Source organism: Pedobacter sp. BAL39 (assembly GCF_000170795.1).
Classification (GTDB): Bacteria; Bacteroidota; Bacteroidia; order Sphingobacteriales; family Sphingobacteriaceae; genus Pedobacter.
In genome coordinates this window covers 1-57,671 of sequence record NZ_ABCM01000026.1, presented here as the reverse complement: position 1 = coordinate 57,671, position 57,671 = coordinate 1, and the positions used below count along the sequence as shown (strand labels likewise).

Here is a 57,671-nt window from a genome sequence, read left to right as displayed (position 1 = left end):
TGTATGTCATACCTATGTAGAGGAAACTGCAGACATCACAAATGCTGCAGCCATCATCGTGAATGCAAAAGTATCCCGCCCGTCGGTGTGTAACGCCCTGGATACCGTGCTGGTAGACAGGTCTGTTGCTACGGTGTTGCTGACGGAACTGGCACCACGGCTGTCGGCATACCAGGTGGAGATCTTTGCTGATGCTACCGCTTTTGAGATCCTTGATCAGTTGGAGTATAAGTATTTGCAGGCGGCCAGTCCGGAAGACTACGGGCGTGAGTTTCTGGACTTCAAATGTTCTGTAAAGGTGGTTGATACTTTTGAGGAAGTGCTTACCCACATTGCGGCCTATTCATCAAAACACTCTGAGGCTATCCTTACTGAAGATAGGGAAAAAACGGAGCAGTTTCTCAATGATGTGGATGCTGCGGTCGTATATGTGAACGCTTCTACCCGTTTTACCGATGGGCAGGTTTTTGGCCTGGGAGCCGAGATTGGTATTTCCACGCAAAAGCTGCATGCGCGGGGACCTTTTGCATTAGAGAAGCTGGTGACCGAAAAGTGGATTGTGAGGGGACAGGGGCAGATTCGTGGCTAATACAATTCCCTTAAATTCCCCAGATGGGGGAAGAAGAAGGACAAAAATATGTTCCTGAGTTTTCAGATTCGCGTTCATAGGTGTCAATATCCTCTTTCGGATGCTATGGCTTGACTTTTGACTAATCCCGGTTACTCAAATGGCCATGTCGGATGCACAATAACTTAACCGAATATCAATCTATATTCCACAAAATGGTGGGCGAGATGGAAGATTGCGCCCTATTCTTTCTGGATGTACAGGGTAATGTTGGCAGCTGGAACAAAGGCGCGGAAATGATTAAAGGTTATACGGCTGCAGAGGTGATCGGCACCAGCTTCAGACGCTTTTATACCGCTGAAGGCATTGCACGCGGTCTTCCTGATCAGATGATCGAAGAGGCCAGAAGAAACGGCACTGCAAGGCAGTCCGGTTGGCGTGTCAAAAAAGACGGCAACCTGTTTTGGGCACAGGTCACCCTCTCTGCCATGCACGATGAAGAAGGGAAGTTGATCGGATTTTCTAAGTTCACCAGGGACATGACTGAAAAAATGAGTATTGAGAAAGCACTCAATGAATATGCCCGTGAACTGGAATTTAAAAATAAGGAGCTGGAACAGTTCGTTTATATTGCTTCACATGACCTTCAGGAGCCACTGCTGACAGTCCGCAATTTTGTGGACTTACTGAAGGATGAGTATGGATCTGTGTTTGATGAAAATGCAGAGCTTTACCTCACTTTCATTAATCAGTCGACCGAGCGGATGAGAAACCTGATCAAGGGACTGCTGGATTACTCCCGCCTGGGGGGCAACCAGCCAAAAAAACAAATCGACCTCAATGCGATAATCGACGGGGTCAGGCATGATCTTTATACCCAGATTGAGTCTTCTGGAGCACGCATTTTTTGCCAGGAGCTGCCCCTCATCAGAGGGCATGAAACTGCCATTCGACAGCTTTTCCAAAACCTGCTCAGCAACTCGTTAAAATTCAGGAAGGTTGGTGTTCCCCCGGAGATCCACATTTCTGCACAGCAAGATGGGGAGTTCTGGAAGTTTGAGGTCCGCGACAATGGCATCGGGATAGAAGAGCGCTTTACGGAGAAAATCTTCGCCATCTTCCAGCGCCTGCACAGTCATTCTGAATATGAGGGACACGGCATCGGGCTGTCGCACTGCAAGAAGATTGTAGAGATGCACAGTGGTGAGATCTATGTCAAGTCCCTGATCGGCGAAGGAAGCTGTTTTTATTTCACTATTAAAATCTAATCACCCATATCATAATCCAATTTTCTACATGAAAAAATTCAAAGACCTTGATTGTGTCTTGCTTGTCGATGACGACATCCCTACAAATTTCATCCATACTAAGGTTGTTAAAAATGCTAAACTCCAGGTAGACATCCTGGCAATCACCTCTGCGAGGGAAGCGCTGGATTATCTCACGTTCTCAGGTAAATATGAGGCTGACGATGTGGGGCGGAGGCCTGGTATCATCTTTCTGGACATCAATATGCCGGGAATGAGTGGATGGGATTTTATGGAAGAATACGGTAGAATTGACGCGGTGCTTAAAAAGAGGACGATCGTCATTATGCTGACTACCAGCATGAACCCTGACGATGAATCTTTAGCGGCGACAAACTGCGAAATTGTAAATTATTTGCACAAACCTCTTAATGAAGACGCATTAATGAAAATTGCAGGCAAGTATTTTGAGGAGATTAGCAATTAATTATATAGATTGGCTGTAAATTATTTGAAATGAAAGCTCCATCTATTAAGGATATTGCAAAAAAGGCCGAAGTATCAATAACGACCGTGTCATTTATCTTGAATGGTAAGGCAGAGAAAATGCGCATCAGCAAGGATGTCATTAAACGTGTGCAGGACATTATTCAGGAGTTTGGATTCAAGCCTAACCAAGTTGCCAGAAGCCTTAGAACAGGAAATACAAAGACCATCGGATTGATTGTTGAGGACATATCCAACCCATTTTTCTCTGGTATCGCCAGACGTATCGAGGACAAAGCCTATAAAAAAGGATACAAAATCAGTTACTCCAGCACAGAGAATGATGCTGTAAAAGCGAGGGAGCTGATCGAAATGTTTAAGTCGCGCAAGGTGGATGCCTACATCATCGCTCCCGTTCCGGGAATTGAGGAAGACATCAAACAGTTGCTTGCCGACAAGATCCCGGTAGTGATATTTGACCGGAACCTTCCTGAAATGGACGTAAATTACGTTGTCGTGGATAACTTTAAGGGTGCTTATTCTGCTACCGAGTACCTCATCAAAAAAGGAAAGAAAAATATTGCCTACGTGACCGTAGATGTGGATGTAGACCAGATCAACAACCGTTTCCTAGGTTATGAACATGCGTTGTTGGACCATCAGATCAAACCCGATCCGAAGAACCTCATCAAAATCCCCTTCGGCAGTTCCGAAGAGGAGACCAACGTCCTGTTGAAAGATCTTTTTGTCAACAACCCGGACATTGATGCCGTATTTTTCAGTACCAACTACCTTGCCGTACGTGGTTTGTTTTGCCTGAAAGAAATGAATAAAACGATTGATCAGGACTTTAACGTCGTTGCTTATGATGATCAGGATGTGTTCCGGATCCATACTCCACCAATCAGTGTAGTAGATCAACCCGTAGAAGAGATCGCTGAGAAGATTATTGACATCATTCTGAACGAGCTCTCCAGGGATAAGAATTTACCTAAGTCGGAGATCAGTAAAGTAGTACTGCCGACGAAGTTTATTGAAAGATGATTTAGAGGTTTTTAAACCTCTAAATCATGCATGACTGATTTAACCTTTTCGCCAAGTCTGGCCTCTTCTGCCTTGAAATCATTTTTATCATTCAACGGCGTATTTACACTGCAGTAGAATTTAATCTTTGGCTCGGTACCTGAAGGCCTTGCCGATACAATGCTGCCATCTTCGGTGATAAATTGCAGTACATCTGATTTTGGAAAAGGCAGCTCTGTTTTGTTGCCTGTTTTCAAGTCTGTCTCCACACCTAGTTCGTAATCCTTCAATGTCGCTACCGGAGAGCCTCCCAATGTTGCAGGTGGGTTGTTCCTGAATTTCTCCATCATGGCTTTGATTTCTTCAGCACCGGTTTTTCCTTTTTTGGTAATGGATACGAGCTCTTCCTTATACAGGCCGTATTCGGTGTACATATTCAATAGTGCGTCGTACAGGCTGCTGCCTTTATCTTTATAGAAAGCGGTCATCTCTGCAATGAAGGCACATGAAATGACAGCATCCTTATCCCTTACCAGTTCGCCGATCAGGTAACCGTAGCTTTCCTCACCACCGCCGATAAAGGTCTTTTTGCCCTGAAGGCTGGTGATCAGCTGGCCGATGAACTTAAATCCGGTCAGCGTATTGTAATAGGTTACATTTTTAGCTTTTGCAATTTCCTCAATCAGGTTGGTGGTGACAATGGTCTTAACGATATATTGTTCTCCGTTGAGTTTTCCTTTTTCCTCCCATGCACTCAGCAGGTAATTGATCAGGAGGGCACCCGTTTGGTTACCGTTCAGCAACACAAACTGACCATCATTGTTTTTGACGGCAATACCCACCCGGTCAGCATCCGGATCAGTTGCGAGTACAAGGTCGGCATCAATCTCTTCTGCTTTTTTCAAAGCAAGTGTCAAAGCTTCTTTTTCTTCAGGATTCGGGTAAACTACCGTAGGGAAGTTGCCATCCGGGGTACTCTGCTCTTCAACCAAAGTCACATTTGTAAATCCAAATTGCTCCAATGCTTTTGGAACCAGGGTGATGCCCGTTCCGTGGATCGGAGAGAAAACAATCTTAAGGTCTTTCTGGCGCTGGATCGCTTCCGGAGAAACCGACAGCGCTGTGATTTTATCCAGGTAAGATTTGTCGATGTCCGAACCTATTAAAGATACATTACCTTCAATGCGATCAAATTTCACTTCATCGATGCTTTTGATTGCTGCAACTTCATCCATGACCATGACGTCATCAGGAGCAGTAAATTGACCCCCATCAGCGCCATAAGCTTTATATCCATTGTATTCTTTAGGGTTATGAGAAGCGGTAAGCATGACACCACTGCGGCAGCCCAGTTCACGGATGGCAAAAGAAAGCTCCGGTGTTGGCCTCAGGGCCTCAAAGAAGTACACATGAATGCCATTTGCAGAGAATACATCTGCAGTAACCTTCGCGAAGTAATCGGAGTTGTTGCGACTGTCATGGGCGATGGCCACCTTCACTTGTTCCCCAGAATACTTTTTCAGCAGGTAGTTTGCCAGACCCTGGGTAGCGGTACCAATGGTGTACTTGTTGATCCTGTTGGATCCTGCACCCATGATTCCCCTTAAACCGCCCGTACCAAACTCAAGGCTCCTGTAGAAGGAGTCGGTAAGCTCGGTAAATGCTTCTGCATCTAATAATTTCTGAATTTCTTGTTTGGTGGTGTCGTCGTAATTGCCTTCAAGCCATTGATTAATGGTAGCTAAGGTCGCTGCTTCTAATTGCATAGGTTCGATTTATAACTATTGATATTTGCTGGACTAAACAAAAAAACGCCTGTTCTGTTTGGAAAGGGCAGGTTAATTTGAATGATTCCAAATTTTATTTTGTCTATTTGGTAATTATTGTCGGCGATTTATTTAATTTCACGCCTGAATACAAGTATAGAACCAATTTATCAAAATATAAAATTCTTACATCAATTAAATGAAGATATTAAAGTTTGGAGGAACTTCTGTCGGAAGCCCTGAGCGCATGAAAAAGTTGCTGGATATCATTAATCCAGCCGAGGAGCAAATTGTGGTTTTGTCGGCCGTGTCTGGCACCACCAATAGTTTAGTGGAGATTTCAAGCAAACTTTTAAAGGAAGATAAACAGGTTGCCTTAGATTTGATCAAGGCATTGCACGGAAAATATAATGAATTTGTAGCGGAGCTATTGCCAGAGGACGAGTTTCGTGAGCAGGGACAGGAAGTGGTAGATTATCATTTCGGTTTCCTCAGCACCTTGTCAAATGATCTTTTTACTCCGGTAGAGGAGAAGGTGGTATTGGCACAGGGAGAGCTGTTGTCTACTACCTTATATCATATCTATCTGAAGTCAATTGGCGTAGCATCTGTACTGTTGCCGGCATTGGATTTTATGAAAATTGATGAAGACAATGAGCCTGATGTCCCATTCAGTACTGCTCATTTACAACCGTTATTAGAGAAGCATAAAGACAATAAACTTTTCATCACACAGGGTTTCATCTGCAGAAACAGCTTCGGCGAGGTAGATAACCTGCGCAGAGGTGGAAGTGATTATACCGCATCGCTGATTGGGGCGGCTATTCTGGCTGAGGAAGTTCAGATCTGGACCGACATCGATGGGATGCACAACAACGATCCGCGGATCGTGAAAGGCACGAAACCCATTGCGCAGCTTTCATTTGATGAAGCAGCGGAGCTTGCGTACTTTGGTGCCAAGATCCTGCATCCGCAGTCGGTATTCCCTGCGCAGAAATACAAGATCCCGGTAAGGTTGCTGAACACGATGGAGCCTGCAGCAGCAGGAACCTTGATTTCTGCAGAAAGTGAAAAAGGCAAAATCAAGTCAATCGCAGCCAAGGATGGCATTACAGCCATCAAGATCCAGTCGAGCAGGATGCTGCTGGCTTACGGTTTCCTGAGAAGGGTGTTTGAAATCTTTGAGCGTTATAAAACGCCGATCGACATGATCACGACTTCTGAGGTTGCAGTTTCCCTGACGATAGATTTTACCGATAACCTGGATAAGATTGTAGAGGAATTACATTCGTTCGGCTCCGTAGAAATTGATAGCGACCAGTCTATTGTATGTGTGGTTGGAGATTTCAGTGCACAAACACATGGTTATGCTGCCCGTGTACTGGATGCGATCAAACACATTCCGGTGCGCATGATTTCTTATGGCGGAAGTAACTATAACATCTCCCTGCTGATCAACACAGGAAATAAGACAGAAGCATTAAAGAGCCTTCACAACAGGTTGTTTGAATAAAAAATGATCATCGTTTTTTGATCCATACCAGGATGAAAATGATGATGGCAAGGAGTATGATAAAGAGTCTTATTCTTCTATCGTACTCCTTTCTGCTGATCTTCTGGTTTTTATAGTCTATATAATTGCCGAAGTAGATCAGTCCGAAAACCAGAATACAGAATATAATCAGATACTTAAACATTATGTTTTCCGATAAAGAGATATCACGTTTTGCAAAGTTAGAAACACCATTTTATTATTATGACCTTGCATTACTGCAAAATACTTTGAGCAACTGTTCAGCTGCTGCTAAGGTATATAATTTTCATGTGCACTACGCCATGAAAGCAAACTTCAACCCACGTGTACTGGAAATGATCAAGGCTACAGGTTTTGGTGCAGACTGTGTAAGTGGTGGCGAGGTGAAGCGTGCGGTAGAAGTAGGATTTAATCACCAGCAGATTGTTTTTGCCGGCGTGGGTAAATCTGACCGCGAGATCAATGATGCGCTGGATCAGCAGATCTTTTGTTTCAATGTTGAATCGATCCAGGAGCTGGAGGTGATCAACGAGCTTGCCGGTTTAAAAAATACGAAGGCAAAAGTAGCGATACGCATCAATCCGAACGTAGACGCCCACACCCACCATAACATCACTACTGGTCTTGATGAGAACAAGTTTGGCATCAATTCCTGGGATCTCCCGCAGTGCGCAGAGGTTTTGAAGCAGTCGGAAAACCTTGAATTTATCGGTGTGCATTTTCATATCGGTTCTCAGATCACCAGCATGGATGTGTTCAAAAACCTATGTGTGCGTGTTAATGAGTTTGCAGCCTGGTTTGAGGAACGTGGGTTCATCGTAAAGGTGCTGAATGTAGGCGGCGGACTTGGTATTGATTACCATAACCCTGAGCAGCAGATCCCTGATTTTGAAGCTTATTTTAAGGTGTACCATGATTTTCTTGAAGTTAGATCCAACCAGGAAGTTCATTTTGAACTGGGACGTGCGCTGGTAGGTCAGTGTGCTTCACTGATCAGCAAGGTGCTGTATGTGAAGAATGGTAAGAAGAAAAATTTCATTGTGCTTGATGCTGGGATGACAGAACTGATGAGACCGGCACTTTATCAGGCATACCATCAGATTGATCATTTGTCTGGTTCCAAATCAGCAGAGGGAGTGAAGTATGATGTGGTAGGCCCGATTTGCGAAAGTACCGACTGTTTCGGCAAGGAGGTGGCATTGCCGGAGACTTTCCGCGGAGACCTGATCGCTTTGCGCAGTGCCGGTGCGTATGGAGAGGTGATGGCTTCTCATTATAACCTACGTGAAGGCATTGTATCTGTGTATAGCGAAGACTAAAATCACATATCATTCATACACCTAAAAAAGAATAACCCAATGAAATTCCTGAAGGCGATCATGATTATCTTATTGAGCATACTGATCAGTGTGGCTGCAGTATATGTTTATGAATCTGATAACTGGCAGCGTGAGCTGATGGCAACACGCATCGGCATTCCGGCGGGGATCATTTCCGGGGTAATCTTTTTGATTTTAAACATGTATGCCCTGGCTGCCAGAGATTTAAAAATGAGGCTTCTCTTACAGGTGTTGAGTTTTCTGCTGATTGTGGCCATCACCACTGCCGTGATGATGAAAGCTATTTTCTGGGTCTATAATCCTGTTTAGTTGCAGGTGTGGCATTTCTATTGCTGAAGAATTGCTTTAAGAACCCTGAAAAATCATCTTTATTATTAGTTCTCTGCATGAAAAACAAAAGAAACTTATTACTGCTTAGTGCGATACTCCTGGCAGGCTGCACTTCAAAAAAACTTGACCTGTCAACAATCAGCTATAATGAAAATGCAGGTTCCTACCTGGATGGGCTGAAGTATTACAAAAAAACAGATCAACAGGGACATTATACCATCAAAGGAAACGGAGAAGATGTTTCCCTGGTTTTGAAGGATGATGGTGAGCGCCTGGTGAATTATGTTTTTATGGAGGGTACAGCGAATGAAGTTAACTATGGCGGACTTCCCATCAGCGAGGTGCTCGGTGCTGCGGTTTCGGTGTATGAAGACAAGGTCGCTTATTTCCATGCCGTGGTGCAGCCAGACCATTCTCTGGAGTTGTTTGAATCCATGAAGAAGTTGCTCGGACAGCCTACGGAAATTATCAACGATACTGTACAGTTCGACAAGGCACATCCGACGCCTGCACAGTCGGAGCTGCTTAAAAAGCTGCCGGATCTTACTAAGCCCGTTACCGATGAGGAACTTGGTGATGAGCGTTTATCGTATCCACAACGTATCATTTGGCTGAAAGGAGAGGTGATCCACATGTTGACACTGGAAGCCGTAGATGCGAAAGTAAGTAATCAGATCATGGCGATTACCAAAAAAGCTTTTAAAGATCGGGTGATCGTTGGTTTTCACGTTCCTGATCAGGATCCGATCCTTGGTAAATACCTGAAGTAAAAACAGCATTTTTTAAAGCAAAAAACCTCAGACTTTTACCAAAGTCTGAGGTTTTTTTTGTATTGGATAATTAATTACGTTTCCGCTATTCTTCCTCAAAGAAATCAATCAGTCCGCCGAAGTAATGCTCGGTTAGGCCAGCGGTGAAGTCGTCATAGTCTTCTTCCGGGATGTTCGTCTGGTTAAACTCCAGTGAAGTTCCTTTTTTATCTTCATGCAGTTTGATGGTGACGATAGAAGGTTCGTTCTCTTCTCCGAAATACCATTGCTGAACAATTTTCTTTCCGTATTCAAATTCCAGGTTTTTGCCAACGATGTCGCCATCCCAGAAAGAAAACTCAGTATTGGGCTCTTCCGTAAATTCTACTTCTGCACCGGTCCACAACTGGATGCTCTGGGCCTTTGTCATTGCCCAGTAGACCTCTTCGGGAGGAGCCGGCAGCTGATAATATTTTTTAAAAGTTTTCATTGTGATAATTTTCTTCATTCAGATGATATCAACCTAAAAGGTTGACTTATTGCGCTATTTAAAAGCATTAAGGCCAGTAACATCCATTCCCGTAATCAGGAGGTGGATGTCGTGCGTGCCTTCGTAAGTGACCACAGATTCCAGGTTCATCATGTGGCGCATAATGGAATATTCGCCCGTGATGCCCATGCCACCCAGCATCTGCCTGGCATTGCGGGCGACATCTAGGGCAAGCTCCACACTGTTTCTTTTGGCCATGGAGATCTGTTCAGCAGAGGCCCGGTTTTCAGATTTGAGTACCCCAAGGCGCCATACCAGCAGTTGTGCTTTGGTGATTTCAGTGATCATCTCCGCCAGTTTTTTTTGCTGTAATTGAAAACCTGCAATGGGTTTCCCGAACTGCACCCGCTCTTTTGAATAACGTAACGCCGTATCATAACAATCCATGGCAGCGCCGAGAGCACCCCAGGCGATGCCATAACGCGCCTGGTTAAGACATCCTAGCGGTCCTTTCAGTCCCATGATGTCCGGGAATATATTGGCTTTTGGCACCTTAACATTGTCGAACACCAATTCACCTGTGGCCGATGCACGCAGGCTCCATTTGTTGTGGGTTTCGGGCGTGCTGAAACCTTCCATTCCACGTTCCACAATCAGTCCGCGGATCTTACCATTTTCATCTCTCGCCCATACCACTGCTATATCTGAAAAGGGCGCATTGGAAATCCACATCTTGGCGCCATTAAGCAGGTAATGGTCACCCTGATCTTTGATGTTGGTGACCATGCCTCCCGGATTCGAACCATGATCTGGTTCTGTAAGTCCAAAGCAGCCCATCAATTCGCCGGTAGCGAGTTTAGGAAGGAATTTTCTACGTTGTTCTTCAGTGCCGTAGGTGTAAATCGGGTACATCACCAGAGAACCCTGAACCGACGCTGTGGAGCGGATTCCTGAGTCACCGCGCTCAATTTCCTGCATGAGGATTCCGTACGCAATGTAATCCAGGCCGGCGCCACCATATTCCACAGGAATGGTAGGTCCGAAGGCGCCAATTTCACCGAGACCTTTGATGAGGTGCTTCGGGAACTCAGCACGTTGCGCGAAATCTTCAATCACTGGGCTGACTTCCTGTTTGACCCATTCTCTTGCCGAGGAGCGGATCAACTTGTGTTCTTCGGTCAGCAGTTCATCCAATAAGTAATAATCAGGAGCTTCGTAAAGATCCTTCCTGGTAGATTTATTCATCGCTTAACAGTATCTGGTGGTGATGTTCCTATCAAAGGTAATAATTTAGGGGAAGGGCTGGTTATAACGGTTCAAAAATTTAATTTTGTAAGATGAAGCCTGTAAAAAGCTATATCCAAACCGTCGCCCTAAAAGATGTGAAATGTTTCGCCCTCCACGGATATTATCCTGAGGAACAGCTGACAGGAATTTATTTTATGGTTGATGTAACCGTTACTTTTGTACATCAGGGGGATACGGAGAACCTCGACCATACCGTAAACTATGAGGTGTTGAACACGATCATTCTTGAGGAGATGGCCAATACTCAGAAGATGCTGGAAACGGTGGTAAGGAATATTCTGGACCGGGTAATTGAAAATTATCCTTTTATCCTCAGGGGAGAGGCAGGTATCAGAAAGATGAACCCGCCGATGCCGGGAGAGATCGGACATTCCTTAGTTCAATTGAGTTACAAGGCTGATTAATCGAAATAAGACCATGATGCAGTACCAGAAGATTACCCCCATCTTTTTAGAGAAGATAAAAGCGATTGTTGGCGCGGACGCCGTGTTTACTGATGAAGAAACATTGATCAATTATAACCATGATGAGACAGAAGACCTGAAGTACAATCCTGAGGTGGTCGTCAAGCCTAAAAATGCACAGGAGATTTCCGGTTTGCTGAAGCTTTGTAATGAGGCAATGGTGCCGCTTACACCAAGAGGAGGAGGTACCGGCCTCAGTGGAGGCGCCTTGCCGGTATTTGGTGGTGTGTTGCTGTCCATGGAAAAATTCAAAGCAATTTTATCCATTGATACAGAGAATCTGCAGGCGACTGTAGAGCCCGGTGTGATCACTGAGGAATTTATAAATGCCGTTGCTGCGCATGGTCTGCTGTATCCTGTAGATCCATCCAGCAAAGGTTCCTGTTTTATTGGCGGGAATGTAGCTCACGGTTCCGGCGGACCGAGGGTGGTGAAATATGGTACCATTAGGGAGTATATCCTGAACCTGGAGGTGGTATTGCCGACCGGTGAGGTCATCTGGACAGGTGCAAATACCTTAAAATATGCATCAGGATATAACCTGACGCAACTGATGATCGGCTCCGAGGGAACCCTTGGTGTCGTTACTAAAATTGTCACCAAGCTTGTTCCTAAATCTCAACATAGCGTACTAATGTTGGGCTCCTTTGCGGAAAATGAAAGTGCCTGTGCAGCGGTGTCGGCAATTTTCCGTGCGGGTGTTACACCATCTGCCCTGGAATTCATGGAGCGAAGGGGGGTGGAGTGGGTGATCCGCTTTGATGACATTAAGTTTGATCTCAAAGATGGTGTAAATGCATTTTTGATGATTGAGTTTGATGGTGATGATCTGGATGTGATTTTTAAGGATTGCGAACGTGTTAATGCTGTACTGGAGGCTCAAGGCTGTACGGAAGTTTTGTTTGCGGATACGGCGCAGCAGAAGGAGGAGCTTTGGCGCATGAGAAGAACCATGGCGGAATCTGTAAAGTCCAATTCGGTATACAAAGAAGAAGATACGGTGGTGCCGAGAGCTGCGCTTCCCAAGCTGATCAACGGAATCAAGGAGATTGGCGGCAGATATGGTTTTGAGAGTGTTTGTTATGGCCATGCCGGCGACGGTAACCTCCATGTCAACATTATAAAAGCGGGGATGAGTGATGAGGACTGGAAAAATAAGCTGAAGGACGGTATCAAGGAGATTTTTGAGCTGACCAGTGCATTGGGGGGTACCATTTCCGGTGAACACGGCATTGGGCTGGTGCAAAAAGAATTCATGCCGATTAAATATAGTGAGGTTCATCTGAACCTGATGCGGAGCATTAAGCAGGCTTTTGATCCTCAGGGAATCCTGAATCCTGGAAAAATATTTTAATATCTTATTAGATTTGAATGGAGTGACGAAGGCACTCCATTTTTAATGCCTGATCATACATCGTGTTGCAGCGGTTTAAGCGATACCTGTTTGTAGACGGGCTTTTAGATCACTGGCGTTTCTTCCAGCTGTTCAAATACCTGCATTTTGTTTCTTTCCCTTTCCGGGATATTCGTTGGCGATTTGCTCTGGTAATCGTAAGCTACACATACGGTCGATCCTTTGCTGCAAACAACTTCCTTTCCCAATTGCATTTTTACAAGCAGGTATTCCAGGTCAAAACTTGTTTTTCCTATTCTTGAAGTCCGCACATACATGTTGATTTGTTCTCCGGGCAGTACCGGTAAGATGTAGCTGATTTCCGCTTTGGCAATCACAACTCCTGTCTTCTTCCAATCCCAGTCGATGGCCAGTTTCCAGTATTTTTCTCTGGCAATCTCCATAAATGTAAAGTAGGTCGCATTATTCACGTGACCCATCATATCGAAATCAGCAAACCTGGTCTCTATAACCGTTTTATACTTAAAACTGCCTAAATCTCCGGATGAAGCTGTCTTTTTGTCTTGTTGTTTTTGTTTTGAGTGCCAAAATGTCTTGAAAATCATAAATTATTCGGTTGGTATGAGTGTTGATTAGGCTGTTGTATAGAAATTAAAAAAATAAAATCATTAAAACTTTAAAATAACAATAGGAGAAATAAGCAATGACACTAGTAAAATTTAACAACAGAACAAGAAACACTGCACCTTATTTTAACAACGTATTTGACTCTTTGTTTAGCGAAGCGATCAATAAAAATCTGACCGTAAACAAAGTTCCGGGTGTGAATATTTTGGAAAGTGCTACCGATTATAAGATCGAAGTTGCAGCTCCGGGATTGAGTAAGGAAGATTTTCAAATCAACGTGAAGAAAGATACACTTTCTGTTTGGGCGGAGAAAAAAGAAGTAGCCACAGAAGATAAGAAAGATTATACCAGGAGAGAGTTTGATTACTTCTCATTTGCGAGGTCTTTTGTATTGCCTGAGAGTGTAGATGCAGATAAAATTACTGCTGAGTATGTGAATGGTATCCTGAACATCAGCATCGGCAAAAAAGATGAATCTCAGTCGTCCACAAAAGAAATTAAAGTTTCTTAATCAGAGGATGAGCTGAAGGACGCTGGACCCAGCGCCTGAAAAAATAAGTTTTCGTAATAGGTTTGATTTAAGGTGATAGGGGTGCTTCGAAAGAGGTGCCTCTATTTTTTTACGCCTTTATACCGATATGGTTATGGAGGTCATAATTTCTAACAAAAGAAAAGCAGTCCAAACCGGACTGCTTTTTTATATCTGTAGAGAACAGGCTGCTAGGTATAACCCAGAATCTTCAATACTTGTTTACTGTTTTGCTCTTCACCGAATACCTCAAAGTTGAAAGTTTCATCCCGGTTGCGGCGAATGATTACATGTTTCGGACTAGGTAGCAGGCAGTGATGAATCCCACCGTAGCCACTTAATACCTCCTGGTAAGCACCGGTGTTAAAAAAACCGAGGTATTGTACCTTACGTGTTTTCGGCATGAACACACTGTTCATGTGTGCTTCCTGGTTGTAATAATCCTGACCATCGCAGGTGATCCCTCCTAAGTTGACGCGTTCATATTCTGCATCCCAGTTGTTGATCGGAAGGAGGATGTATTTCTGGTTCAATGCCCATACATCAGGAAGGTTGGTGATGAAAGAACCATCCAGCATGAGCCATTTCTCCCTGTCGTTCTGTTGCTTACGGCCCAATACCTTGTAAAGAATACCAGAAGCTTCAGCAACAGTATATTTTCCAAATTCAGTAATGATATCCGGTTCGACCACATCGTGCTCAGCGCAGATTTCTTTGATCCTTTTGACGATCTCATTGACCATATACTCGTAATCAAAGTCGAATACCAGCGAATCCTTGAATGGCATACCGCCACCGATATCTAAGGTATCCAGCTCAGGGTTGATCTTTTTGAACTTGCAATATAACGTTACATATTTCTCCAGCTCGTTCCAGTAGTACGGAGAGTCCGTGATCCCTGAATTGATGAAGAAGTGCAGCAGTTTAACCCTGAAATTAGGGTTTGCAGAAATCTTGTTGTTGTAGAAGTCGATCACATCTTCCATACGGACACCTAAGCGTGAGGTATAGAATTGAGAATCCGGTTGTTCCTCAGCAGCGATACGGATGCCTAAATTACAAGGCGTATCCATTTCCACTTCATCATCAAAAAGGTTAAACTCCTCTTTGTTATCGAGTACAGGAATGATGTTTTTATAACCATCATGCAGCATATCAATGATGTACTGTTTGTACTGATACGTTTTAAAACCATTGCAGATTACGGTGATGTCCTTTGTAAGTGCACCTTTTTTCTCCAGGGCTTCAATCATCGGCATGTCAAATGCAGATGAAGTTTCGAGGTGAATGCCGTTCTTTAAAGCTTCTTCCACGATGTGGCGGAAGTGAGAACTTTTAGTACAATAACAATACTTATAATCTCCGCGGTAATTATTCTTGATGATGGCGGTCTGAAACAAAAGTTTCGCCTGCTGGATCTTTTTGCTAATCATTGGAAGATAGGTGAAACGCAACGGTGTGCCGTAGGTTTCAATCATTTCCATGAGGTTGAGATCTTGAAAATACAATTCGTCATCTATAACGCTGTAGCCTTCCTGGGGAAAGCCAACACTTAGATCAAGGAATTCGGAGTAACTCTGCATTTATGGTCAATATAAATTTTTGCAAAAATGTGATTTTAAATCGAGAAATAGCCGTGATAATATAAAATACTGTCACGCACAGGTAGAATTTATTTTTCTGCCAGGTGGATCTCCGCAAGCATGCATCTCGCGCTTCCTCCACCATTTGTCTCTATGGTATTTAATGGTGAGTAAACCAGTTTATTATATTGTTCAAGCCTGTTTACCTGGTCCTGCGACAAGGATAAGTAAGCTTGTTCCGACATGACCAACAGACTCAGGCCATTTTTGTTTTTAACCTGCAGCATATTACCTGCAAAATGGTTCATCTGGTCCAGATCGATCGTAATGATCTCTTTGCTGGTATTTTCGAGGCTCTGAATGACTTTTTTTTGCTCCTCAGGATTGGTAATGGTGTCCAGGCAGATCACCGCATACTTGTCGGCAATACACATCATTACATTGGTATGGTAGATGGGAAAACCTTCAGCATCGTTGGCAATGAAGCTTACTGGCTGATAACCTGCTTTTTCACACCAATCGTTCAATACCTGTTCATCCGTTCTCAATGATAAACAGGCGTAGCAGATCTTATTTTTCCTGTCTAGCACCATGCTACCTGTACCTTCCAGATAAATTTCTTCTAATTCATATCCGGAGAGATCATTGATGCGCTCAATGTTGAATCTTTTGCCCAGTTGTTCCAGGATGTCATCCCTACGTTCCTGTCTGCGGTTTTCCGAAAACATAGGGTAGAGGAAAATGTCGCCGTTTTCATGGAAGGAGACCCAGTTATTCGGGAAGATGGAGTCCGGAGTTTCAGGATCCAGGGTGTCATTGATCACGGTAACATCAATACCATTGTCGCGGAGTACCGTTACAAAGTCATCAAATTCTTTCAAAGCCTGATCCTGGACGTCATTTTGTGCCGAAGCCTGCTGGAACTTGTTGTTGCCTGCCGTTTGGGCATTGAATTTAAAGTCCACTGGCCGGATCATTAATATATGATTGGTAGTTTGCATTCTGTTAAGCTGATTCTGGGGTTACAATTCGTCTCTCAATAACGGTAAGCTCATGCAGTGGAAGCCACCTCTGGCTCTTGACAACTCAGCAGAAGGCATGAGGATTAATGTGTCACTGATGCTGTCGGTAGTCACTTCTCCACTTTCGAGGTCGTTGATCAGGTCTTTGACTTTTACGATGCTGAAGCCATTGCTTTTAAAAGCCTCCACGGTTTTATCGTTCCTGTCGTAGCCCAGAACCACACCTTCTTTGATGACGAGCAGGTTACAGGAGTCCGTCCATTGTTCACGTGCATCATAAGGGAAGGCGCCATTACCACTATAGATGAACTCGGTCTTTTCTGCGCTACCCAGTTCGTTTCTGCTGATGTCGTCCAGCAATGCTTCGATGCTTGGGAAATTGATCGGGCCCTGAACACCTTTCTGGAACTGGATGATCTCGGTGAGGTCTTTGGTATCCGGAGCAACGAGGAAGTTGATCGGCTCATCAGGATAATGGATCTGGTTTTTGGAGATTGAGCTCAGAATTGTCCATACATTGCGTTTCACTTGAGTAAATACCGTATCAATGTGCATGAAATCCCGTTTGTTGGGGATTCTGATTACGGTTACCTTGTCGACCACATTGTTGTCGAACAGCAGCTTAATGGCTTCATTTGCACCATAAGGGGAAGTCCGCTCGCTCACACCAATCAGGACATGGCTTTTACTGACCATCATGACATCGCCGCCTTCGAGGGTCGTGCGGTGTTCTTCCTCTTCGCCTGGACGAAGGAAGTGCTGTGCTGCATCCGGTATTTCCAGGATGTTGCCCGTGTAAGCACTGAATATCGGGTGGTTAAAGAAAATATAGCGCATGAGCAATGTCTCGCGACTACGTGCTTTTTTTGCGGGTTTATTCAGGAGGATGTGGTTGTTGATGGTGATGCCTACATCACGTGTAAAGATCAGGTTGGGGATGGGTGCGAAGATCATCAGGTCGTCGGTCATGCTACCGGAGATGAAGATCTTGGCCAGCTCTTTTGCATCCGTTTCGATCATCTGCAGCTGTAGTTTGTAGGTGCATCCTTCGATGGCACATACAGCTGCGGTAAGTTTCTTTTTGATGGAAGCATCCTGCAGGATGTCTGCCAGTAGATTTTGTATTTCAATGACCTCCAGTGAGCTGTGGAAATCAGGGTGGTCAGGTTTAAAGAAACCGCGGTCTGCAGCTTCAGAATCAATGTCGGCCAGTTTTCCCTTGATCTTTTCAGGATCCAGGAAGTACATGAGTAGTTTGAGGTAATGGTCGTATTCCTCTTTGCGAATGGTGTCAAGATGAACGATGTCTTCAAACAACCAGTCTTGTGCTTTTGATGGTACTACTTTGCCAAGTCCGCTATCAGGGCTATGGATCAGCAGTTTACGTAACCTTCCAATTTCGGTAGTTACACTTACTTTAAATTCTTTGTTTTGCTCGTTCATAATAAGTTTGTGCTGAGACAAATCTATCTATATTTTTTTAGAATATATTATTCGCTCATTATTGCTTATTTGGTTATTTTTGGCCATGAATTTTATTATTAGCGAAGCAGTTAAAGGCATCAAGCAGCTTTATAATGAAGATGTTGCTGAAGGCTTACTCAATATACAGGATACACGTAAAGAATTTGAGGGTCAGGTGACCATAGTTGTTTTTCCAATTGTGCGCTTCTCTAAGAAGTCGCCGGAGCAGACAGGAAATGATCTTGGCGCTTATCTTTTGGAAAATGTAAAGGAGGTTACGGCCTTCAATGTTGTCAAAGGATTTCTCAATCTGAGCATTGATCATGAGTACTGGCTTAACCTTTTCAATACGAAATTATTAAGTCCACATTACGGCACTTTCCCTTCTAACGGAAGAAAAGTAATGGTGGAATATTCTTCTCCAAATACCAACAAACCTTTGCACCTGGGCCACGTCAGAAACAACCTGTTGGGCTATTCTGTTGCAGAGTTACTGAAGGCGAGTGGTTCAGAGGTGTTTAAAGTGAACCTGGTCAACGACAGGGGGATTCATATTTGTAAATCTATGCTGGCCTGGCAAAACTGGGGCAATGGGGAAACACCTGCAAGCTCCGGATTGAAGGGGGATCACCTGGTGGGCAAATACTATGTGATCTTTGATAAAGAATACAAAAAAGAGATTGATGCTTTAAAAGCAGATGGTCAGACGGAAGAAGAGGCTAAAAAAAATGCACCGCTGATTAAAGCAGCACAGGCGATGTTATTGGCATGGGAGACCGGCGATACGGCAGTGATTGATCTTTGGAAGATGATGAATGGCTGGGTGTATGACGGTTTCGAGGTGACGTACAAAAACCTGGGTGTCGATTTCGATAAGTATTACTATGAGAGCAATACTTACCTTTTAGGTAAGGATTCTGTGGAAGAAGGACTGGCCAAAGGTGTTTTCTTTAAGAAACCTGATGGATCAGTTTGGATAGACCTGACCGAGGATGGACTGGATCAGAAGCTGGTATTGCGTGCTGATGGTACTTCTGTTTACATCACACAGGATCTTGGGACTGCTCAAATGAAATACGACGATTTCAATATGGATGAGTCGATCTACGTGGTAGGTAATGAGCAGGATTACCACTTTAAAGTGTTGTTCCTGATCCTGGATAAGCTGGGCAAGAGCTGGGCGAAAGGGTTATACCATCTGTCTTATGGAATGGTGGATCTGCCAAGTGGCAAAATGAAGTCGCGTGAGGGAACCGTAGTGGATGCGGATGACCTGATTGCGGAGATGGTAGCTACAGCGAAAGAGAAAACCGAGGCCTTGGGTAAGGTAGATCATTTCTCGGAAGAGGAGAAGTCGACACTTTATTACAACATTGGCATGGGTGCTTTAAAGTACTTTCTGCTGAAGGTGGAACCTAAAAAACGCTTGTTGTTTGATCCCTCAGAGTCTATAGATTTCCAGGGAAATACCGGGCCCTTTATTCAATATACACATGCGCGTATCAAGTCTTTGCTAACTAAAGCTGGGCATACCGTCGGCATTCAGGGTTTTGATCGTCATTTTGCCTTGACAGAAACTGAGCTGGACATGATCATTTTGCTGGATAAATTCCCTGCGGAAATTACTGCCGCCGCTGCAGCATTCAGTCCGGCGACATTGGCCAATTATGTTTACGAGGTGGCAAAGCTGTTCAACAAGTTCTATCATGAGGTGCCGCCGATTATCAAAGAAGAAGATGCTCAATTGCAACATTACAGGCTGAACCTGAGCTGGGTAACGGCACATGTGATCAAATCGGGAATGAGGATTTTGGGAATTGAAGTTCCGGAACGCATGTAAAGACCCCCAAGTATCAGTTTATTTTAAAGCGATTTGATGCTTTTTTTGCATCATTACTATATACATGGAGAGGATGTCTCATTACGAAAAGTAATGAACATCCTCTTTTTTTTGTGGAGGTTGATAAGGTATACCTCGCTGTTTTAGGTATATTTAGCAGGCTTTTTTATAGTTTTTGTATATCCCTATACCTTACACGGGATATCTGAATACCTTGTGAGTACCTTGTCAACCCCTTGTGAATAGCGAACAAAACCCGAACAATTAGCGAATAAAATGCGAAAATGTATAGCTTTTCAGGAATCGGCATTTTCAGGAATCGATATAATGACGGGAAAATGAAAAAGAGGATGTTGTTGATCCATCCTCTTTTTTTCTTGCTCTATGCACTTGATCCTTAATCAGTATTTTTCTCTTTTGTTTTTTCAACACCAGGTTTAGTCGACACGTCGACCTTCTTCCGGAAGGTGGCAAACCTCATGGGACTCTTGTCAGGTCTTTCATCACCCAGCAATACACCCCATTGTTTGAACATTTCCGTCCTGTCGAAGATGATCTTCAGTACCGCAATGATCGGCATAGAGAGGAACATTCCTGAGACCCCGGCGATACTTCCACCGATGATCACCCCCAGGATCGCAAATAAAGCGTTGATTTTTACTTTTGATCCTACAATTCTAGGCATCAGGATGTTATTGTCGAGAAACTGAACGCCAGCGATCACGGCAAGCACGGTGATGACCGGCCATAGTTCCGTAGAAGAGGTCAGGGTAAGTAATACGCCTATGATGTTACCGATCAGGGCGCCAACGTAAGGAATAAGGTTAAGGATGGCAAAGATGACCCCGATGAGCAAGGCATGTTTAATACCGATCAGAAGGAGAATTCCTCCCAATAAGATGGTCATGTAGGTGACTTGGATCAGTAAACCCACCAGATAATTTTTGATGATGGCTTCTGTTTCATAAATAGCTTCTTTCACTTTCGGATGGTGATCCGGTTTGAACCACATGAAAATAAACCTGAGCAGGATATCTTTATAGAAAAGCATCAGGTAGATGTAGATCGGTAGCAGTCCGACAAAGACAAATATAGAGCTTAACGTTACTGCGGCACCACTGGCTGCACTTCCGGCCATGCGCAACAGGTCGTCGCTTTTCTCATTGATAAAGTTGATTTGTTTCGTAGTAGAGAAATCACTGATTCTTCCAATCCAGGCACTAACGGATTTTAAATGTACATTGACATTGCTTTTGATCTGCGGAAAGTCTGCAACCAGTAAAGCAATCTGTGAAGAAAAGAAAAAGATAATCAGTCCGACAAAGATGACCAGCAGTAGGATAGGTAATATGATGGCCAATGCCTCCGGCACTTTTTTCCGTCTCAAAAAACGAAAGACTGGGAGGAGGACAATACTGATGAAAAATGCCATGATAATAGGCATGATAATGTCCTGGCCGATCACAAGGACCAAACCAATAAGCACTATGCCTAATAGTTCAAGAGATCGTTTAACGGTAAGCGGCATTTCTGTCATTAGAAAGGTATAAAAGATGTTAGAATTGTAGTTTATTTGTTTTTTTAGGACGTTTCCCTGGTATTTAGATAGCTAAACACTGGAAGGTATGAAATGTTTGCCTAGTTTTGTAAATTACCATTAAACAGCAATCTCTACATGATCAGTAATGACACCATAGTTGCCTTGTCGACGCCTCCCGGAGCGGGAGCAATAGGAGTGATCCGACTTTCAGGGAAGGACGCAATTACCATCACCAACGCTATCTTCAGTGGCAAGGACCTGCTAAAGCAAGATTCTCATACGCTGCATTTTGGTTTGATCAAGGATGGCGATACCGTGATTGATGAGGTCGTGGTGAGTTTGTTTGTGGCCCCGAAATCCTATACTAAGGAGAATGTGGTGGAGATTTCCTGCCATGGATCCAATTATATCATTCAGCAGATCATTTCTCTATTGATCAGAAAGGGTGCTTCCGCGGCTAAACCCGGTGAGTTTACGTTAAGGGCTTTCTTAAATGGCTCTTTAGACTTGTCTCAGGCAGAAGCGGTTGCGGATCTGATTTCTTCAGATTCACAGGCTGCACATAATGTGGCGATGAATCAATTGCGTGGTGGTTTCAGTAATGAGCTGAATGTATTGAGAGAACAGCTGATACATTTTGCGTCGATGATTGAACTGGAACTTGATTTCTCTGAGGAAGATGTGGAATTTGCCAATAGAGATCAGCTGCAGGATCTAATTAACAAGATTACTGTTGTGTTGAATAAGCTGATCCGCTCTTTTGAACTGGGCAATGTAATCAAGGAAGGAATCAATACGGTGATTGCCGGCAGGCCTAATGCAGGAAAATCTACCTTGCTGAATGCGTTACTGAATGAGGACCGTGCGATTGTGAGCGATATTGCTGGTACGACAAGAGATACAATTGAAGAACTGTTGAATATCAATGGCATAAACTTTAGATTAATTGATACTGCCGGAATCAGAGAGGCTACGGATACAATCGAAGCGATTGGGGTAGAGAAAACCATGCAAAAGATCAACCAGTCGGCAGTATTGGTGTACTTGTTTGATGTGGTGAATTTGACGATTGACCAGATTAAAGATGATATAGCCAGTTTACATAAGCCAGGGTTGACGTTCATTGCTGTCGCCAATAAGATTGACCTTTCTTCAGAAGAGGTGCTTAAATCGCTCGATTTGCCTTCGGATGTTCATTTTATTGCGATATCTGCAAAAGAGAATGAAAAGGTGGAAGAATTGAAACAGTTGGTGTATGATGCTGCGGTAGGGGACCAGCTTTCGGCGAACCATACGATGGTAACGAACATCAGACATGTGGAAGCGTTGCAGAGGACGCAGGATGCTTTGAGAAGTGTGTCCAATGGATTGGAAAATCCGGTTACTTCGGACTTTTTAGCGATGGATATTAAACAGGCGCTACATTATCTTGGTGAGATCACTGGGCAAGTTACTACGGATGACTTGCTGGAGAATATTTTTAGTAAGTTTTGTATCGGTAAGTAGTTGATCATCTGTAAATAATAACGGGCAACTACAATTGGGCTGGAAATTCCACGCCACCAATGGATATTGCTTTGCCGGGCTGTTGCTTTAGTTTGATAATCTCGTCTTTCAAGTTATCACGGATAATGGTAGTTTGTTCATCGTCTACGCTGTCTAGGGTTCGCGAAAAAACGATACGTTTGAGATTAGAAAACACTTTCGCAAAAGCATTGCCTGACTCATTCAATGATTGCGTTTGAGCGACCTCAGGCCAGAAAGGTATCATAAGTTCATACGTTTTACGCCCGTAAATGATTAAATCAACATTTTCCAGGAGCCTCCGGAAATAGTCCTGGATATCATCGCCGCCACCGAATTTCGCGTGGTCGCAGCAACCATCCAAACTGATGTTGATGCCATAGATAATTTTTCTCATGGTAATTCGTCTTCCATTTGTTATTCTACCCCTTAGGTTCCCACAACTCAATCTTATTGCCTTCCGGATCGATGATGTGGATGAACTTACCGTAATCAGAGTTTTCGAGCTCATCCAGAATGGTGACATTTTCCTTCCTAAGCTCCACTACCAGCGCTTCGAGGTCGTCCACCGTATAATTGATCATAAACTCCTTTTCTGAGGGAGCAAAATAGGTAGTGTGCTCATCAAAAGGGTTCCACTGAGTAAGGCCCTTTTTGGTGCTGTCATTCGCCTGCAGCCATTCAAAGCTTGTACCGTATGGGGTCGTGTCAAATCCAAGGTGCTTTTTGTACCACTGATTGGTGGCTTTTGGATCTTTGCTTTTAAAAAAGATTCCGCCGATGCCTGTAACTTTTTTCATATTGTTATGGTTTGGTGTAGTCATGTTTCTACTGAAAGCGAAGCCAAGGAAGAAGGTCGCGATCAATGTAAATACCAGTGAAAATCTCTTCATTATTTATTCATTTCATTAAAAATACAGCTTCTGGTTTGATAATCCAACTGTCTTTTTTACAAGGGACTAGGCGTCTTGAAATCGCGTTGCCAAGGTCACGTTAGTTGCTGTTTTTTTTTAATTTACCGAGAACCAACCTGATTATTTAAATATACAGTAAAGCGAAAAATCACACGATCATATCCTCGAAGATTATAAAAAGATGTTTAATTTACCGCACCTAAGTTAAAGAACTACCGCAAATGCAACTAAGAGATGTCCTTGAACCAGATCTGAAGACCGCTGAACAACATTATCAGACCATACTGGATGCGATTCTACAGTATACGGACTTCTGTGATCAGAATGGCGATGAGAATTTTTCCGAATATGAAAAGCTAGAGCTTAAGTTAAGTCTGCTGACCGGTAAAGACATGTCCATATTCAATCTGGCTGAATGGTGGGAAGAAGAGGGAGCAGAACCGCTGGCTTTTAAGATCAGTTTACCCGATCCGTTGATAATCGATGACATCAGCAAGGAAGAATTAAAAGAGATCGTCACTCGCCTAAAGACGTGTACTGCTCCTTCAGATGAGGATGGAAGCTTCCACAGTCAATTTTACTTCCATCTTGATGACTATTACCACTCATTGTTGTCCCTAAACTTCGGGGCTTATGAACTTAAGCTGTTCCAAAGGAACAAGGATAACAGCGGCAATTATTTCGAATATCCGGTGGACGAAATTGTAGCGAAAATATGGTCGTAATGTCCCGATAGATTTAATATTAGCGCTAATAAACAGCAGTGATAAACAAGTCTATTTCCCGTCCAACTTTGTTCTGTCCTCAGTTTGGCAAGCTGGATGATATTGACCTCAACCATAATAAGTAAACCATGGAGTTTAAACCGACAGACCCGCAGATTTGTATTTTGCTGATGATGAACTTTCCATTTGCATCAGATAATTGATCTTGCCATGGGGAATTTCTAGACATCACCACACTGTCCTAGCTTTTTGATAGAGGTCAGGTTTTTTAGAGCCGGCAGGAATCTGATTCCTGCCGGCTGTCATCACTTTATACAATAGGAAAATTGCCTCCATCAATCGCATAATTTGCGCCTGTGATGTAAGATGCTTTCGGAGACACCAGAAAACGAACGAGCTCGGCAGTCTCCTCAGGATCAGCCATTCTACCTATCGGCACTCCGCCGACTCTGGCAAAGAGATTATTTGTCATCTCCTCCAGTGTAATTCCGGCTTTTTTTGCCAGATCTTCAAGGAAGGTGGTCATCGCTTCTGTTTTGTTGAGTCCCGGAGATACGGTAATCACCCGCAATCCCTGACTGGAAACTTCCGTGGCCAACGACTTGCTGTAGGCATTCAATGCAGCCTTGGCGGCGCTGTAAGCCATTGTTGACTCCCAGATTGGAAACTGGCCGCTGGTGGAGGAAATATGAATGATTACCCCCCTTTTTTTCTTCAGCATTTCAGGGAGCAATGCCCTGTCTAATCGTACAGATGACAGTAGGTTTATCTGCAGTGCCTGATCCCAGTCTTCATCACTAAGCGTCGCGAAGCCGCCGCCAGGAAAAGTATTTGCACCCATATTATTGATAAGGATGTCCACGCCACCAAACTGATCAGCTACTTCTTTTGCGACTCTGCTCACATCTTCCGCTTTTGACAGATCTGCCGCTATGAAATGATGGCCTGAATTAATTTCAGCCGGGGAGTTTCTTGCTGTGATGATCACTTGCGCGCCTGCTTGAGCAAGTTTATTTGCAATTGCTTTTCCGATGCCCTTAGTTCCGCCCGTTACCAGGGCGATTTTTCCTTTTAATTCTGTGTCTTGAATGTGCTGTTCCATTTTTATGCTTCTTTAACAACAGGACCGGTTGCACGCCTAAAATTTGCTTTGCACTGACCGAGCCCTGATAAAATTGATTTACTTTTGTTTCGCAAAGTAACTAAAGGAATTACGGTGTTTTTTATTTATAGGGGACATCTGTGGTAACATGGAAGTAACTAAAGGGCAATAAGTGGTAACAAATAGGTAACTAATGAAAAATAGTGAAGAACGTCCGGCAATCTGTCCCATTGTAAAAACAATGCGTTATATCGGTGGAAAGTGGAAGCCGATCATTTTGGCCCGTATAGAACCTGGAAATGTACGTTTTGGGAGACTTACTGTGCAGATACCTGATATTTCAAGAAAGATACTGACCCAACAGCTGAAGGAGCTGGAGGCGGATGGCCTGATCCTTCGTCATAGCTATAACGAAAAACCTCCGAGAGTGGAATATGAGCTTAGTGCCGTCGGGAAAACGCTGATCCCAGTGCTGACGGCGATGAATGAGTGGGCTACTACACTGGATGATGTAAAATGATATTTCAGAAAAGTTCCCTTATTTAATTGTTCTTTTTTCTGCATATTGACAGTCGAAATGAAACACCTTAGCAATTACCTGATCCCATTTAGCCTCGTGCTTATTCTTATATTGAATTCGTGTCAAACTGGCAAGTCTCAACAGAAGGAAGGCAACTACAAAACATACCATAAGAACGGAAAGCTGTGGACGGACGAAAATTTTAAGAATAACAAGCATCATGGGACAAGGCTTACCTACTACGACAACGGCCAACTCCGTACTAAACTGAACTTCAACATGGGGGTTAAGGTGGATAGTTTTATTGTCTATCATCCGAATGGGAAGCTGCGCTTGCAGCGATTTCTTAATGCTAAAAGTCAGAGAACAGGCAAAGAAGTAGCATATTATCAAAATGGGCAAATTAGTCAGCTCGAATACTATGTCAATGATAATGAAGAAGGAATCTCAAAGTTTTATCATGAGAACGGTCAGTTGAAACTCATTTCTACATACAAAAATGGTGAGAAACATGGCCTTGAACAATCCTTCGATATCAATGGAAAATTGATAAAGGAGTCACATTATAAAAATGGCGAACTTGTGGTCAATGCTCAGTAATGTGCTTGAAGATTTTTAAAATAAAGTCACTTGCTTTGCGTAAAGTGGTGTTCTTCCGTCGTTATCTCCTCAAATTCTATAGTAAAAGTCGTTCCTTTTTCGGGTGTACTATGACAGCTAATCCTGCCATTCTGCATTTCTGTATACTCCTTACATAGGATCAGTCCCAGTCCAACACCTTTTTCATTGTTTGTGCCATAAGTCGATGCTGCATTCAGTTTGAAAAGGTCTTCTTGTTTTATTTTAGAAATGCCAACTCCATTATCCATCACATGTAATCTGGCATGACCTGAATCGCAGGAGCTATAGATCCGTATTTGCCCACCCGGCAACGTAAACTTAACCGCATTGTTGATCAGATTGCGGATGACCAGCTTGAGCATATCCAAATCGGCATCTAACTTAATAGATGCATCGACATTCACATTAATCGAAACATTTTTGATGTCTGCTGCTGCCTGATGCACAGGCATGCAGGCCTTTACGACCTCTGCTAAGTTCAATCTGACCATATTTACGCTGGTACCCCCGTCCATTTGCGACTTTGTCCAGTTCAGTAAATTGTGGAGCATCACCTGCGTATTTTTTGTCTCGTTGAGCAGGTTGCTTTCCAGGAAGCGGCGTTCCTCTGCCGTTACCTCATACTCGTGAAGCGACTCCAGGAAAAATGCGATGGAATTAAGCGGAGAGCGCAGATCATGAGATAAAATTGATAACAACCGGGTCTTGGAATCATTTGCCTCCTTTAGGGCTGCAGAAGCCATCACTGCGTTATTCTTTTCCCGTTGGTAACTGGTGATCAGGTAGGAAAATATTGCACCAATACATATGACTACCGAGATGTATGTTGTTGCGGTGTCAATGAACAGGTCACTGCGTTTGGCATAGGTGATCTCGACATATCCAATCTCATAATATTCGATAAATAGTAGTCCGCATACAAATCCCAGATTAATTAACATCCAGAATATATATTGTCGAATGGGCATTACTGCTAGTGTAAAGACCAGCGAAAGAAGGTAAAGGATTAATGTAGGGCCATTGATGCCGGAGTTGATGAAATAATTGAGCGCTGTTAAAATGCTGGTGCCCGCACTAAATAAGATAAAGCTGAGCTTTAACCTTCCGAAATACCTGGAGTTGATGTACGTGGCAATCGTCAGCCCCCATGTTGCGGTGAGTGCTAAATTTACATAGGGCACTTTTATAATCAGATTGACTAATATTGCCAGAGGAAGACCAACCATAGCAATCACACTTACTTCATGGAATATCCTGGCCTGCAGCGTGGTATCAGCATTGCTGCCAATCAATCTAGCATGTACCCCCTTTATAGTTTCGAACATCAAACAGAATTGCAGTTTTAAAGTAGTAAACTTAAGAAAATCTTGCCATTGTAATTTGATTGTTGATTTCTTTTGATGTGGTAATTGGTTTGCACGACACAATTGTAGTTGTCAACGGCCCCGTGTCGCGGAATGTTTGCATTTATTGGCGTGTCGACCGCCTTGAAAACAATAGGTCTTTCACGCGAATATGGTTCAGTTTCAATCCATCAATACGGTCATCACCGGATCTTGTAAACGTGACCTGCATGCCGTTTTCCGGTATGTTGTATTTGTCTTTCTGCCCGGTGCTGCTGAGCCGCAATTCTGATTTTGCTATTTTTAGTTTAAGGCTTCCTTTGTCATTCATTACTTCATATACAGCATCGATTTCAGGATTGTAAAACACGCCCAGATAGGCATCAATATTTGTAGCGATGGAAGGTATTATGGTCATCCTTTTAGCCGCTGTATGTTGATTGTTCTGATGGATGATCACCTCATCTGATTTTCCGTCCTTGAAGTGGATGAACTCAAAGCCGATATCCTTATTTCCATCGATATGGAACAGTGAATCATTATCCGGTACGATGGCGTACTCGGATGCATTCCAAAGCTGGTTTACCGTCAACTTATGTTCAGCAACCTTCACTTCCAACGTAAAGGCCTCACTATCTTTGATCCGATAAAACCCAGTATAACGACTGGTATCCAATGTAATGTTTCGAATGGTGTCTTTTACAAAGGATACATTCTTAGAAGTCGCTGAAGAATCTTTAGTTTTAAATAGCTGATTGTAAATGGATTCTGTGAGCATGCTGCCGCCTATTTCGCTGTTGTTGCTGAAAACGACAATCCCCAGATCTTCTTTGGGGAAATAAGTCATCTTACTATGGTAAGCACTAAGATCGCCACCGTGGTCTATGGTTGAACGGCCTTGGAAATCGTGGATCAGTAATCCCCCGCCGTACCCTGTTGGTTTTTCGTCAATTGTCGACGCTGGGCTGGTCATTTTGCGCCATACCTGCGCTCCAAGCAGTTTATGGTTTTTCATTTCCTGCAACCAATATTTCCAATCGGCCACGATACTGTAAGCATTGCCTTGTCCTATCGTTGAATCCAGTTGATTGTGGATGATAAACTGCTCTCCATTGTGATAGTAACCATTGGCCTTATTTTTTACTGCATGCGTCCGCGAGAAAGAGGTGTGTTTCATTTTTAATGGATTGAAAATGTTCTGTTGGGCATAGACCTGAAGATCCTGCCCACTCACTTTCCTCACGATCTCTGACAAGAAATAATACCCTGTGTTGGTATAACTAAATGAGGTTCCAGGACTGAAATTCAAGGATTTCTGTTTTGCCAGGATCTGATAGGTGCTGCTGGGACCGTAAGCCGAATCTTCAGTCATATCGCGTAACCAGAATAGCGTAATATAATCCCTCAGCCCATTCTGGTGGTGTATCAGATCAGTGATGGTGATGCTGTCTGCGTAGGATGGAAGATCAGGAAAATATTTACTCAGCTTATCGGAAGTTGCTAGTTTCCCTTCTCGCTCCAATAGGTAAATACATGCAGCGGTAAACTGCTTTGACATCGATGCGATGTTGAAAGGTGTACCAACTGTATTTCTCTTTTTCAAAACGATATCTGACATGCCGAATGCCTGGGCATACCTGACCTTTGAATTTTGTACAATAGCAACTGAAAATCCGGGCTCATCAGGTTTTGTAAGTGCTGCTAAAGCGCTGTTAAGTTTTGTAGGATCGATGGTCTGTCCTTTTGATGATGTAGGGTGAAAAAAGCTGAACAGCAATAGACTATAAAATAGTAATGACTTCATGAATGGTGTTGTTGACCTAACTACCTGATCGCACATGCTAAAGTAGAAGTCTTAAATATACATTTTACTTGATTGAAATCTCGCTGATTTCAGGGATTTTATGTTGGCTCTGATGTCCGTAGTTTTGGGCAATGACATTCTATACTACATATAAAACATGGGCTTGCCTCTTACTATTTTCGTTTGCGGGTAGCCTGACTACAGGTGCACAATCCCGTTTCCCTACGCTGGAAGTGAACACTGCTATTTCTGTTACCGTTGATGAGACAGACAAAGGGATTGTAGCAAAGCTGACTGGCAATAAAACCAGTTTCCTGAAGAAGTGGAAACGTAAATTGTCCTTTTTTGAAACTTACGACATCGATAATGACGGACATATGGATCTCGTGCTCAATTCAGAAGAGCACCGGTCCAACCATGCGCTCATCTTTCTGTTTGATCTTGAATCTTTATCCTACAAGGAGCTTTCTTATCCGTACCACGAGTTCAGTAACCTCATCATAGATGATAAGGTGCCAGGCGTGTTCTACAGTTATATCAATGGGCAGGAATGGCTTAAATTCACATTTAAGAATCAATGGGAGATCTACTGTAGTGCTGAGTCGAGGGTGTTGAATGATGATGAATTGTCAATCTACCTTTACCAGACCAGGATGTATCACCTTGATGGCAGTATAAAAAGTACAAAACTGGAAGCCTTTGAAGAAGGGAATGTACCCTTACTTCAAGTACAGGTGCCGCGGCTTAGGTTATATGAGCAACCCAAATTTCGCCCGGCCCCTGCTGCATACCTTGAGAAGGGTAGTAAATTTCAAATTACCGCCCTCGAGGGAAAGGAATGGCTCCGCATTAGATACAAAAATAATAATGGTGAGGCAGAACACTTCGTCAATGTTTCAGAGCTGAAAGTGGACATTAGCGGACTGACTCATGTGGAGGCGAAAGAGGGACTGAATATGGTGATGATTAATCCTCAGAATAAAGGCGACGAGCACTTTTATTTCAGCATCGCAATGAACAACTACAGCGACAAAGTCTTCGAATCGTATAACGGCAAAATATACCTGCTTCTGGAAGATGAGCAGGGCAGCAAGTTACTTTATCTATTGTACCGTACAGAAAGTCTAAAACTACAGCCGCAAAAGCAAAAGAATACTTACAGAAGCGATGGGCATGAAACTTCATTCAAGCCTGGGGCTGTGCTGGACGACAATGCTGTACAATGGGATGCCGAGAAAGCACAATTTGTCATTTATCATAATGATAATGAGGAAGAAGAAGAGGTAAGTGACTATCCATATTTGCCATTTTTCCCAGAAGGACTGCCTGCTGGAAAGTATAAAATGTCCGCTGTTTTTATTGATGGGGAATTATCCATGCCCCCGGTTGTTTCCAATCCGCAGGAGCTTAAGTTTCCATTGACCAAAATTTCAATTGAAGTAAGAAATTAATCGTGATGAAAAGGTTTTTATTATTGTTTTCAGTCCTCGTGATTGGTTCAGCATCAGCGCAGACACCTGTAATGTATGATGCTATTGGTTTTGATAGTTACGATGCGCTTTTTGTCAAAGTGCGTAAAGAAGGGCGAAATTATTTTTGTCATCCGGTCAGCGGAATATTGGTTGATGGGGTAGAAGATCACGCCGGGGATCTTGTTGTAGTGGTGAAGGATGGGGCTTATGGTGTGATTGATGTCAATGGAAAACTTCTTGGTGGTTTTGATTATGATGAAGTGAAACTCATGACCCATTATGATGGGCAGTGGTATCCTGGCATCCGCTATAATTATCAATTTGCACAACTGAAGAAAGACGGAAAGTATGGGCTGGTAGATCAGCATGGTAGAACAATTGCCGAACCGCGCTTTCAGGAGTTATCAGTATTAAACAAGGATGTCATTGGCTTTAGGGAAAATGATAAATGGGGATGGCTACGCGCTTCGGATGGTAAAACTATCCAGCAGCCCTTATATGATGAACTGGGAAAAAGTTATCTTTTTGAGCATACGCTTGAAATCTATCTGAATGGAAAAAAAGGGATCGCACACGAAAATGGAGAGCTGCTGATCAGACCGGTGAATGACCGTCTGGATAACATTTTCCTTCAAAGCAGAAAGTATGCACACTTTTTTAAAGGTAAAAACTCAGGCCTGATGGATTCTACCGGGGCCATCGTTCTTCCCGCAGTTTATGAAACATTGATTCCATGTGGGGGAAGTGACTTTCTCCAGGTTCAGGAGGCAGAAAGGCATGGGCTGATTGATGTCACCGGAAAAGAAATCACACCGGCGTTGTACGACAAAATCCATGATTTTGTGAGAGGCCGCGCTATTGTAGAAAAGGCGGGTAGAATGGGCGTGATAGCTGAAAATGGGGAGCTGCTGCTGTCGCCTCAGTATAATGAGATCGAATTCAGAAATTCATCGGGTCAGATTGCTTTTGGAAATCCGGTGGTTGCAGACTTTAACCCGGTATCCAATCTGTCAAAGGAGTACCTCAACAGAAAAGCTGCCGAGGATAACATGAAAGCCCTGCCGTATTACCTTTGGGTGAAAAATCATGAGCATAAAATAGGGGTTTTCGATTGGAAAGGAGTTAAGGTCATTGTACCGGAGAAATTTTCGGAAATCAGCACCTTATACCAACAGGGAGAAACTTATTTTCATGCTGTCCAGGGGAACTTATATGCCGTTTACGATAAACAGGGCAATGAAATATTGCCACTCAAATACCGCCTGCAAACTGACGTTTATATCAATCGCAGTTACAATTATGGGGATTTGAATACCTCTCCGTATATATTTCCAGTGTATGATGACAAACAATTGGGGCTCTATGATGTACAGAAGAAAAAGTTTATCATTCCTGTGAGTGAGGTGGAGATCAGTTGGCTAAATGAGCGGTGTTTTGAGGTCAGAAGAAACGTGGAAGGGGTCAGCTATACGAAAGAGTCAGCTGTTTACGACATTGATGGAGAACTTCTGATTCCTTATTCCAAAGATATTTATCAATTGAAAATGCTCAGTGAACAGCTGCTATTGGCAGAAATGGAGTCGCAGTACGTGATTTTTGATATGAAAGGACGCAAGGTATACGAACGTGCGGACTGGAACAGAAATGGTTATTACAGTGGTTATACCATGCCGGAATATCACAACAAAGGAGATAAACCTTTCAAAAGTGGACTTTTCAAAATCCGGATCAAGGAAGGGAACCTGTTTATTGATGAAAAAGGGAAGGAGGTTCGCTTTACTGGCTTTGCATACGTGAGTGAATTTTGGGATAACCTGGCATGGGCAGTGAAGGAAACTGGAGACAAAGTGCGCTATGGATTGATTGACATCAAAGGAAATGTGGTGCTTGAACCTCAATATGATCGTCTGGACGCTATAAATGATCATCCCAATCTGGTTATGGTCAGAAAAAATGGAAAGTATGGTGTGCTGGACCGTCAAGGTAAGCTCATACTGGAGCCAGTATATGACACGATCAGTACATTCTCACCAGAATTATTGGAGGTCACTCTAAAAGATAAGGTCGGCCTGACAGACAATAATGGAAAGATGGTTGTCGAGCCCAGGTTCGATAACATCAGTAGAAATTATAGCGGTATAAAACGTACCTGGCCAGTCCTGGTACAGGAGGGCAATGACTTCTCATTTATGAATGAAGGAGGAAGGCCGAGCCTGATCCGTGGAAAATCAAAAATATATTAAGATGATGAAGAATTGTTTATTGGTACTTACAGTGCTTTTTGCTGCTGAATCAAAAGGACAGATCATTCCCCCGCCTGTCCTGGGAAATGCTGAATATAAACCCGGAAATCAGGATGTTCCGTTAAAGGGTACGGAGATCAGCCCTTTCAGACAAGGCTATGCCCGTATTTCTGTGGACGGGAAGGAACATTATATTGATGTCAACGGTTCGAAGGCTTTTGACTATATGGTAGCCGATGCTGAAGGAAAACTGGGAGACAAATACGACATTCAGGATTATCAAAAAGAACTTTTGAATGAAGATGAAATGCCACAGACGGTGATTCCCTTCATGAACGACGGGAAAATTGGAGTGTTGTCGCCCGATGGAAAAGTGATACTTCCAGGCAAGTATGATAAGATAGATTTTACGTACCAACGCTATTGGAAGCTCTCGTTAGATGGGAAGCAAAGCATGTACCTCCCCGGTTGGGTGCTGCTTCCCTTTTTTGATGAAATCAATTACCTTGATGGGCGCTATTTTGACATTAAACAAGGCAACAAATGGGGGATTTATGATTTAAAAAAGAAAAAGATAATTATCAATACTGCCTATGAAGCATTTGACTACTGCGGAGGATGTGTGAAAACATCCGACTATGTGTATGCAAACAAAGGTGGAAAATGGGGTATTGTTGGATTTGATGGCAAAGTAAAGGTCCCTTTTGAGTATGACCATCAGCATCATCAGATGCGCAGCGACAATTGGATACAGTCGTTTTCTAAAAACAAGGTGCCTGTAATTGTGAATATAGTGAGCAAAAAGGAATTTGTTGTACAAGAGCAGAGTTGTATTGCAAAGGGAATGTTGATCTATAGCGAGCAAGGTAAGTTCGGTGCTTACGACCAGGACGGGAAGCTAACAATACCCTTTATTTATGACCAGATCAGTGTTGAGGGTGCTGGTGCCTATCAGAATTTTCCGGGTAATTACCTGATTGTGACTAAGGGACAGTTTCAGGGGGTAGTTGACCTGAAGGGAAAAGTCGTTATTCCTCCTGCGTATCAGCAGGTGAAAGTCTGCAACCAGTATTTTGTGCTGACATCGGGAAATAAAACCATTCTGGCAGACCACAACCTTCGTGAGCTCCTGTCCGTGGAGGGCGGAAAAATCACTTATATCGACGGTAGTGATGAAGGGGGAATTGATCCAGTCCCAATTTTTAGAATTGCTAAAAAGGCATATTTCGGATTGTACTTCGCAAACAACGGTAAATATTATGAACCACAGTTTTATGATATCGGCCTGGACCACAATGCCGGGAGCAAAACCTACGACCTGATTGTCGGAGAACGCCAGGGAATAAAAACCATCTTCGATTTGGATGGAAATATCCTGCTTCCAGCCAGCTATCAGGGTTATACATTTTTAACTCAAATTGGGGATCAACGTGTCCAGATCAGAAGAGATGAAAAAATTGGCCTTTATGATTTGGATACACAGCGGGAAGTGATCCCGACATTGTACCGTGATTATTTTGACTTCATTGGTCAGGATGGACAAACGGTGGTCTGCCGTTCCGGCGATTACGAGTCGCCTCACATCGAACTGCGCTCACTCAAAGATGGTAAACTGCTCACCGAGAAGTATTATGCTGAAATTACCTCCATAGACAGCGTAAATTTCTTACTGAGCGACTGGAAGCGCAACCAGTACTGTTTGTATGATGCGGTGAAGAAATCGATTACCGTCTTGCCCTATAACTTTGTCGCCTACATCGGGTCCAGGCAGGTACTCGCCGTGTCTGCTGCTGATGGGAAAGCGAAACTTTACAACTTCCGTACGTCTGCAACGCTTCCCGCGGAATATCACTTCTCTTTCCGGAATGATCCTATAGCCACTTCTGCAGACATGCCTTTACTCTATCCTTTCAAAAATGGTATGGCGATAATCGGTCAGGATGATAAGCTCGGCTATATTGATGAAAGGGGCAAGGTAGTTGTACCGCCCACATTTGATAAGGCCGCCAATTATGATAGCCTTGGGGTAGCTGTGGTTGCCAAAGATAGCGCCGATACCTATAGAAGGTATTCCAGGCTCGGCTTTCTGAACAAAAAAGGAAACTTTGTAATTCCACTGACGAGTTCTTATGAAGATGCATTCTATGACAACTTTTTTCTGGCTGGCAAAATTCTCCTGTCTAACTATAACCCGGAGAATGGCGAACTGAAATTTGGACTTGCGGACAGCACCGGAAAGGTATTTCTGGAAACTGCATATGACCAGATCAGCTCGGTCAAAGACGATCAGTACTTGCTGATAAAAAAGGGACGTCAGTACGGGCTCACTGATGCGGAGGGTAAATGGGTTGTTCCTTTGGGTTATGACGACCTGGGAGTGAGAGTTTATGATTTCTACGGGTACTCGTCGCCGGTACAGCTTTTTCCAATGCCGGTGAAGGAAGGCGATAAATGGTGGTACCTCAACGAAAAGGGAGGTAAACTTGCTATCGAAGGTGACCGCTTAGTTTACTGAAATCATCACAGCTCAATTTATAAACAACATAGCCGGCGAGTAATCATCGCCGGCTATGTTGTTAGATCTCATTAGCGATTTATTTGTTCGCATAATCTTTCTCAAATTTGTCCGATGCGACGTTCACACCTTTGGCCATTTCTTCAAATGCACTGTTGATGTTGTCCAGTAATTTCTGTTCTGTGGCGGGGTCCTGAGTATTGTTTTTCCTGATACTGATCAGCTTGGGATAATCTTCTGAAACGATTTTGCCATAACCACTTAGTCCGGCAAGGACGGCTTTCTGCAGTTGGTCATCGCCGTTAAAATCACCTAGCTTTTCAACTTTTTCCTGGTCTTCTTTTACTGCATCTTTCCATTTCAGCGCTACTTTTTCTGCTTCGTCGTATTTTTTTGACTGCATGGCAGCATTCATTTCGTTGATGTGATGCTCCTCACTGTTGATGACGGTCATCAGTTCATTGTTATAGGCTACAGCATCTTTTTTTCCACCACAGCTTGCAAATGCACACATCATGAGTAGGACAGTACTTTTTGAAATCGCTTTTTTCATCTTTTAATTTTATTAGATTTATAATTTGTCAACTGTCTTTTTTAAGACATCACAAATTTAACAGATGAGGTATTGCCGGTAAATCCCTGAATCCAGTGGTTTTATAATGGCCTATTCGCGGATGATGCCGTATTCCAGCGCCAGTTTGATGACTGAGGCAATGCTCTTGACGCCAAATTTTTCTATGAGGTTTTTTCTGTGGCTTTCAACGGTATGGGGACTGATAAAGAGTGTTTCTGCCATCTGTGCTGTGGTGAGGCCCCTTGCTGCTTCATGAAGGATTTCCTTTTCCCGTCGGGTGAGTTTAGGGACGTTCTGCAGCACTTCCTCCTTCAGGTCTTTGCTCATCTTCAGCCGTGTTTGCGAACACAGAAAGAGCTTTCCCTGAAGTACGGTCCGGATGCCTTCTATGATCTCCAGTCCCGAGGCATTCTTTTGAATGTATCCATCGGCACCCTCGCTGATCATGCTGTTGATTACTGCATATTCATTATGAACACTGATTGCGAGGATCTTCATGCCCGGACATTGTTTTTTTAGCAGAGAAACGAGTTCTATGCTATTGCAATCAGGAAGATTGATGTCGAGCAATAAGATGTCGGGCTGACTGATTTTAATGTTGGCGAGCGTGGATTTACCGTCTGTAAAGCAATCCAGGACCTTAAAATCAGTTTCTGCTGTAAGGATGTTTTTTAAACCTTCCAGCATCATCGGGTGATCATCGGTAATCACAATATTAACCATCATGTTCTTCGTTGTTGATTGGAAACTCTATTTCTATGGTGGTACCGGTGCCGGGACGGGAATCAATCTGCATGTTGCCATTCAGGAACTCAAGACGTGATTGTACGTTGTGGATTCCCGCTGATTTTCTTCCGTCTGCCAGCCTTGGATCGAAGCCTTTGCCATCATCCTCTACGGTGATCAGGATGCGGTTGTTATATTCAGACAACTGTACCATAATCTGTGTCGCATCGGCATGTTTCACGGCATTGTTGACCAGCTCCTGGACGATCCGGTAAACGACTATCTGTTTTTCTTTTTCCAGGCTATCTTCATAATTTACAAAATGAGCGGATACCTCAATTCCGTCGTTGCTCATCCGCAGTGCGTATTCCTTAAGGGCTTCCTTGAGCCCATATTTGTCCAGCAGTTCCGGCATGAGGTTATGGGCGATACGGCGCAACTCTACGACGGCTACGTCCAGCTGATCCAATGATTTGTCCAATGCACCTTTGAGGTTACCGCTCCGGTCATTGATACTACCTTTCTGGTCATTCATAGACAAAGCAGATAAGGTGATTTTTGTTCCCGACAATATACCTCCGAGCCCGTCATGAAGGTCACGTGCCAGGCGGGCGCGCTCTGCTTCCTGCCCCTGCAGCATGGAGCTCAATACCTGTAGGCTTTCCTTCTGCTTTAAAGTTTTCATATGCTGACGGTATGCGTAGTATATCAGGCATGCAGTAATGATCAAAGTGACGATCAGCAGCACGTAGACGATATTCATCCTCGATTTGTAGGCGAGTTCTTTCTGGGAAGCTTCGAGCTGTGCGGCACGTTGTTGGATCTCAACGCGTGAGAGTTTGAGTTCCTGCCCTCTGTTGTCTGCTTCCAGCTGGATGACCTCCATCTGCTGACGCTGATTTTCTTTACTCAGCTTCAGGTTTTTCAGTTCCTGCTGTTGCGTTTCGCTAAGGGCATGCATGAGGGAGATCTGCTGCTGTCTTTTTTCAGCTTCCAGTCGCAGGCGTATCAGCTGTTGCTGCTGTCTTTCTTTTTCAAACTGAGCTTCCAGTCGACGGCCCTGTTCCATTTTATTCGCATTGTAAACCTCTTCATAGACTTTTACATATTGCTTGTAATAATGATAAGCCTCGTTGAATTGTCCTTCTGCTTCGTATACCTCAGCAAGTTTTAAGTACAGGCTAAGTGCAACGGTATTTTCGGCAACAGCATCTTTCATCAGTGCCGCCAATGAGGCCAGCAGATATTTTTTCGCTGTGGCCTGATCGCCTGCTTTGGCACTGTATTCTGCCATGATGCCATACGCGGAAGCCACCTGTGCATATTGCTCTACCTGCTCGCCAATTTCCAGTCCCAGTTGCGCGTATTCCAATGATTTTGCCTTGTAGGCTCCCGGGTAAAACTGCAGATAAAGGTTTGCCAGGTTGATCGCAGCGAACGACAAATCGGACGGTACGGCCATTTTGTCTTTGTTTTTTTGATAGGAGTGGATTGCCTGAAGGTAGTACCTTTCTGCAAGGTTACGCAATTTTTCCTGCTCCGGATGGTTGATGTATTGTTCCTGGTAATTATAACCCATTGACATGTAGGCATCAAAAATATCCATTGGTTTGTTTCTTGATCTGGCGATTTCAAGCATCAGCAACGCGTACTTTTCCTGCAAATCATAAGCTTTCCAGTTCGAATATATAGAGGAGAGTTCCTTATAAATGGCAGTCTTTCTGGAGATGACGGTTTCGGTCTGAGGTGATTTGTCAAAAAACTTTAACGCCTGCTGGAAGCTCTGGATCGCCTGATGTTCCTGATTGTTCCTGGCGTACATCCAACCTTCGCAATACATGACATATCCTTTGATACTCAGTTCTTTTGTTTTTTCTGCAAATGTTTTTGCCTGTTTAAGATAGCTGGAAGCCGCTGATGTGTCATCAAGTACTTTGCTGTTCATGGCAGCAATCCCACATAATTGGGCCCCATATTTTCCGTCAGCTTTCTTACTTGCCCTGCTGATGTTTTGCTGAAGCAGCGCCATGGCTTCCTTTTGCTGGCCATTAAAGAAAAGCGCATGTGCGTATTTACCTGCCAGTAATAGCTGTTCATTGCTGCCCCTGACATGTTTGTTGTAGTCGGCAGCTGCAGCTTCAACTGCATTCTGAGCGTTAACATTCCAGGAAAAACCCGTCAGTATCAGGAATGCCAGATACCATTTTAAATTTTTACAGATTCTCATTCCCGCTCCTTTAAGCAAGTTTTAGGCCAAGGGCCTGATGGCAGGTGCATTTCGTTTCCGATGAACGTTTCTACCAACATCCGCCAGTCGTCTAAATCTCTGGGTTTAGCGCTTTCTTTTTGCTTTTTAAAGGCTTATAATCCGTCATGATGATGTTGCAGTCTTCTAACGATGCGCGCAGGTAACCGAGAAAATCTTCGTAACAAAGTGCCCGTTTGGTCGCAGTCTTCGCCTTTTTTAGAAGGGTATAATGATCGAAAATTTCTTTTAACCCAACATTATATAGGTTCTCAAACAAGATTGGCCTTTTTAAGGATAACCTAACGAGCATTTGCCCGTACGTCTTGATGACGCACTGTAGTGTGTTCAGGTTTTTTGCACTGTACGCACTCGTGCCTTCAGTATCAGTACGTAACTGCTGTACCATCCGGATATCTTGTTTATACATGACCAGTGCCTTAGTCCAACCCCTTGAAATAGAGGTTGGTTCTTTATAAAGATAGGATAATTACAATGGATATAGTGATTTAAGGAATATTATTATTAAGGCTTATTCAGGTGCCGTCATCCCGAATTCTGCCCATTCTTCTTTTGAAGGACCATACAGTCCAGGGACAGGTAATCCTAAAATGCGCATGATGACAGTCATTTGCCCCCTATGATGAGTCTGATGGCTAACCAGCACCCTAAGTACTTTCCCTTTTTCCCATTGTTCTCCATACATGTCCACCTGATCAGCAAGACTTGAGTCTGTCCATTTCAGGCGTACTGCCCGTGAAAGTAATACGCTATATTGTTTGTAGGATTCCAAAATGTCTGTTGAGTGTTGGGGGATCGCTTTATCTTCCAGTTCATCATCAGCAAATAAGCCGGCCCTTTTTCCCATTTCGGTAATGGTTTGGGTCAGATGCCAGGCCAGGCGACCCAGCGGCCGGACATGCTCATGGATGGTATTTGCCAGCAACTCATCAGTTAATGCTGTAAAAATCTTAATTGTTCCTTCTGACTCGGCTTCCCAATCGGCAATGAAATCTTCAATACTTCTGTACATACTTGTAAAATTAAAGAATAAAATACACTCTAGGCAAATGTAAATTAAAAACTGAAATGCTAAAATATTTAGATGAAGTATTTTTTGTATTTATGTAATACTATTTTATTTAGTTTTAGATTTGGAGCCGGGGCAGCTGGCTGTCTTTATTTTAGTATAAATGTTTAATTGATTTATAAAGAATGGAACAATTGAGTTTTTTTGCTGACAGGGGCCAAAGTCCTGGCTTGCCGAAATCTTTGCTGGAGTATCATCCTGGCGTGTTCGATGATAAAGAAAGTGATATGCTCTTGAGGAAATTCATTGCCGACTGTCCTTGGCAGCAGAAAATTGTCAAAATGTACGATAAGGAAGTGGTTACACCCAGGTTAACCTCCTGGTATGCGGATGAGGAAACTTATGATTACACCTCCCTGCGCAGAGCTGCACCGAATATTTGGACACCAGAACTGTTGATGATCCGGGAGAAAGTGCAGGCAATTGCAGGACTCAGGTTTAATTCCGTATTGTTAAATTACTACCGGGATGGTAACGACTCCGTAGCCTGGCACAGTGATAATGAAAAAGCATTGGGTACACATCCGCTAATTGCCTCAGTGAGCTTCGGTCAGGTCAGATGTTTCGACATCCGCAGAAAGTCAGACCATTCGGACAAGTATTCAATCCGGCTGGAGAGCGGCGCCTTGATGATCATGAAGGGTGACCTTCAGCAACATTGGGAGCATCGTGTGGCGAAGTCGACAAAGTCCATGAGGGCAAGGGTGAACCTTACCTTCAGGGTAGTGATCTAATGATCTAGGATCAGGGTTTTCCATACAATGTTCAGGGGTTTGAATACAGTGCTCATCTCAGGATCATCGAGCTTTGAACCATCAAAATAAACAATATGGAAACTAAGAAAATTAATTTGGGAAGTCAGGGACTGGTGGTTCCTGCTATAGGTCTGGGCTGTATGGGAATGACAGGCTTTCAGGACGGACATATGTACGGCAGCGCAGATGAGGGCGAAGCCATTGCTACTATTCACAGGTCTCTGGAATTGGGAGGTAACTTTTTAGACACCGCAGATTTGTATGGACCATTTAAAAATGAACAGCTGATTGCAAAAGCCATTCAGGGCAACAGGGATAAATATATTATTGCCAGTAAGTTTGGTTGGGAAATTGACGACAATGACAACGTCACCTGGGCCATCAACGGCAAAAAAGAATATGTGAAAAAATCAGTAGAGCGCTCGTTGAAAAACTTAAACACTGACCACATTGATTTGTATTACATGCACCGGCTGGATAAAAACACCCCAATTGAGGAAACTGTTGAAGCGATGAGCGATCTGGTGAAAGAAGGAAAGATAGGGTACATTGGACTGTCGGAAGTTTCTTCAGAGACGGTCAGCAGAGCAAATGCTGTTCACCCGATTACTGCTGTGCAAAGTGAATACTCGTTGTTTGAGCGGACTGTAGAAGAAAGAGGGATACTGGCGACTTTGAAAGAACTTGGTATAGGTTTCGTAGCCTATTCTCCACTAGGTCGTGGGTTTTTATCCGGTCAGATCCGCAGTATTGATGATTTGCCTGAAGATGATTTCCGCAGGGCCATCCCACGTTTTCAGGAAGCTCATTTTTATAAAAACATTGAGCTCGTGAAGGCAATAGAAAACATGGCTGAAGAAAAAAATATCAGCTCCTCGCAGCTGGCATTGGCCTGGATCATCAGCAAAGGGATATTTCCTATTCCGGGCACCAAAAGGAGGAAATACCTGGAACAGAACATGGCAGCTGTCGATGTGAATTTAAGCAATGCAGAGCTTACAAAGCTTGACAGCATTGTGCCGCTTGGCACGGATACGGGTAAACCTTATGATGAATTTAGTATGGGCTTGATTGATTAATCCTTAAATTTACGATTATGAATGCGATCAGGTCTGTTGCTGAGTTCCACCGTCTGTTGTCCTTGCCCTCTCCCCGGCATCCGCTGGTGAGTGTCATCAACCTTTCAGAATCAGTGTTTCTGCTTGATGATATCTGGAAAGGTTTCGTGAACATGTTTTACTGCATCGCATTGAAGAGAGATGCAACGGGAAAAATCAGATACGGACAGCAGGAGTATGATTACGATAAAGGTGTGTTGAGCTTTACTGCACCCAATCAGGTACAAGCTTTAGATGTATACAATATGGAATGTGGATCAGGCTATCTGCTTATTTTTCATCCTGACTTTATATTGAAACATCCTCTCGCAAATGGCATTAATAACTATGGTTTTTTCTCTTATGCGGTAAATGAGGCGCTGCACCTTTCAGATGAGGAAGAAGCCGACCTGATTACGATACTGAAGAAGATTGACAAAGAATGTGCACATATTGATAAGCATACCCAGACGATCATCCTGTCGCAAATTGAACTGCTGCTCAACTACTCCGACCGGTTTTATGAGCGGCAGTTCATCACCCGGAAAAATAGCAACCATGAGCTCCTGGCAAAATTTGAGCAGGTGGTCAGCGAATATTTTAATGGCGGCCATGCCCTGCAGGAAGGTCTGCTCACCGTACAATACATCGCCGAGAAAATGAACCTTTCACCCAATTACCTGAGCGATTTGTTACGGGTGCATACTGGGCAGAATACTCAACAGCACATTCATGAAAAATTAATTGAGCGGGCAAAGGAAAAGCTCTCCACTACAAACCTTACCGTAAGTGAAATTGCCTATGCACTGGGGTTTGAGTATGCTCAATCGTTCAGTACGCTGTTTAAAAAGAAAACGGATATGTCCCCGCTGACTTTTCGCCGGATTTATCAATAGACATGGATGGGATCACACGCGAAGGCTACGAAATCAGATTCGCACCACATCGGTAAAGATTTGATTTTTGAACCATAGCTCAACTACAACATGTCCTAATTTCCAGCAGCCTGCTTCAACTCCGTGATCAAAGCTGCCAAAGCTTTTCGGATTGCCAATCAGTTGTTCTATTTCTAAGAGTGAAAGGCCTTGAAACAGGCTGCTGACCAGATCCAGCTCAATATGATTTTGATCGTTCTTTAGTGATACAGAAAGCATATCCACAAGTTTATTGGTATGCAAAACCTTAATTTCATAAGCGTTCAGGTGATCCATATAATCGTCAGCGCTAATGTAATTGTTGAAGCAAATTGTGCATATGCGCGCTTTACCATTGACATAGGTGCTGTATGGATGAAGTGGAAGGTCACAAATGGCGCAGATTTCTCCACCTGATGCACCTAAATAGCTGTGATAAACGTATTCCTCTTTTTTCAACCTGATCGCCTCTACTTTTTTTAGTAAATGTGGGAAGTCGACTGTTCTCTTATTTAAAGCCATGTATCTCAAAATACAAAGTGCAAGTATCACTGCCAAATTTCATTTGATAAATCTGATGGGAGAGTTTTTTCATTTTGGTTAGTGATGCCCTTGATTTGGTTAACTCTGCCTGATGCTGAATACTGACTTTTGTATCCTAGCTAATTAATATTTTTATGGAAAATCAGACCGCATCATCATCAACAAAAAATCAACTTATTGCATTGGTAACCGGTGCCAACCAGGGCGTAGGTTTTCAGATTGCCAAAGCGCTTGCAGAAAATGGTTATACCGTTTATGTGGGGTCACGTAACCTGAGCAACGGTGAGAAAGCAGCTGCTGAGATTGGAGGCGATACCAAGGCCATCCAGTTGGATGTTACCCAGTCGTCAACGATCAATGCTGTAGTAACACGTATTGAACGAGAATCCGGTCGCCTGGACTTGCTGGTAAACAATGCAGCGATAGCTCATGCAGGTCAGCCGGGCCGCACATTGGAAGATGCGACCGAAGCAGGAAAGGCAACTAAGGCGTCACTTGACGAAGTTCGTACAGTTTGGGAAACTAATGTGTTTGGAGTGATTGCCATGACGCAAGCTGCGTTGCCATTGCTGCGTAAATCGGCAGCAGCACGTATCGTGAACGTCTCCAGCGGACTGGGCTCTTTAACCTGGATCGCAGATCCTGCATGCTGGGCAAGGGAACATTTCGGTGTTGTATATGCGGCTTCTAAAACTGCCCTTAATGCCGTAACAATGGCCTTTGCTATAGAACTGGAAAAGGAAAACATCAAAGTTAATGCCGTCAGTCCAGGTTTCACTGCCACAGCATTGAATAACTTTCAGGGTACTGATACCGTTGAATTCGGATCGCTTGAGCCAGTACGTGTGGCCCTGGAAACAGATGGACCAACCGCCACTTTTACAGGACCTGATGGTTCATTGCCTTGGTAACCAACCTTCATGAAGTAATGCTCATCTTGATTATGACCGTAAGCTTAAATTGTCTGCGGTCATAATCCCTATATTTATATATGAAATCTGAGATGCCTAAAGTCATAAAATTTGAATCTATATCGGAGGTACATCGAATGATGGGGCTTCCCGGGCCCGTTCACCCATTGATCAGTTTAATGGATGCGACCAATGGACAAATCGATCTGGGGCGTCTTCCGTCCAGCTATATGCCCGGTTTCTACAAAATATCTTTCACCACCAGGCTGGGGGGGAAGTTCAGGTATGGCCAGGGGTATTACGATTTCGACGAGGGAAGCATGTTGTTTACAGCACCCCATCAGATCGTCGGAAATACCGAAAATTATAAAGGCAATGAAGGTTATTCGCTGATCATTCATCCGGATTTCCTGCAAGGATACCCGCTGGCCAGGAAAATCAAGCAATATGGCTTTTTCTCTTATGCGAATAATGAAGCCTTGCATTTATCTGAACTGGAAAGAACAACGGTATCGGGCATCTATCAGATTATCGGTGATGAACTGAATAGCCGCATAGACGACTTTAGCCATGAAGTAGTCATTGCGCAAATAGAGCTGTTATTGAGTTATGCCAGGCGCTTTTACAAACGACAGTTCCTGACCAGGCAGGTGAATACGGATCTGCTTCCGCGATTGGAAGAATTGCTTAATGCCTATTTCGAAGAGGAAAAACCTGTAGTGCAGGGAATACCGACTGTGCAGTATCTGGCGGAACAGTTAAATTACACTTCCAACTATTTAAGTGACATGTTGCGCTCACTTACCGGATTGAATGCACAACAGCATATCCACCAAAGTCTTATTGAAAGATCAAAGGAGTTGTTGTCCACTACCAATTTGACGATCAGCGAAGTGGCTTACAAACTGGGGTTTGAACATCCGCAGTCTTTCAGCAGATTTTTCAAAATCAAAACCAATAGTTCTCCGCTACAATTTCGATCCGCTTTCAATTGATTGCCTCAAGAGGAACTGCAGATGTATTGGAGTAGACCATCACGCCACCTATAACAACTACTAACTCATCAACTGCCGGGCCTGAAGAACTCCGAAAATAAACATCACCAGCTGCCAGTCGCCCCTGATCTTCTGGTAGGCTTTCTGTAGGAGGTTATGTGCAGACTGACGGTTGATGCTCATCACGTCGGAGATCTGCACGATGTCGAGGTCTTCGTAAAACCTTAGATAGATAATTTCACGTTGCCTTGACGGAAGGGTGTTTAACAGGCATTTCACCTTTTCTGCAAGTAGGAGGTCTGTAGCCTCCGCAATCATCTGATGCTCAATGTCAAATTCCAGCATAAAGTCGTGCTCATCGTTCAGTGGCTGATTTTTATTCCATTTCGCCTGTTCCCTGAGCACGCGGTTTCTGATCGCCTTAAAAAGGTAAGCCTTCAGCGTGTCACGCTGACCGAGATCAAAACCTTTGTTCCACAAGTCCAAAAATAGCTGTTGAATCGCATCTTTTACCACGTCGTCATCCTGACAAAACCTGATGCCAAAATCAAACAGGTTTTTGGAGTACCTGTTGATCACCTCTGTATAAGCATCCCGTATCTGACGACTTTCACCCTGTCCTAACAAAATTCAGCTATTAATTACAACTATTAAACCACAGCACAATCAGACTTTCCAATCAAGGCTGCATAATCATAAACCTAGCATTTTCTGGTTACTTATTCAAGATCAATGATCATAAATTACACAGGGAATATTGCGGTGTCCTAAAATGAAAATCGCTTACTGGATGAAAATAATATTTATCGGTGTTAATTGATAAACTGAGTTGTCAGACCGTAGAATATTATTTAAAAGCACCTTCGCTTACATTGTCAGTTTTGAACGACAGGAACTGACCCTGACTGCCGCTTTCTCCTTTCACAAATATTCCAATACGGTAGCCCATACCCCAGGGGGCATATTTCGCAGGGTTAAAGTCCATATCATGAAATTTCACCCAACCGCTGCCTGTGTTGTAAAGGAAGGATATCTGGGACAGGTTATTTGTGCATTTCATGCCCAATTTCACTTTCCCGCTAAGCGGTGTATCTGAAACCTTAACAGTGACATAGGATTTATCCAGATTATTGAATACCGTAAATCCACCCTTTGCTGCTGAAATGCCAATACCACCCAGTTCACCAGGCCACTTGCTACCGGCAATCGCTCCACCCAACGCGATTCCTGTTTTGGAATCCGTAACCTGGATTTCGCTCTCTATGGAGAATGAGGTCGATTTCATGTACTGCCCCAGGAAAGTACCTAACTCGTGGTTGTCCTGTGAAGCCTGTAAATATAAGCTCTTGTCAAAATGATGCTTTGGCTGGGTCAGCTTTGATGGCCATTGCCAGGCCAGGTTCAATTTTTTATCTGCAGTAAAGTCGTCATTGAAGTTTACGTCTTTTAATGGCCTGTTCGCTACCGTAGCGTTGTGCAACAGTGGCCAGCCTTCCTCATTCATCACCAGTTCTTCAATCACACCCTCTCTGCCTACAAATACGTCATATTTCTTGTTAAAAGCGTGATACAACATGTACAGCCTACCATCTTTTGATTCTACTACAGTGCCATGGCCTGGGCATTTCCAGTTTTCGTTACTCACCATGATCGGGTTTTTCTCGTACTTCTCCCATACTCCGGAGGCAAGGTCTTTGGTTCTGGCAATGCCGGTTTTGTAATTGCATTGCGCATCACAACATCCGCCAACTGCATACAGACTATAATAATAATCCCCTTTTTTGAAGAAGCAAGCGCCTTCCACCAGGGCATCTTCCCAGGGCTGACTGGTGGTGAAAAGTTTCTTTTTCTCGCCCAGCAATTTGGTGCGGCTGGCATTAATCTCCTGCATCCAAATCCAGGTTTCCTTACCGCATCCGTTACCGTCATTCTTCCAGAATGCGTAGATCCGGCCGTTGTCCTTCATCTCAAAAGCATCAATAGCGCCGCAGTCGTCTTCTATAATTACCGGCCCGTTGTCCGTAAACTTACCTGTTTCAATCTGATCAGCATCAATAGAAGCGATGCCACATTGTAATCCTGGATTGCCCGTCACTGATTTGTTGTGCGCCGTGTAGTAAGCATAGATTTTATGCTGGTCGGCATCGTACGATAACTCGGATGCCCAGAACATGTTCTCGCCCCATTGCCCCTTCATATCTTCAGCACCTTTTGGAAAAACATGGTTGATCAGTTTCCAGGTTTTCAGATCTGTAGATTTGTAAATCGTAAAACATGGCGCCCATTCATTTGTGGTCGAGGTGGCATAGTAAGTATCGCCAACACGGATAATGGAAGGATCAGGGTTGTCGCCCGGCAAGGCCGGGTTCAGCAAGCTTATCTTGTCTTTTGATCCTGAAGGATCAGTGGTGCTATTCATTCTCTTAACAGTGCAGGCGGCCATCCAGCTGATCGCGATGCCTAAGGCGAGGATAAGGAGTTTCTTCATTTTGAGCTATTATGGGCGTCTAAGTTAGGATAATTGTTTAAATTTTAATGATTAGCCAGCAAAAGTAGCACTTGCCCGAAGATCAAGTGCTACTTTTGCTTTTGTTATGGTTGACCCCGGCTGTTAGTAACCGAGGTTTTGATCCAGTTTAGCACCATTGTTACGCTCAATTTCGGTAGCCGGGATTGGCCATAGGTTGTAAGTCGGAAGTACATCAGTATAATAAGGGTTGCATTTTTTAACGCGGTCGTATACCAGGCCTAAACGCATCAGGGTGATCCTTCGCTTTTCCTCGGAGCCCAGCTCGCGCATGCGTTCATCAAGAATGTAATCAATATTTACATTAGCCGGCAATACATCCGAGGCATTTGCCCGGCGGCGCACCTCGTTGATGTCCTCTGCAGCCTTGCCGGGGTCAGCCAATCCGAGGTAAGCTTCTGCTCTCAGTAAGTAAGTTTCTGCAAGCCTGAACATGTACTGGTCGGCATAAGTGCCTCCCGCACTCGCCTTTAGCAGCAGTGTAGCTTTGTTTTCAAACATGCCGTCCGGATGGTCACCGGGAGTGGTGATCTTAGACTGAAAAGGGTAGAAATCCCTCCTTGGTACAGTGATGCCGGCAGGAGGGTTAGTGGTGGAAATAACCTGTCCGAAGCTTGGGTGTGCCGGATTGGTAACCGTAAATTCTCTCACAAAATTGAATGGTGCATTTCGGAGGTCATTGCTGAAATCGCTCTGCCAGATGACGTCAGAGAAGTATTTTGTCGGGATCGCCCAGCCAATACCCCGGCCACCGGAATAGTCACTCACAGGATAACGGAAAGGTTGAATGGAGCTGCCTGGGAGCCTGAAATTGATGATCTGTGGTGCAAAATGACGCTCGTACTGATAGGAGCCACCGATACCGGTAGATACTGTTCCACCACCCGGAACATCGGTCTCAAACTGGATGACCCACAGTGCTTCTCGATTTGTCCCATTTTTCCTGTTCTGATTACCCTTTTGGAATAAATCCCAGTAGACATTTTTCGTTGCATCAACAGACTTGACACCAAACCTGGTTTTCATCAAGCCCACATTCGCATTGCTGATGACGGCGGTAGCTGCATCTGCTGCATTCTGGAACTGGCCGGCAGCAAGGTAAACTTCCGACAGCAGGTGGTAGGCGGCGAGGTTATTGATCTGCCCGTCCTGTACGGCATTGATGGCAGGCAGGTTGGTGGCAGCGAACTTAAGGTCGTTGATGACCTGCGCCAGAACTTCCGCCTTTGGCGCACGCACATAATCTGTCTTAGGCGATTTTACTTCAGTGAGGTTCAGTGGTACTGCGCCATAAAGATAGGTAAGTGTCCTGTAAGCCATGCCCCTGAAGAACTTAGCACGTGCTTCCATCAACGTTTTTTCAGCATCCGTCATTTCTGACCCGGGAATCCTGTCAATAATGGTGTTCGTTTCTGCGACAATTTTGTAAAGGTTGGTCCAGTGGATCAGCGGAATCTCTGTACTCAGGGGAGAGTAGGCGGCGGTCATATTGGTATGTCTCGTGGCTGAAGGCTGTCCGTCAAACACAATGTCACAACCAAAGACATAGTCGAAAGGCCGTTGCTCGCCACTGGTGTAAAACTCTGCCCTGATGCGGGTATAGAGGTTGTTGACGGATGCTTCGAAGTCCTTATTGGTAATGTAGGCATTGGTGGTGCTCAGGAAATCAAGAGGCTCTTCATTTAAAAAGCTTTTTTTACACGAGGCGAATAAAATCGTTGCTAAACAGAAAATTATGATATTGATCTTTTTCATTGCTGTCTTGTTTAAAATGAAACATTTAATCCCACAGAATACCCTCTGAGTACAGGTCTTCCGTCTATCAGTAAGCCCTGATCGGTTTCAGGATCCCATCCTTCCCAGTCCGTCCATGTAAACAGGTTCCTGCCACTCACAAACAGATTTACGCTCTGCAGTTTCAGGCGTTCAATGTATTTGCCGCTGAACTTATACGCCAGGGAAACATCCTGTAACCTGATAAAGCTCCTGTTCTGATAAAGAGAAGGGTTGAGCGTGGCAGAGAGAATTGAACTTGGGTATTTACCATTCGGATTGTCGGGCGACCAGAAATCAATCCCACTCAGGTGGTTGTTGCGGATCTGGTTGTCATCCCTGATCATCCTTGGCGTGTTGCCGGACAGGTAGCTGTTCTTGCCTCCCTGAATCGCATTCAGGAATACGGAAAGGGTAAAGTTTTTATATTGGAAGTTGTTCAGTAAGCTCGCGCGGAATGAAGGTGCACCTATACCCAAAATCCTGCGGTCATCAGCATTGATCAGCCCGTCACCATTCTGGTCAATGATGCGGTACGTACCAGCAGAGTAGCCTGCTGGAATCTGGTCTCCAACCTGCCAGATGCCATCTACCTCGTAGTCGAATATGGCCGAGCTCGGCTGCCCGATGAACAAACGACTCTGAGGAAGGTCATCTTCTACACCATCGCCATCACGGTCCCCCAGCAGTTTTACTACCTTGTTCACGTTTCTCCACAGGCTGAAGGTTGATGACCATTGGAAGGTGCTGCTACTGATGTTTTTAGAAGTCAGGGAAAGCTCAATGCCCCGGTTATTCAATTGTCCTACGTTCGACTGTATCTCGTCGAAACCAGTCACAGTTGGTATCTTTACCGCGTACAACAGGTCTGTCGTTTTGTTCTGATAGTAATCAAATGTACCCGAAAGGCGTGCTTTGAGTAAATTGAATTCCATACCAAAGTTAAGTCCTGTGGTGCGTTCCCACCTCAGATCAGGATTGGCAAGGGAAACCACCTGTTGACCAAACTGGGTGGCCCCACCGTCACCAAAAACATAAGCCGCACTTGTGGAAACCCTTGCCAGCGACTGGTACCTTTGTGTCTGGTTACCAACTGTTCCATAGCCTACTTTCAATTTCAGAAAATCTACCCAGTCGACTTTAAAGAAGGATTCTTTCGAGATGTCCCATCCGACTGATAAGGAGGGGAAAATGGCAGATTTATAGTTTTCGGCGAAACCAGAAAAGCCATCGCGCCTTACGGTTGCCGTAACCAGATACTTACCTTCGTCAAATCCGTAGTTCACACGTGCCATCTGATAATTCAGGGCTTCCTTGAAGCCATTGGAAACAGCAAAACGATTCAGGCCCTGATCCAGGCCATTGTAACCCAGAGTGATCCTGGAAAAGCCATTGGAGTAGGCGCGGGTGTATTCCTGCTGGCGTTCAATGGCACCGTATAACAAGGTTCCGGTAAAATTGTGCTTGCCGAATTTCCTGTTATAGGTCAGGATATTGTCCAGGGTGTAGTCGTAATAGTTTGTGTTTTCTTTTGATGCCTCTCCGGTAAGGTTGGCGTTGTACTGGTTGGAAATGTATTTGAGCGTCTGACGGTAGTTGTTTCCGAAATTAAGTTTATAACTCAGACCCTTCACTGGCAGCTGTACATTTCCGTAGATGTTGGCAAAGAAGTAGTTATTCCGGTCGTAGTCATCAGCCTCATAGTTCAGGAAAGGGTTGACGACATTGGTATTGTAGGGGTTGATCTTGAGTTTACCGGTTTCGTCCCATGGCAGCACCAGCGGCGACATGATCCTGATGTCGTTCAGGTTTGGTTCCACACCATCTTCATTGACAAAGGTTCCGAAGGATTGTAAACCAACTGTCAACCAGTCTGTTGCTTTGGATTCTATGTTTGCCCTGATGGTTTTTCTTTTGAAGGTATCATTAGAGATAAAGCCGATGTTTCTGGTCAGACTGCCTGACAACAGGTAGTTTATCTTGTCGGTACCACCACTAAAGCTCAGTTGGTTGTCGAATACATATCCGTTCTGCGAAGCTTCATCGTACCAGCTGAAATCATGGGGAAGCAGGTTACCCTGTGCATCCTTCATTGAAGGGTCTACCTTGCTGACCAGGTCAAAGGCAGGGTTCGGCTGAGTGAAATCCGGGGCTAAGAAAGCCTGGTCATAGAAGAGGCGCCTGATCCGCTCCAAATATTCGTCTCTTCCCTTAGGTCGTATGTCAACATTGGGGGCCTGCGTGGCGTACTGAGAAGAGAAGGAGATCCTCGTTTTTCCTGCAGCACCTTTTCTACTGGTGATTAGCATGACACCATTGGCCGCCTGTGCACCATATACTGCTGTTGCACTCGCATCTTTCAGGATGTCAATCGAGGCAATGTCGTCGGGGTTGATAGAGGTCAGCGATCCTGTATATTGCACGCCGTCAAGTATGATGAGCACATTCTGGTTGCCGGCAAGGGTGTTCGTACCGCGGATGCTGATGCCTGGAGTGGAGCCCGCCCTGTTCACTTGTCCAACGTTTAACCCTGGTACTGTTCCCTGTAGCAGGTTGGCGACGTTGGTGGTAGGAGTGTTCCTGAAGTCTTCAAGGTTGGCCCTCACAACCGAGCCGGTGACATCTGCTTTTTTCTGGGTACCGTAGCCAACTACAACCACTTCGTTCAGGTTGTCCTGTTTTCCTTCTAAGATCACATTGATGATTTTGGAATCACCGACTACTTTTTCCTGCGATTGAAAACCGACATAACTGAAAACGAGAATGGATTGGGTATTGGGTACGTTAACGGTGTAAATGCCGTTGACATCGGTCACCACAGTTGTAGTAGTACCTTTGACTTTTACGGATACGCCAGGTAGCGGCAGGCCCGTTTTGTCCTCTACAATTTTTCCCGTAACGGAAATGTCCCTGCTCTCCGATCTTAGAGAGTTGGGATCCAAGGGCTTTCTGGAGATGATGATGACGTCATCGGATGCTTCAAAATCCAGGTTGATGGGGTCCAGGAGTTGTGCCAACAACTCTGATAGAGGCCGGTTATGGCTGAAAACATTGATTTTTCTTTTGGCATCTATCAGCCTAGGGCTGTAGACGAAATGGACATCATAGGTTTTTTCGATCTTTTTAATGAGCGATTCAAATGCAATGGATTGCTCATCTACGGAGACTTTTTTATTGAGCACTTCCTGCGCGTCCACACTGCTCGCCATACAGGTGCCAATGAGTGTCGCTGATATGATGAACTGCAAAAAAGTTATTGTCATAATTTTTACGAGTATAGCTCTGTATTTCATACTTTTGGTTTGGGTTTCTGGTTTAAGATTGGTTACTCAAAACGCCCCCGATCACAATTCCTTTAATGGATGTGTTAAATGGCAGCAAATCATTTACAAGGGGCAAAACATTGCCGGTAGTACTGGAATACTACCGGCTTTTTTTATACGCTGTGGGCTTAGCTTGTTTCTGTCTTCATACGTTCATGTTTTAATTTGGTTTATACTTGGTTTGTTGTTTTAATAGATGCGGATCTGGTTTTCTCCAAATTGATAATGCGCATCAATGGCTTTACAGATTGCTCTTATTTTTTCTTCCAGCGGCAGGTTTGAAAGGGAGGCTGTGACGGTATAGTCCCTGAACTTCTGCTCATCATAACTGATGTTTACACCGTAGGCCTGCTGTAACTTGGCCACAATATCTGAAAGTGGGGCATCTGTAAAAAAGAAAATTTTATTCGCCGATTCGGGAGACAGCATGGCTGGCCTGCTGATCGTCGCTTTAGTAAACCGGGCTGTTTTGTTCGTGAAAACCGCAGTCTGGTTGGGCAATAATATCACGGAATCACGGATCGAGGAGACATTGCCAATATGCATATTGAATACCTGCACCTTTCCGGTTTTCACTAAGACAGTGCTTTCGCCATCGGGCTTGATCATGACATCAAAGCTTGTTCCCAATACCTTGGTCAGGATATTACCTGCCTTAACGACAAAGGGATGTTCAGTATCGCGATGTACCTCAAAAAAAGCAGCACCGCTCAGCTGGACCTCCCGGTTGCCCGCTCCAAAGACAGATGGAAAAACAAGTGAAGATTTGGGTCTCAATACCACCAGGCTTTTGTCACTTAAACGGATCAGGCGGGTGTTTTCGGTATCATTGACAATCTTCTGTACAACAGGTGCTTTGGCGACAACTTCAATTGCGACCGGGATACCTGGCTTTTGCCAATACCAGATGCCCAGGGTAAGTAATGTCATTGCAGCAGCAGCACCAAGCCAGGTAATGAGTTTGTTGTTTTTTGTCCTGACGATCGTTTGCTCGCTAAATTTAGCAATGAAGGCATCAACATCGGCATCAAAAAGTTGATGCGCTGTCGGTCTGATATGGATAGATTGGAGAATGGCACGGGCACGGGCAACATTTTCAGCTTGCTGCGGATGATGGACCATCCAGCGCTGCCAGAAATCATCCTGCGGAGAATCGGTTTGTAAAACCCAATCCACAAAGCGCTCATCTTTAATAAAATCTTCTACTTGAAAGTGCTCATACGGATCCATTGGCAGGTGTTATATACTTGGTTTATTATTATATACCCGAAAGACCTCTGAGATTACCCTCTTGACGGAATAAAAAAGATGAGACGATAGCAAGCGGTTGATTGTTAGATATTTATTTTTTAGGCTTAGCCTGACGGATCGATCTACTGAAAGGTTTAAATGTAATTATTACGTTTCTTAGGGTTGACCCTTGGCGAAAATAACTTAGCTTTACTCAGCAAACCAGATAGATATGAATAAGTACCAGATCAACGTTGTCCTGTTTTTAATTTTCCTCAGCCTTAATAGTTCAGTTTTACTTGCACAGGTGGCAGCATTACCGACCCAGTGGACAAAATCAGCGGAACAGGCCGATGTTCCTTTTCCTGAATATCCAAGGCCACAGCTGGAGCGGGGTGATTGGCTTTGCCTGAATGGTAAGTGGAGTTACCTGGGCGGAAAAAATGTGGCGAGTACGCTTGATCCGGATAAACCGATATCTTTTGATGCTAAAGCAGCACGTATCCTCGTTCCATACTGCCCGGAATCCTATTTGTCCGGCATCCAGCGCAAGCAGGAGATCAATATGTGGTATCAACGTAAGGTTACCATTCCTGCCGGCTGGAAAGGTAAACAGGTATTGATCCACTTTGAGGCAGTAGCACATCATGCTACTTTATTCGTGAATGGACGCAAGGCAGGCAGCCATGCGGGTAGTTATGATGCCTTCAGTTTTGACATTACGCCCTACCTGAAAAGTGGCGAGAACACATTAGTGGTTGCGGCTTATGATTTAAATGATGGCCGTGTCCCTTCAGGCAAGAGTGGGCCAAGGGGTGATTATACGTTTTGTTCGGGTATCTGGCAAACGGTATGGCTGGAGCCGGTGAATAAGACACACATTGAAAATATTCGCATACTACCCGACCTGGCCAACAACCGGTTGAAGCTGCGGGTAAATACTACAGGTTCCGGAAAAGTAGCCGCTGTTGCGCTCGACGGAAAAAAGGTCGTTGCCCAGCTCAATGCGGCTAGCGGTACCGACTTTTACCTGCCCATAAGCAATCCTAAACTCTGGTCGCCAGACACACCTTTTTTGTATGACCTTAGCATCAGCCTCGAAGATGCGCGTGGTCAGGTGATGGATAAGGTAAACAGTTATTTCGGTATGCGTGATATCAAACTGGGCAAAGTGAACGGCGTCAACAGACCTTTGATCAACGGAAAGTTCATCATGCAGCTGGGGTTGCTCGATCAGGGATACTGGCCTGATGGCATACTGACGGCACCAACGGAAGAGGCATTGAAGTATGACATGCAGTTTACCAAAAATGCAGGATATAACCTCATCAGGAAACACATGAAAACTGAACCGCAACGATTTTACTATTGGGCGGATAAAATGGGCCTGCTGGTATGGCAGGATATGCCGGCAATATGGTACCAGGATGAAGATACCACCAAAACAAGAACGAAATTCAGAGATGAGTACAAGGTGCTCATTGATCAGCATTATAACTCGCCATCCATCATCACCTGGGTGCCCTTTAATGAAAACTGGGGTGCTTTTGATGTGAAAAATATGACAGACTGGACCAGGAAGTACGACCCCTCAAGGCTAGTAAACGGCAATTCGGGGTTCAACAACAATCCGCCTTACCAAAAAGCCTACGGTGATCCTGGAAATGGTGATTATGTGGACACGCACATCTACGTAGGTCCAAATGGTGCTTCAGTGCCGGATGAACACCGTGCAGCATCTTTGGGTGAGTTCGGTGGGGTAGGTCTGTTTGTACGTGGTCACATGTGGCCGGTAGAGAATAATGCTTACGATTATGAACCAACCAAAGCACGGTTAACTGACCGGTATGTCTTTTTAATGGATCAGGTGGAGCAGCTGATGAGGTACAAAGGCCTGAGTGTGGCCATCTACACGCAGACCACTGACGTGGAGCATGAGGTGAATGGCCTGCTGACCTACGATAGGGCAGTGGAGAAGATGGAACTGGAAAAAATTAAAGCGGCTAATCAAGCGGTAATTAAGGCCGGGGATCAACTCAATCCTTAAAAGAAGCGACGTTCATTCCTCACTTCTTCTTTTTCTTAGGCACTGGCCTGTGATACCAGATCAGAAATCCGGTGATCGGCATGGATGCGCAGATCAATGCTGCCAGAAGTGCAAGGAATTTGGTAGGCAACCCTGCAAAGGCACCGGTATGCAGGTCGTAGTTCATGCTCCTGAATTGCTCTCCGCCCTTGATGTCCCGATCCCCGTATTTCATCAGCAGTTGGCCATCGTTACGGTCGAAGTAATACCAGTCGAAGTTATGCGTCCTGTTTTTTGCCTGACGTACCTGAACATCCAGCGGATCTGTATCTTTCTCCCTGAAACGGATGGAAAAAACATCGGCCTGCGGATGCAAGTGCAGTAAAGTAGTGATCACACTGTCTGTAGGGTGAGCAGGGTAGGTGTCGTTGGGTGTCGACTTGGGTATAGATCGCTTTTTGACGCTCTTTGCACCATTGGCCAGGAACTGTACAGACTGGTCAGCCCAGCTGAAAGCAAAGACAAGCCCTGTGATGACGATCAACAAAGCCGGAATCAATGCGTAGAAGCCGAGTACATTGTGAAGGTCATAATTCAGCCGTTTCATGCCTACCTCGCGTTTGAGTGCGACGCCTCTTCTAAACGCCTTTTTTGTCCACTTCCTTGGAAACCAAAGGTAAAGGCCGCTCAACAGCAGTATAAAAAAACAGAGTGCAGAGAGTCCCGTGATCAAGGTGCCTATTTTGTCGCCCAGCAATAAGTTCATGTGCAGACTCAGCATGAGCTGAAAAATTCATGCTTGGTGTTTTCAATATATACTACTTTACCATCATAAGGTTAATGTAGACTTTGTAGTAATATTTATAATAATTCCAGTGGCCACTGCGTTTTGTCG

General features: G+C 44.1%; 51 protein-coding genes (1 of these 51 running past the window's edge). 25 read left to right on the top strand and 26 right to left on the bottom strand.

Features of this window, described 5'->3' with window-relative positions:
* The 4 genes from PBAL39_RS22725 to PBAL39_RS22710 form a co-directional block, all read left to right on the top strand.
* On the top strand, positions 1-589 hold the end of the coding sequence (locus PBAL39_RS22725; protein ID WP_008246092.1) for a glutamate-5-semialdehyde dehydrogenase. The gene continues 662 nt to the left of window position 1, outside the view; only the last 589 of its 1,251 coding nucleotides appear in the window; its start codon lies off the left edge, out of view; its stop codon occupies positions 587-589.
* A gap of 152 nt (positions 590-741) precedes the next feature.
* On the top strand, positions 742-1,836 hold the full coding sequence (locus PBAL39_RS22720; RefSeq protein ID WP_232283001.1) for an ATP-binding protein: 1,095 nt from the start codon (positions 742-744) through the stop codon (positions 1,834-1,836).
* Positions 1,837-1,864: 28 nt separating this feature from the next.
* Complete coding sequence (locus PBAL39_RS22715) at positions 1,865-2,302, top strand: response regulator (protein ID WP_008246088.1); 438 nt, start codon at positions 1,865-1,867, stop codon at positions 2,300-2,302.
* Between the two features lie 29 nt (positions 2,303-2,331).
* Positions 2,332-3,345, top strand: coding sequence for a LacI family DNA-binding transcriptional regulator (locus PBAL39_RS22710; RefSeq protein WP_008246087.1), 1,014 nt, complete (start codon positions 2,332-2,334; stop codon positions 3,343-3,345).
* Positions 3,346-3,356: 11 nt separating this feature from the next.
* Here the strand turns inward: PBAL39_RS22710 and PBAL39_RS22705 are convergent, their stop codons facing one another.
* Positions 3,357-5,090 carry a phospho-sugar mutase gene (locus tag PBAL39_RS22705; RefSeq protein WP_008246085.1) on the bottom strand — a complete coding sequence of 578 codons (1,734 nt, stop codon included), beginning with the start codon at positions 5,088-5,090 and terminating at the stop codon, positions 3,357-3,359.
* A gap of 199 nt (positions 5,091-5,289) precedes the next feature.
* Between PBAL39_RS22705 and PBAL39_RS22700 the strand changes: the two genes are divergently transcribed.
* Positions 5,290-6,603 (top strand): aspartate kinase, encoded by a 1,314-nt coding sequence (locus tag PBAL39_RS22700; RefSeq protein WP_008246079.1) that lies wholly within the window; start codon positions 5,290-5,292, stop codon positions 6,601-6,603.
* A gap of 7 nt (positions 6,604-6,610) precedes the next feature.
* On the opposite strand, the gene PBAL39_RS25480 is transcribed toward PBAL39_RS22700, so the two are convergent.
* Positions 6,611-6,787: a hypothetical protein gene (locus PBAL39_RS25480; RefSeq protein WP_008246077.1), complete on the bottom strand. Its 177-nt coding sequence runs from the start codon at positions 6,785-6,787 to the stop codon at positions 6,611-6,613.
* Position 6,788: 1 nt separating this feature from the next.
* On the opposite strand from PBAL39_RS25480, the gene lysA reads away from it, so the two are divergent.
* The 3 genes from lysA (at position 6,789) to PBAL39_RS22685 (ending at position 9,064) form a co-directional block, all read left to right on the top strand.
* The gene (lysA, locus tag PBAL39_RS22695; RefSeq protein WP_008246076.1) at positions 6,789-7,943 is read left to right on the top strand and encodes a diaminopimelate decarboxylase; all 1,155 of its coding nucleotides are present in this window, start codon (positions 6,789-6,791) and stop codon (positions 7,941-7,943) included.
* Positions 7,944-7,982: 39 nt separating this feature from the next.
* Positions 7,983-8,273: a hypothetical protein gene (locus PBAL39_RS22690; RefSeq protein ID WP_008246075.1), complete on the top strand. Its 291-nt coding sequence runs from the start codon at positions 7,983-7,985 to the stop codon at positions 8,271-8,273.
* Positions 8,274-8,350: 77 nt separating this feature from the next.
* The gene (locus PBAL39_RS22685) at positions 8,351-9,064 is read left to right on the top strand and encodes a hypothetical protein (protein WP_008246074.1); all 714 of its coding nucleotides are present in this window, start codon (positions 8,351-8,353) and stop codon (positions 9,062-9,064) included.
* 85 nt (positions 9,065-9,149) lie between these two features.
* On the opposite strand, the gene PBAL39_RS22680 is transcribed toward PBAL39_RS22685, so the two are convergent.
* Positions 9,150-9,533, bottom strand: a complete 384-nt coding sequence (locus PBAL39_RS22680; RefSeq protein ID WP_039867517.1) for an SRPBCC domain-containing protein — start codon at positions 9,531-9,533, stop codon at positions 9,150-9,152.
* Positions 9,534-9,587: 54 nt separating this feature from the next.
* Entirely contained in the window at positions 9,588-10,778 is a 1,191-nt protein-coding gene (locus PBAL39_RS22675; protein ID WP_008246072.1) for an acyl-CoA dehydrogenase family protein, read from the bottom strand.
* 92 nt (positions 10,779-10,870) lie between these two features.
* Here PBAL39_RS22675 and PBAL39_RS22670 point away from each other — a divergent pair, with 92 nt between their 5' ends.
* Both PBAL39_RS22670 and PBAL39_RS22665 read left to right on the top strand, forming a co-directional pair.
* Positions 10,871-11,245, top strand: a complete 375-nt coding sequence (locus tag PBAL39_RS22670) for a dihydroneopterin aldolase (RefSeq protein WP_008246071.1) — start codon at positions 10,871-10,873, stop codon at positions 11,243-11,245.
* 13 nt (positions 11,246-11,258) lie between these two features.
* Entirely contained in the window at positions 11,259-12,659 is a 1,401-nt protein-coding gene (locus tag PBAL39_RS22665) for an FAD-binding oxidoreductase (protein WP_008246070.1), read from the top strand.
* 104 nt (positions 12,660-12,763) lie between these two features.
* Here the strand turns inward: PBAL39_RS22665 and PBAL39_RS22660 are convergent, their stop codons facing one another.
* Positions 12,764-13,264, bottom strand: a complete 501-nt coding sequence (locus PBAL39_RS22660) for a thioesterase family protein (RefSeq protein ID WP_008246068.1) — start codon at positions 13,262-13,264, stop codon at positions 12,764-12,766.
* 98 nt (positions 13,265-13,362) lie between these two features.
* Between PBAL39_RS22660 and PBAL39_RS22655 the strand changes: the two genes are divergently transcribed.
* Positions 13,363-13,797: an Hsp20/alpha crystallin family protein gene (locus PBAL39_RS22655; protein ID WP_008246065.1), complete on the top strand. Its 435-nt coding sequence runs from the start codon at positions 13,363-13,365 to the stop codon at positions 13,795-13,797.
* Positions 13,798-14,006: 209 nt separating this feature from the next.
* Here PBAL39_RS22655 and PBAL39_RS22650 read toward each other — a convergent pair whose 3' ends face one another.
* The 3 genes from PBAL39_RS22650 to PBAL39_RS22640 form a co-directional block, all read right to left on the bottom strand.
* Positions 14,007-15,398, bottom strand: coding sequence for an arginine decarboxylase (locus PBAL39_RS22650; RefSeq protein ID WP_008246064.1), 1,392 nt, complete (start codon positions 15,396-15,398; stop codon positions 14,007-14,009).
* A gap of 89 nt (positions 15,399-15,487) precedes the next feature.
* Positions 15,488-16,399, bottom strand: a complete 912-nt coding sequence (gene ctlX, locus PBAL39_RS22645) for a citrulline utilization hydrolase CtlX (RefSeq protein ID WP_039867496.1) — start codon at positions 16,397-16,399, stop codon at positions 15,488-15,490.
* A gap of 21 nt (positions 16,400-16,420) precedes the next feature.
* Complete coding sequence (locus tag PBAL39_RS22640) at positions 16,421-17,863, bottom strand: arginine deiminase family protein (protein WP_008246060.1); 1,443 nt, start codon at positions 17,861-17,863, stop codon at positions 16,421-16,423.
* A gap of 85 nt (positions 17,864-17,948) precedes the next feature.
* On the opposite strand from PBAL39_RS22640, the gene argS reads away from it, so the two are divergent.
* The gene (gene argS, locus PBAL39_RS22635; RefSeq protein WP_008246059.1) at positions 17,949-19,724 is read left to right on the top strand and encodes an arginine--tRNA ligase; all 1,776 of its coding nucleotides are present in this window, start codon (positions 17,949-17,951) and stop codon (positions 19,722-19,724) included.
* A gap of 397 nt (positions 19,725-20,121) precedes the next feature.
* Here argS and PBAL39_RS22630 read toward each other — a convergent pair whose 3' ends face one another.
* Positions 20,122-21,261 (bottom strand): AI-2E family transporter, encoded by a 1,140-nt coding sequence (locus PBAL39_RS22630; protein WP_008246056.1) that lies wholly within the window; start codon positions 21,259-21,261, stop codon positions 20,122-20,124.
* 138 nt (positions 21,262-21,399) lie between these two features.
* Here PBAL39_RS22630 and mnmE point away from each other — a divergent pair, with 138 nt between their 5' ends.
* Positions 21,400-22,770: a tRNA uridine-5-carboxymethylaminomethyl(34) synthesis GTPase MnmE gene (gene mnmE / locus PBAL39_RS22625; RefSeq protein WP_008246053.1), complete on the top strand. Its 1,371-nt coding sequence runs from the start codon at positions 21,400-21,402 to the stop codon at positions 22,768-22,770.
* 28 nt (positions 22,771-22,798) lie between these two features.
* On the opposite strand, the gene PBAL39_RS22620 is transcribed toward mnmE, so the two are convergent.
* Positions 22,799-23,185, bottom strand: a complete 387-nt coding sequence (locus tag PBAL39_RS22620; protein WP_008246052.1) for a dihydrofolate reductase family protein — start codon at positions 23,183-23,185, stop codon at positions 22,799-22,801.
* Positions 23,186-23,210: 25 nt separating this feature from the next.
* On the bottom strand, positions 23,211-23,681 hold the full coding sequence (locus tag PBAL39_RS22615) for a VOC family protein (protein ID WP_008246050.1): 471 nt from the start codon (positions 23,679-23,681) through the stop codon (positions 23,211-23,213).
* Positions 23,682-23,923: 242 nt separating this feature from the next.
* On the opposite strand from PBAL39_RS22615, the gene PBAL39_RS22610 reads away from it, so the two are divergent.
* Positions 23,924-24,427 carry a hypothetical protein gene (locus tag PBAL39_RS22610; RefSeq protein WP_008246043.1) on the top strand — a complete coding sequence of 168 codons (504 nt, stop codon included), beginning with the start codon at positions 23,924-23,926 and terminating at the stop codon, positions 24,425-24,427.
* A 310-nt stretch (positions 24,428-24,737) separates the two neighbouring features.
* Here PBAL39_RS22610 and PBAL39_RS22605 read toward each other — a convergent pair whose 3' ends face one another.
* A complete protein-coding gene (locus PBAL39_RS22605) occupies positions 24,738-25,529 on the bottom strand; it encodes an SDR family oxidoreductase (RefSeq protein ID WP_008246033.1) in 792 nt (263 codons plus the stop codon).
* Positions 25,530-25,722: 193 nt separating this feature from the next.
* On the opposite strand from PBAL39_RS22605, the gene PBAL39_RS22600 reads away from it, so the two are divergent.
* Positions 25,723-26,049, top strand: a complete 327-nt coding sequence (locus PBAL39_RS22600; protein WP_008246031.1) for a helix-turn-helix domain-containing protein — start codon at positions 25,723-25,725, stop codon at positions 26,047-26,049.
* A gap of 57 nt (positions 26,050-26,106) precedes the next feature.
* Positions 26,107-26,649 (top strand): toxin-antitoxin system YwqK family antitoxin, encoded by a 543-nt coding sequence (locus PBAL39_RS22595; RefSeq protein ID WP_008246030.1) that lies wholly within the window; start codon positions 26,107-26,109, stop codon positions 26,647-26,649.
* 26 nt (positions 26,650-26,675) lie between these two features.
* On the opposite strand, the gene PBAL39_RS22590 is transcribed toward PBAL39_RS22595, so the two are convergent.
* Both PBAL39_RS22590 and PBAL39_RS22585 read right to left on the bottom strand, forming a co-directional pair.
* The gene (locus PBAL39_RS22590; RefSeq protein ID WP_008246028.1) at positions 26,676-27,995 is read right to left on the bottom strand and encodes a sensor histidine kinase KdpD; all 1,320 of its coding nucleotides are present in this window, start codon (positions 27,993-27,995) and stop codon (positions 26,676-26,678) included.
* Between the two features lie 142 nt (positions 27,996-28,137).
* Complete coding sequence (locus PBAL39_RS22585; RefSeq protein ID WP_157274178.1) at positions 28,138-29,817, bottom strand: serine hydrolase; 1,680 nt, start codon at positions 29,815-29,817, stop codon at positions 28,138-28,140.
* Between the two features lie 131 nt (positions 29,818-29,948).
* On the opposite strand from PBAL39_RS22585, the gene PBAL39_RS22580 reads away from it, so the two are divergent.
* From PBAL39_RS22580 to PBAL39_RS22570, 3 genes are read left to right on the top strand one after another with little or no spacing between them, the layout of a single operon-like run.
* Positions 29,949-31,268 carry a hypothetical protein gene (locus PBAL39_RS22580; RefSeq protein WP_008246023.1) on the top strand — a complete coding sequence of 440 codons (1,320 nt, stop codon included), beginning with the start codon at positions 29,949-29,951 and terminating at the stop codon, positions 31,266-31,268.
* A gap of 5 nt (positions 31,269-31,273) precedes the next feature.
* Complete coding sequence (locus PBAL39_RS22575) at positions 31,274-33,532, top strand: WG repeat-containing protein (protein ID WP_008246021.1); 2,259 nt, start codon at positions 31,274-31,276, stop codon at positions 33,530-33,532.
* 1 nt (position 33,533) lies between these two features.
* Positions 33,534-36,047 (top strand): WG repeat-containing protein, encoded by a 2,514-nt coding sequence (locus PBAL39_RS22570; protein WP_157274177.1) that lies wholly within the window; start codon positions 33,534-33,536, stop codon positions 36,045-36,047.
* 79 nt (positions 36,048-36,126) lie between these two features.
* On the opposite strand, the gene PBAL39_RS22565 is transcribed toward PBAL39_RS22570, so the two are convergent.
* The 5 genes from PBAL39_RS22565 to PBAL39_RS22545 form a co-directional block, all read right to left on the bottom strand.
* The gene (locus PBAL39_RS22565) at positions 36,127-36,600 is read right to left on the bottom strand and encodes a hypothetical protein (RefSeq protein WP_008246013.1); all 474 of its coding nucleotides are present in this window, start codon (positions 36,598-36,600) and stop codon (positions 36,127-36,129) included.
* 111 nt (positions 36,601-36,711) lie between these two features.
* Complete coding sequence (locus PBAL39_RS22560) at positions 36,712-37,347, bottom strand: response regulator transcription factor (protein WP_008246011.1); 636 nt, start codon at positions 37,345-37,347, stop codon at positions 36,712-36,714.
* A complete protein-coding gene (locus PBAL39_RS22555) occupies positions 37,337-39,574 on the bottom strand; it encodes a sensor histidine kinase (protein WP_008246010.1) in 2,238 nt (745 codons plus the stop codon). Before PBAL39_RS22555 ends, PBAL39_RS22560 begins: the two co-directional genes overlap by 11 nt.
* A 91-nt stretch (positions 39,575-39,665) precedes the next feature.
* Positions 39,666-40,022: a hypothetical protein gene (locus PBAL39_RS22550; protein ID WP_008246008.1), complete on the bottom strand. Its 357-nt coding sequence runs from the start codon at positions 40,020-40,022 to the stop codon at positions 39,666-39,668.
* Positions 40,023-40,124: 102 nt separating this feature from the next.
* Positions 40,125-40,625, bottom strand: coding sequence for a DinB family protein (locus tag PBAL39_RS22545; protein ID WP_008246006.1), 501 nt, complete (start codon positions 40,623-40,625; stop codon positions 40,125-40,127).
* A 182-nt stretch (positions 40,626-40,807) separates the two neighbouring features.
* Between PBAL39_RS22545 and PBAL39_RS22540 the strand changes: the two genes are divergently transcribed.
* From PBAL39_RS22540 to PBAL39_RS22530, 3 genes are all read left to right on the top strand, one after another.
* Positions 40,808-41,416 (top strand): alpha-ketoglutarate-dependent dioxygenase AlkB, encoded by a 609-nt coding sequence (locus tag PBAL39_RS22540; protein ID WP_008246005.1) that lies wholly within the window; start codon positions 40,808-40,810, stop codon positions 41,414-41,416.
* 95 nt (positions 41,417-41,511) lie between these two features.
* Complete coding sequence (locus PBAL39_RS22535) at positions 41,512-42,516, top strand: aldo/keto reductase (protein WP_039867494.1); 1,005 nt, start codon at positions 41,512-41,514, stop codon at positions 42,514-42,516.
* A 17-nt stretch (positions 42,517-42,533) separates the two neighbouring features.
* Positions 42,534-43,430, top strand: a complete 897-nt coding sequence (locus PBAL39_RS22530) for an AraC family transcriptional regulator (RefSeq protein WP_008245997.1) — start codon at positions 42,534-42,536, stop codon at positions 43,428-43,430.
* 33 nt (positions 43,431-43,463) lie between these two features.
* Here the strand turns inward: PBAL39_RS22530 and PBAL39_RS22525 are convergent, their stop codons facing one another.
* Complete coding sequence (locus PBAL39_RS22525; RefSeq protein WP_008245996.1) at positions 43,464-43,970, bottom strand: hypothetical protein; 507 nt, start codon at positions 43,968-43,970, stop codon at positions 43,464-43,466.
* A gap of 155 nt (positions 43,971-44,125) precedes the next feature.
* Here PBAL39_RS22525 and PBAL39_RS22520 point away from each other — a divergent pair, with 155 nt between their 5' ends.
* Positions 44,126-44,902, top strand: a complete 777-nt coding sequence (locus PBAL39_RS22520; protein ID WP_008245992.1) for an SDR family NAD(P)-dependent oxidoreductase — start codon at positions 44,126-44,128, stop codon at positions 44,900-44,902.
* Positions 44,903-44,994: 92 nt separating this feature from the next.
* Entirely contained in the window at positions 44,995-45,897 is a 903-nt protein-coding gene (locus PBAL39_RS22515) for an AraC family transcriptional regulator (protein WP_232283000.1), read from the top strand.
* A gap of 60 nt (positions 45,898-45,957) precedes the next feature.
* Here PBAL39_RS22515 and PBAL39_RS22510 read toward each other — a convergent pair whose 3' ends face one another.
* The 5 genes from PBAL39_RS22510 to PBAL39_RS22485 all read right to left on the bottom strand — a co-directional run bounded on the left by PBAL39_RS22510 (position 45,958) and on the right by PBAL39_RS22485 (position 54,750).
* Entirely contained in the window at positions 45,958-46,524 is a 567-nt protein-coding gene (locus PBAL39_RS22510; RefSeq protein WP_008245990.1) for an RNA polymerase sigma factor, read from the bottom strand.
* Between the two features lie 220 nt (positions 46,525-46,744).
* Positions 46,745-48,385: a glycoside hydrolase family 43 protein gene (locus PBAL39_RS22505; protein ID WP_008245989.1), complete on the bottom strand. Its 1,641-nt coding sequence runs from the start codon at positions 48,383-48,385 to the stop codon at positions 46,745-46,747.
* Positions 48,386-48,508: 123 nt separating this feature from the next.
* Complete coding sequence (locus PBAL39_RS22500) at positions 48,509-50,179, bottom strand: RagB/SusD family nutrient uptake outer membrane protein (protein WP_008245988.1); 1,671 nt, start codon at positions 50,177-50,179, stop codon at positions 48,509-48,511.
* Positions 50,180-50,190: 11 nt separating this feature from the next.
* Positions 50,191-53,460 carry a SusC/RagA family TonB-linked outer membrane protein gene (locus PBAL39_RS22495; protein WP_198139867.1) on the bottom strand — a complete coding sequence of 1,090 codons (3,270 nt, stop codon included), beginning with the start codon at positions 53,458-53,460 and terminating at the stop codon, positions 50,191-50,193.
* 249 nt (positions 53,461-53,709) lie between these two features.
* Positions 53,710-54,750: a FecR family protein gene (locus PBAL39_RS22485; protein ID WP_008245985.1), complete on the bottom strand. Its 1,041-nt coding sequence runs from the start codon at positions 54,748-54,750 to the stop codon at positions 53,710-53,712.
* A 232-nt stretch (positions 54,751-54,982) separates the two neighbouring features.
* On the opposite strand from PBAL39_RS22485, the gene PBAL39_RS22480 reads away from it, so the two are divergent.
* Entirely contained in the window at positions 54,983-56,797 is a 1,815-nt protein-coding gene (locus PBAL39_RS22480; RefSeq protein ID WP_008245984.1) for a glycoside hydrolase family 2 protein, read from the top strand.
* 19 nt (positions 56,798-56,816) lie between these two features.
* On the opposite strand, the gene PBAL39_RS22475 is transcribed toward PBAL39_RS22480, so the two are convergent.
* Positions 56,817-57,557 carry a PepSY domain-containing protein gene (locus tag PBAL39_RS22475; RefSeq protein WP_008245983.1) on the bottom strand — a complete coding sequence of 247 codons (741 nt, stop codon included), beginning with the start codon at positions 57,555-57,557 and terminating at the stop codon, positions 56,817-56,819.
* Positions 57,558-57,671: the final 114 nt, after the last annotated feature.

Coding starts and splice junctions, on each gene's coding strand:
- PBAL39_RS22705 (WP_008246085.1), bottom strand. CDS start 5,090: ATGCAATTAGAAGCAGCGACCTTAGCTACCATTAATCAATGGCTTGAA.
- PBAL39_RS22530 (WP_008245997.1), top strand. CDS start 42,534: ATGAATGCGATCAGGTCTGTTGCTGAGTTCCACCGTCTGTTGTCCTTG.
- PBAL39_RS22585 (WP_157274178.1), bottom strand. CDS start 29,817: ATGAAGTCATTACTATTTTATAGTCTATTGCTGTTCAGCTTTTTTCAC.
- PBAL39_RS22545 (WP_008246006.1), bottom strand. CDS start 40,625: ATGTACAGAAGTATTGAAGATTTCATTGCCGATTGGGAAGCCGAGTCA.
- PBAL39_RS22600 (WP_008246031.1), top strand. CDS start 25,723: ATGAAAAATAGTGAAGAACGTCCGGCAATCTGTCCCATTGTAAAAACA.
- PBAL39_RS22640 (WP_008246060.1), bottom strand. CDS start 17,863: ATGAACGAGCAAAACAAAGAATTTAAAGTAAGTGTAACTACCGAAATT.
- PBAL39_RS22565 (WP_008246013.1), bottom strand. CDS start 36,600: ATGAAAAAAGCGATTTCAAAAAGTACTGTCCTACTCATGATGTGTGCA.
- PBAL39_RS22495 (WP_198139867.1), bottom strand. CDS start 53,460: ATGACAATAACTTTTTTGCAGTTCATCATATCAGCGACACTCATTGGC.
- PBAL39_RS22570 (WP_157274177.1), top strand. CDS start 33,534: ATGATGAAGAATTGTTTATTGGTACTTACAGTGCTTTTTGCTGCTGAA.
- ctlX (WP_039867496.1), bottom strand. CDS start 16,399: ATGCAAACTACCAATCATATATTAATGATCCGGCCAGTGGACTTTAAA.
- PBAL39_RS22700 (WP_008246079.1), top strand. CDS start 5,290: ATGAAGATATTAAAGTTTGGAGGAACTTCTGTCGGAAGCCCTGAGCGC.
- PBAL39_RS22590 (WP_008246028.1), bottom strand. CDS start 27,995: ATGTTCGAAACTATAAAGGGGGTACATGCTAGATTGATTGGCAGCAAT.
- PBAL39_RS22485 (WP_008245985.1), bottom strand. CDS start 54,750: ATGGATCCGTATGAGCACTTTCAAGTAGAAGATTTTATTAAAGATGAG.
- PBAL39_RS22665 (WP_008246070.1), top strand. CDS start 11,259: ATGATGCAGTACCAGAAGATTACCCCCATCTTTTTAGAGAAGATAAAA.
- PBAL39_RS22515 (WP_232283000.1), top strand. CDS start 44,995: ATGCCTAAAGTCATAAAATTTGAATCTATATCGGAGGTACATCGAATG.
- PBAL39_RS22555 (WP_008246010.1), bottom strand. CDS start 39,574: ATGAGAATCTGTAAAAATTTAAAATGGTATCTGGCATTCCTGATACTG.
- PBAL39_RS22620 (WP_008246052.1), bottom strand. CDS start 23,185: ATGAGAAAAATTATCTATGGCATCAACATCAGTTTGGATGGTTGCTGC.
- PBAL39_RS22505 (WP_008245989.1), bottom strand. CDS start 48,385: ATGAAGAAACTCCTTATCCTCGCCTTAGGCATCGCGATCAGCTGGATG.
- PBAL39_RS22580 (WP_008246023.1), top strand. CDS start 29,949: ATGACATTCTATACTACATATAAAACATGGGCTTGCCTCTTACTATTT.
- PBAL39_RS22560 (WP_008246011.1), bottom strand. CDS start 37,347: ATGATGGTTAATATTGTGATTACCGATGATCACCCGATGATGCTGGAA.
- PBAL39_RS22575 (WP_008246021.1), top strand. CDS start 31,274: ATGAAAAGGTTTTTATTATTGTTTTCAGTCCTCGTGATTGGTTCAGCA.
- PBAL39_RS22660 (WP_008246068.1), bottom strand. CDS start 13,264: ATGATTTTCAAGACATTTTGGCACTCAAAACAAAAACAACAAGACAAA.
- PBAL39_RS22520 (WP_008245992.1), top strand. CDS start 44,126: ATGGAAAATCAGACCGCATCATCATCAACAAAAAATCAACTTATTGCA.
- PBAL39_RS22630 (WP_008246056.1), bottom strand. CDS start 21,261: ATGACAGAAATGCCGCTTACCGTTAAACGATCTCTTGAACTATTAGGC.
- lysA (WP_008246076.1), top strand. CDS start 6,789: ATGTTTTCCGATAAAGAGATATCACGTTTTGCAAAGTTAGAAACACCA.
- PBAL39_RS22720 (WP_232283001.1), top strand. CDS start 742: ATGCACAATAACTTAACCGAATATCAATCTATATTCCACAAAATGGTG.
- PBAL39_RS22540 (WP_008246005.1), top strand. CDS start 40,808: ATGGAACAATTGAGTTTTTTTGCTGACAGGGGCCAAAGTCCTGGCTTG.
- PBAL39_RS22525 (WP_008245996.1), bottom strand. CDS start 43,970: ATGGCTTTAAATAAGAGAACAGTCGACTTCCCACATTTACTAAAAAAA.
- PBAL39_RS22550 (WP_008246008.1), bottom strand. CDS start 40,022: ATGTATAAACAAGATATCCGGATGGTACAGCAGTTACGTACTGATACT.
- PBAL39_RS22670 (WP_008246071.1), top strand. CDS start 10,871: ATGAAGCCTGTAAAAAGCTATATCCAAACCGTCGCCCTAAAAGATGTG.
- PBAL39_RS22605 (WP_008246033.1), bottom strand. CDS start 25,529: ATGGAACAGCACATTCAAGACACAGAATTAAAAGGAAAAATCGCCCTG.
- argS (WP_008246059.1), top strand. CDS start 17,949: ATGAATTTTATTATTAGCGAAGCAGTTAAAGGCATCAAGCAGCTTTAT.
- PBAL39_RS22685 (WP_008246074.1), top strand. CDS start 8,351: ATGAAAAACAAAAGAAACTTATTACTGCTTAGTGCGATACTCCTGGCA.
- PBAL39_RS22655 (WP_008246065.1), top strand. CDS start 13,363: ATGACACTAGTAAAATTTAACAACAGAACAAGAAACACTGCACCTTAT.
- PBAL39_RS22675 (WP_008246072.1), bottom strand. CDS start 10,778: ATGAATAAATCTACCAGGAAGGATCTTTACGAAGCTCCTGATTATTAC.
- PBAL39_RS22535 (WP_039867494.1), top strand. CDS start 41,512: ATGGAAACTAAGAAAATTAATTTGGGAAGTCAGGGACTGGTGGTTCCT.
- PBAL39_RS22710 (WP_008246087.1), top strand. CDS start 2,332: ATGAAAGCTCCATCTATTAAGGATATTGCAAAAAAGGCCGAAGTATCA.
- PBAL39_RS22650 (WP_008246064.1), bottom strand. CDS start 15,398: ATGCAGAGTTACTCCGAATTCCTTGATCTAAGTGTTGGCTTTCCCCAG.
- PBAL39_RS22480 (WP_008245984.1), top strand. CDS start 54,983: ATGAATAAGTACCAGATCAACGTTGTCCTGTTTTTAATTTTCCTCAGC.
- PBAL39_RS22610 (WP_008246043.1), top strand. CDS start 23,924: ATGCAACTAAGAGATGTCCTTGAACCAGATCTGAAGACCGCTGAACAA.
- PBAL39_RS22680 (WP_039867517.1), bottom strand. CDS start 9,533: ATGAAAACTTTTAAAAAATATTATCAGCTGCCGGCTCCTCCCGAAGAG.
- PBAL39_RS22595 (WP_008246030.1), top strand. CDS start 26,107: ATGAAACACCTTAGCAATTACCTGATCCCATTTAGCCTCGTGCTTATT.
- mnmE (WP_008246053.1), top strand. CDS start 21,400: ATGATCAGTAATGACACCATAGTTGCCTTGTCGACGCCTCCCGGAGCG.
- PBAL39_RS22615 (WP_008246050.1), bottom strand. CDS start 23,681: ATGAAGAGATTTTCACTGGTATTTACATTGATCGCGACCTTCTTCCTT.
- PBAL39_RS22715 (WP_008246088.1), top strand. CDS start 1,865: ATGAAAAAATTCAAAGACCTTGATTGTGTCTTGCTTGTCGATGACGAC.
- PBAL39_RS22690 (WP_008246075.1), top strand. CDS start 7,983: ATGAAATTCCTGAAGGCGATCATGATTATCTTATTGAGCATACTGATC.
- PBAL39_RS22500 (WP_008245988.1), bottom strand. CDS start 50,179: ATGAAAAAGATCAATATCATAATTTTCTGTTTAGCAACGATTTTATTC.
- PBAL39_RS22475 (WP_008245983.1), bottom strand. CDS start 57,557: ATGCTGAGTCTGCACATGAACTTATTGCTGGGCGACAAAATAGGCACC.
- PBAL39_RS25480 (WP_008246077.1), bottom strand. CDS start 6,787: ATGTTTAAGTATCTGATTATATTCTGTATTCTGGTTTTCGGACTGATC.